Source organism: Kitasatospora sp. NPDC059408 (assembly GCF_042751525.1).
In the GTDB taxonomy this organism is placed as follows: Bacteria; Actinomycetota; Actinomycetes; order Streptomycetales; family Streptomycetaceae; genus Kitasatospora.
Map to the genome: position 1 here is coordinate 112,468 of NZ_JBHYWI010000008.1, position 56,035 is coordinate 168,502.

The window sequence follows — 56,035 nt, forward strand, 5'->3', positions numbered from 1 at the left end:
CCCGACCGTCCCGCGGGCGACGGTGGCCGAGGCCGGGCGGCTGGGCCTGGCCGTCCTGGAAGTCCCGTACGAGACGCCGTTCATCGCGGTGAACCGCCTGGTCGCCGAGCGGATCGCGGCCGAGGACCACAGCGCGCAGCGGCGGCTCGTCGACCAGCACGACCTGCTGGTCGAGGCGCTGCTGGGCGGCGAGGGCCTCGGCGCGCTGCTGCGGGTGCTGCGGCGGGCGTGCGGGTCCGAGGTCGCCGTGCTCGACCGGCACGGGACGGTCCTCGCCGCCGCCCCCGAGCGGTCCGACGCACTGATCGAGGAGGTCCGGGCGGCCGGACCGGACTCCGCGGAGTCGCCGGGTGGCCCGGTCCGGCTGCCGGTCCAGGTCGACGGCATGCTCGCGGCGTTCCTCTGCCTGCGGTCGGCCGGCGACGCCGCGGACGTGCTGCCGTACGCGGTGCGGCTGGTCGGCCTGGAACTGGCCCGCCGGCAGGCCCACCTGGCCGGGCGGCGGGAACTCGTCGGCCAGGTCGTCGAGGACATCGTCCGGGACGTGATCGCCCCGGCCGCCGCCGAGCGCAGGCTCGCCGCCTTCGGGCTCGACGCCAAGACCGCCCACCGGGTCGTCCTGGGCAGTCTCGGACCGGACGGCGGAGGGCCGGCGGCCGACCGGCGGCTCGCCCGGCTGGCCTGGCTCACGTCACCGGCGTCGGGGCACCCCGAGTCCCCCGAACCCGTGCTCACCGCCGCCGTCGACCGGTACCTGGTCGCGGTGGTCCCGCAGTCCGCCCCCGTCGACGCCCTCGCCCGACGCTTCGGCACCGCCCTCTCCGGCCTCGACACCCGCGCCTCCGTCGGGATCGGCGGCTGCTACCGGGGCGTCGACGGCCTGCGCTGGAGCTGGTTCGAGGCCCAGGCCGCCCTCACCCGCGGCCCCGGCATCCACACCGGCGACCCCCTCAACCTGCCGCGCCTGCTGCTCTCCAGCCCCGATCTGCCGCTCAAGCAGCTCGCCACCGAGGTGCTGCGCCCGCTCACCCGCTTCGACGAGGCCAACCAGGCCGACCTCGTCACGACCCTGCACGCCTACCTGGCCGCCGACTGCTCGGTCCAGGCGGTCGCCGACCGCCTCTACGTCCACCGCAACACCGTCCGCTACCGCCTGGACCGGATCGAACGCCTCACCGGCCGCTCCCTCCAGTCCATGCAGGACCGCTTCCAGCTCTGGCTCGCCCTCCTCGCCGCCTTCCCCGACCGCGAGCCGGCGAACTCCCGGCCCGACTGACCGGCTCCGGCTGACCGGCTTCGGCCGACCGGCTCCGCCGGGCGGGAACCGGATGGCGCCCGACGTCCGTCCTGGACAGCGGAGTTCATGCGTTCGACTGGCATCCACGGGGGGATGGAGAGTGTCGGAGAGCGGCAATTTCATCGGAGTGTTCTTCGTCATCGTCGGGCTGGTGTTCGCCGGGGCGGGCCTGGCGTCGGCGATCGGCGTGGCAGGCGGGGCCAACCGGCGGGCGCGGATCCTGCAGGACGGAGTGCCGGCCGAGGGGCGGTGCCTGGAGACCTACGTGACGGTCGAGCGGCGGGTGGGCTCGGACCTGTCCGACCCGGGCCGCCACGTGCGGCACACGATCATCGGGTTCCGCACCGCGGACGGCCGCGACATCCGCATCGAGGAGACGTCGGGCGTACCACGCGTCGTCGGTGACCACGTGCCGGTGCGCTACCTGCCCCTCGAACCGCACGTGGCGATGGCGGTCGACCGCAGCCCGGCCGGGCAGGCGGCGGCCTCCGGCGCGAAGGTCGCGATGGGAGTGGTGTTCATGGTCGTCGGGCTGTTCGTCGTCGTCGTCGGCATCGGCATCGCGTCGAGCGGTTTCGACTCGGGACCGCCGCACGTCCCCGGCTTCCCCGCGCCGCAGGAGCCCGGCCCCGGGAGTTACGACTTTCCGTAGGGCCGGCGGGTCGCGCAACCGCCCGGCAGGGGTGAGACCCGGCGGGATCGACCAACTGCCCCTTGCCGCGCGCCCGATCAGGCTAGCCTCGTACCACCGGTCGGGGCGCGGGAGCGTGCGGGAGTGGAAGTGGCCAGTGATCAGCCGCAGTTCCGGCGGATGGAGCGTCATCTGCGCGGCGGCGCCGAGGACGTCGACTACCTGATCGACCTGTCGAACGTCGTGCGGGAGACCGCGCTCGGCGGGGAGGCGCCCCGGGCGCTCGGGCGGCTGCGCCTGGTCCTGCGCGCCCTGCGGGAGTTCACCGGCGACGACCGGGTCACCGTCCACGCGATCGCCGACGACAGCCTGATGCGGCCGGAGTCCGACGGGCAGTACCCGCACCCGGACGAGCCGCGCCTGCTGCGCGAGTGGCGGGACCGGGGGCTGATCGCCTCGGTCGGCGCCGCCGACCTCGACCTGCTCGAACAGGCCGACGAGTACCGCATCAGGGTCGTCAGCGGCGACAACTTCATCGGGCACCGGGCGGAGCACCGGTGGATCCAGGGCAACCGCGACCGCTTCCTCAAGCCGGTGCGCCCGCACGGCGGCCCGGTCCGGCTCGTCCTGCGCGACATGCGGGTCTACTCCGACCGGGAGATCTCGCGCGAGGGCGAGAAGGACCGGCTGCGGGGCGACGGGATGCTCTTCGAGGGCCGGCCGCGGCGCAAGGTGCTGGAGCGCTCCTGGCGCTGCCCCCTGCCGGGCTGCCACCCCGCCCCGGCCTTCCGGCGCCGGCGGGTGGTCTGCCGCACGCACGGCACGCTGCTCACCGACAGCGGGCCGCGCCGTCCCCGCGTCCAGCTGAAGGTCATGGTGGACGGGCAGTGCCGGGCCTGGCACAACCTGGTGCAGGACGAAAGCGTGGAGTTCGTCCTCGGCCGGGCCAACCTCGACCGCATCGAGCCGTGCCACCTCGCCGAGGAGCGCCGCAAGCCGATCAGCCGCGAGCACTTGGTCCTGGCCTCCCGCCGGGGCGCCCTCCAGGTGCTCGACACCAGCCTGGCCGGCTGCGCGATCCGCACCGCCCGGCCCGGCGCGCGGCCCACCGCCTGGATGGACCTTCCGCGCCTGCGGGAGGAGTCGCCGCAGCGCCCGCGGGAGTCCCTGTTCCGCCCCTTCGGCCCGGACGACGAGATCCTGATCGCCCCCGGCGTCGTCCTGTGCCGCAGCGGCCAGCAGTGGCCCGGGGAACGCCCCGCGGCGGTGCCGGCCAAGGCGCCCCGGCGCTCGCCCACGGCCGACGAGCCCACCCGGCCGGGCTGAGCCGGAGCGGACGGGCGGACCCGGAGCGAACGGCGGACCCGGTCCAGGCCGGCGGAACAGTCAAAGAGGCGACGAGGAAGAAGAGTTGGAACACCTCTGGAACACCGATCCGGAGCGGATCGGCCCGTACCGGCTGTACGGCAGACTCGGTGAGGGCGGCTACGGCACGGTCTACTACGCCCGCCGAATCGAGCCGGGCGACTGGGCGGGGCGCGAGGTCGCGCTCAAGGTGATCCGGCCGGACCGCCTGGCGAGCGACCAGCGCACCTACCGCGAACGCTTCGTCCGGGAGGTGCGGGCGGCCCGCGCGGTCGGCGGCCGGCACACGGCCAGGGTCGTCGACGCCGACACCACCGCCGACGAGCCCTGGTTCGCCACCCGCTACATGCGCGGCATCGACCTCCGGTCGGCGCTCCGCTCCTGCGGCGGCCCGCTGAAGGGGCGCACCTGGCAGGTCCTCGCGGCCGGGCTGGTCGACGCGCTGACCCGGATCCACGCCGTCGGCCTCGTCCACCGGGACCTCAACCTCTCGAACGTCCTGCTGGACAGCCACGGCCCCTGCGTCATCGACTTCGGCATCGCCCGCGACCTCACCCGCACCGACGGGACCGCCCTCACCGGGGCGGGCAACCCCGGCACCCGTGCGTTCTCCTCGCCCGAGCAGCTGAGGAACCGGCCGGTGGAACGGCCGGGAGACGTGTTCTCCCTCGGGCTGGTCCTCGCCTACGCGGCGCTCGACCGCCATCCGTTCGGAGCCGGCTCCGAATCGGAGATCACGGCCGGCATCCTCGCCGGCCGGCCCCGGCTGGACGGCCTCCCGGCGGCGGTCGCCAAAGTGGTCCGCCCATGCCTGGAGCCCTTCCCGCAGAACCGGCCGACCACGGACCGGCTCGCCGCCCTGCTGCCGGCCGCCGAACCGGACGTCACCGGCTGGCTGCCCTCCGCCGTGCTGGCCGCCATCGTCGACCGCTGGCAGGTCGCGAACGAGCTGCGCGAGCCGCTGCGCCGCCGGCCCGCGACCACGGGTCCGCGGCCATCGCTGACCGTGCCGCCGACCGCGCCCGGCCTCTCACCCACCGCCGACGACTGGAACCGCGAGGACCACGACCTCGCGGCGTCGCCGACGGGCGGCGGACAGCGGCAGGGGACGACGCAGCCGCCGACGGCGGCGAAGCAACCGGCCGCGACGCAGCCCGCTGCGAAGCAACCGGTGGCGAAGGGGACTGCGGCGAAGCAACCCGCGGGCAAGCAAGCCGCGGCGAAGCAACCCGCGGCCGCCCAAGCCGCGGCGCCGAAGGAGAAGCCCGCCAAGCCGTACGCCGGCGAGCCCGGGGCCAAATGGCGGGCCGCCGCCGAGGCCGGGAACGCCAACGCGATGCGCCAGGTCGCGCTGGCCGTGCGGGCGACCGGCGACCTGCAGGCCACCCTCTACTGGCTGCTGCTGGCCGCCGGGGCGGGCAACACGACCGCCGCCCGCGAGGCGGCGCAGCTGATCGAACGGTACTTCCCGCACCGCGGGCCCGAGGCCGTCACGCTGTACCGGTCGGCCGCGCGGGCCGGCGAGTCCCAGTCCATGATGCGCCTGGGCACGCTGGCGGAGGCCGAACCGGGCGGCGCCGGACGGGCCGAGGCGCTGGTCTGGTTCGAGCGCGCCACGGCCAAGGGCTCCAACCAACAGGCCACCGACGCCGTGGCCCGGCTCAGGAGCACCCGGCCCAAGACCGGCGTCTCCTGGCGCGAGCGCGCGCTCCTGACCGCCTACCAGGACGCACCACCGGGCAACGAGGGCGCCACGGCGTTCGACCTCGCGAGCTGGTACCACAAGGAGACGCGCGTCCCCGAGGCGCTGCACTGGTACCTCAAGGCCGCCCGGGCCGACCACGCGCACGGCATGCTGCTGGCCGCGGAGCTCCTCGAACAGACCGGCCGGGCCGAGCAGGCGCTCACCTGGTACCGGCGCGCCGCCGAGAAGCGCCACCCTGCGGCCGGCAAGGAAGTGGAACGGCTGAGCAAGGGGCTGGAGCGCGCCCCCGGGCCCTCGGGCGCGGCGGCGAAGGCGCCTGCCAAGGCACCGGTGCAGACACCCGCGAAGAAGCCCGCCAAGAAGGCCGCCGCCGCCAAGACGTCCGCGCCGGCCAAGGGACCCGCAAAAGCGCCCGCCAAGGCGCCGGCGAAGGCGCCCGCGAAGGTGCAGATCCCCTCCACGTCGCTCTCCGCCCGGGAGCAGGCGCAGTTCCACGAGCTCAACGGCCATCCGGCACACGCACTCACCTGCTTCCTGGCGGCCGAGCAGCAGGGTGACCCCACCGCACCTCGCGAGGTCGCCCGCCTCTCACTGGCACTGCACGAGACCGCCACCACGAGCGAGGAGCGCAAGCGGCTCAGAAGGGCGGCCGTCAAGCGCTACCGCGCCCTGGCCGAGGCCGGCGACCGCGCCGCCGCGTCGATCATGGCCACCCTCGACCCCGCCCGCACCCGCCACTGGCTGGAACAGGCGGCCGCGGCGAACGACGCCGGGGCGATGCGGAAGCTGGCCCGCCTCCACCTGGAGTCGGACACCGCCCAGGACCACCGGATCGCGCTCGACTGGCTCCACCGCGCCGGCGAGGCCGGCAACCTGGGGGCGATCCTGGACGGCGCCCGCGCGCTGGAGCACAACGGCTCGTACCGGGCGGCCATCGAGTGGTACGGCTGGGCCGACGAACGCGGCCACCCCGGCGCGGCCGAGCAGGCCGCCCGGATCGAGGCCGAGCACCCCTTCGCCGCGGCGCTGCGCCTCTTCTCGAAGCGGACCTGGCTCCGCCAGCGGGACGACCGCACGGGTCGGAACACCTAGAACGTGGGGCCCGGAACCCGGAGGATCACCGCTGCCAGAGGAACGCGGCCCCGCCGCACTCGCGGCACGTCGGCCACACGAACCCGTCCGGGACGAGCGGGATTCCGCCGGTGCGCCCCCAGGAGCGGGAGCAGGCCTCAGGACTTCTCCTCGCGGCGCCGCGCACGGCGCCTGCGGAGGTGCCACACGACGATGGCGATGACGACGAGGGCGGCCAGCGCGATCGCCGCGACGCGGCCCGCGACGCCCTCGACCCGGCGGTAGGCCGCGCCGGCGAAGTAGCCAAGGAGGGTGCAGCCGACGCCCCAGGCGATGCCGCCGACGGCGTTGTAGAACAGGAAGCGGCGGTAGGGCATGCGGGAGGTGCCCGCCAGTGCGGGCACCATCGTGCGGAGGAAGGCGATGAACCGGCCGAAGAAGACGGCGGCCGAACCGCGTCGGCTCATGAAGTCCCGCGCCCTGTCGATCCGTTCCTCGTGGCGGCGCAGCGCGCGCGTGTGCAGGAGGGACGGCCCGAAGCGGCGGCCGATCTCGTAGCCGACGGAGTCGCCGAGGATGGCGGCGCCGACGACGGCGACCGTGATCCACGCGAGCGAGACCTTGCCCTGGTGGGCGAGGAGGCCGCCGAGGATGGCGGAGGTCTCGCCGGGGACGACGAAGCCGACGAATCCCACGAAGATCGCGTCCTCGGCGAAGACCAGCGTCGCGACGACGGCGTACACCACCGGTCCGGACAGTCCGCGCAGCCAGTCGGTGATCACGTTCATCGGCGCACCCCGCTCGGGATCACCCTCCCATGATCCCGCCGGAACGCCCCGACCGCCCACGACCACCCCGGGTGACCACCCGGTGACCACCGGTCCTCAGCGTGTCGGGCGCCTGCCCTTGCGGTGGTCCTGCTTCGGGAGGATCTGCCCGAGCATCGTCGGCCCCGAGGGTTCGCTGCGCGCGGGCGCCTTCGGGAGGGGCGTCTCGCCCTCGAAGACGAAGGTCCGGCCGCTGATCTCGACCCACACGGACTCGTGCAGCAGCAGCCGCTGCCCGCGCCGCAGCTGCCACGTCCGCCCGGGCCGGACCTCGCGCTCCGTGCCGTCGGCCGAGCGGACCCGGCAGCCGTTGGTGCTCGTGTCGTGCGCCTCCAGGACGCCGTCGTGGCAGGCCAGCCGGACGTGCGAGCGGCTGACGAGGTGGGTGGCCGCGCCGGTGAGCCACGGGCCGATCAGGACGGCCCGCTGCCCCTTGCGGGCCACCGGGTCGCGTCCGACGACGACGTCGTGGCCGGCCACGACCACGACGCGCGTCTGCACCTCGTCGTTCACGTGGATCTTGACCTCGACCTGGCTCGGGCGCGGCCCGCGGTCGATCAGCGGCAGCCGGTGCGTCGGGCAGACCGCCCGGCCGCGGTCGTGCCGCGGCAGCGCCTGCCCCGCGCCCGTCCGGCGCCCGCCCTCGAAGAGCCGGCAGCCGCGCTCCGGGCAGCGCCAGAGCCGTTCGAGGAACTCGCGGCGCGGGCCGCTGCCGGTGCGCCGGTCGAGCATCCCGGCGGAGAGCAGCAGGCGTTCCTCCTCCTTGCGCGTGATCTGCCAGTCCTCCGGCACGGGCATGACCCGCCGGACGATCCCGACCCGGCCGCCGGGCAGGGGGACGGGCTTCACGAAGCGGTCGCGGTTGCCGGAGATCCACGGGTAGCGGCGGTGGAACTCGACGAAGCCGTCGTCGCTCACGACCGAGACGCCGGAGAGGTCGGCGATCTCTATCAGCCGGTCGTCCGCGACCGTTCGCGGCTCCATCAGACCGGCCTCGACCCAGTCGTGCAGCTGCGCCCGCTCGGCCCGGGTGAGGTAGGAGTCGGTGAGCAGCGAGTCGTCGACGACGGCGTAGATCTGCAGGGTGTGGTCGCCCACGTGGGAGGCCAGCGCGCGGCAGAGTGCGGTGAGCCGCTCCAGGTCGGCCTTCCGGGCGCTCAGGAGGGCGTCGTCGCGGACGACGTTGGAGACGTCGACGACGAAGTCGGCCGAGGCCGGGTCCAGCGTCAGGAATTGCTCCGCAGACATGGGCCGAGGCTAGCAGTGGCGGTGTTGAGCCGTCGTCAATGTCGCGGACTCTCATGCCGGTTGCCCTCCTTCTCATGAAGGAGGGCAACCGGGGCCGGATCACGCCACGTTGACGGCGGTGTCGTCGAGGACGAAGGAGGTCTGCTTGGTGTAGTCCTCCGAGCCGCTGAACTTGAGGGTCACGCTCTGCCCGGCGTACGCGGACAGGTCGAGGGTGTGCTGCTGGTAGCCGGCGGCCGCGTTGACGTTCGAGTAGGTCGCCAGGGTGGTGCCGTTCGCGGTCACCGTCAGCTTGTCGAAGGCGGTGGTGCTGCTCGCGGCGGTGTCGATGTGCAGCCAGAAGCTGAGGTTGTAGGTGCTGCAGCCGGCCGGGAGGGTCACGGTCTGGGCGAGGGTGTCGGTATTGGTGGTGCCGTACCCGTCGAGCCAGGCGTCGTAGGTGCCGGAGTGCGGCGGCTCGCTGGAGCTGCTGTTGATGGTGCTGGTGCCGCTGGTGTTGGTCTCGGTCCAGCCGGCCGTCGAACCGGCCTCGAAGCCCGGGTTGGCGAGCAGCTGGGCGGCGGTGCAGCCGCTGCCGCCGCCGGCGGGCTGGACGGTCCAGGTGAAGGTGACGGAGGAGGACGGACCGGTGGAGTCGGTCGCGGTGGCCGTCACGGAGTAGCTGCCGGCGGTGGTGGGCGTGCCGCTGATCAGGCCGGTGGTGGCGTTGACGCCCAGGCCGGCGGGCAGACCGGAGGCGGCGTAGGTCAGGGTGCCGCCGGCCGTGTCGGTGGCGGACAGCTGGACGCTGGTGGCCGTCCCCGCGGTGGCGGTGCGGGCACCGGGGTTGGTGAGGGTGACGCTGCCGGTCGTGCTGCCGCTGCCGCTGCCGGCGAGCCAGGCGGTGGCGTTCAGGCCGAGCGCGGCGTCGGTGCCCGCCGGGTCGTTCCAGCCGTTGTAGACGGTCTTGCCGGGCTCGCCGGTGCCGTCGTCGATGGCGGAGCTGTCGCCCCAGATGGCGACGCGGCCCTTGCCGAAGCTGCTGGTGGCGAAGAACGCGCCGGTGGTGCCGGAGTAGCCGGTGCGGTAGACGATGCCCTTGACGGAGGGGTTGTCGGCGGGCTTGAGGGTGAAGGTGGTGCCGTTGCGGATGATGCTGCCGGTGACGGTGCCGAAGGGGCCGTGCAGGACGGGGTCGGCGGCGTCGCTGATCGCCCGCGGGTTGTCGGTCTGGATGTTGAGCAGGTCGACCGAGAGCCCGAACGGGTCGTTGCTGTTGACCGAGTTGGTGGTCATCAGGTCGTTGAGGATGGCCGGGGAGTCCCAGCCGTCGTTGTTGCGGTCGCTGCCGGTGTGGTCGGAGATGAGGAAGAGGCCGCCGCCGTTCTGGACGAAGGTCATGACGGCGGTCTTCTCGGAGTCGCTGAGCCGGATGTTCGGCTCGGGCAGGACGAACTCGTCGAAGTTGGCGAGGTCCAGCGCGCCGCCGGTGCCGTAGGTGATGGTGGAGCCGCTCGGCAGCGTCTTGAGGCTGTACTGGCCGGTCTTCTGGAGGGCCACGCCCCAGGCGGAGATGGCGCCGGTCCAGTCGGTCTCCGACTGCGGGTTGGCGTTCTCGGCGAGCGGGTCCGGCTGGCTGGTGCTGATGATCCAGTCCGCGTTGCCGGCGGTCTCCGCCTTGCTGTTGTCGAACAGGACGCGGTGCTGCGCGGTCGCGGCCGGGGCGGTCGTGGCGTTCGCCGTGGCCGGCGCCGCGGCGGCCCGGTGGGGGACGGCGCTCGATCCGGCGAGGACGGTCAGGACGACCGCCCCCAGGGCGAGGGGGCGGATGGTGTCGAGGCGTCTGAGCATGGGTCAAGTCCTCCGTGCAGTGGGGGTACAGGGGGGCGGTGCTACGCGCGTAGGCGCGCCGGACACCGTTCCATGATGGAGTAAGCGGCGCTTGAACGGAACGCGACGAATCAACGTTCCGCACCGCCTCCACATCCCCATAAACGGAATACGAGCAGTCAGTTCGCTACGCCGTAACGATGACGGCCGGTCAGCCCCGTCGGGCGGCGCTGCGGTGGCGGGCGAGTTTGGCGAGGGCGAACACCACCAGGGCCGCGCAGGCCACCGCAGCCCAGGCGGGGAGGAACACCGAGGCCGGTGCCAGGCCGGCCAGGGTGAGGAGCAGGGCGGGCAGGTACCAGCCGAGGACGGTCCGCGGGCCGTCGCCGTAGCGCAGCGAGATGGCGGCGTTGGCGGTGTAGAAGGCGAGGACGCCGCCGCACAACGCCCAGCGGGCGCCCACCGGCAGGTGGTGCGTGGGCGCGGCCACGGCGGTGCCGAGGGCGGCGGCGATGACGGTCACGCCGGAGACCAGGACGAACGGGAGGTACATCACCGTGTCGCGGATGGCCCGGTCGGACCGTTCGGCCTGGACGTGCGCGAGTCCGCGCGCCGCCTCCGTCGTGCCCCAGATGAAGAAGACCATCGCGAGTTCGGCGACCACGACGAAGGCGAGCAGCGCCGTCGCCCCCGACGCCCGGGTGAAGTGGGCGGACAGGGTGACGCCGATGGTGTAGACGCTCTCGCCGAGCACGATGACGACGAACAGGCTGATCCGCTCGACGAGGTGCTCGACCGACAGCCGGGCGTAGAACTCGGCGCTGATCCCGGCGCGCACCGAGAGCAGCACGACCTCCAGCACCGTCGCCGCGCCCCAGAGGACGAACCTGCCCGGCCCCGGCACGGCGGCGGAGACGGCCCATAGCACCGCGGGCAGGAGGCAGTAGAGGACGGGCCGCCAGACCGGCAGCGGGCTCCCGGGTCGCCGCGCCCGGTCGAGCCAGATCGCGAAGAACCCCAGCCGGACCCACGCGGCGCCCAGCGCGTACGCCCACGCCCGCGATCCGAGCCCTTCCGGCGCCGCCGCGGCCATCAGGCCGAGCGCGGGCATCGTCCCGAGGAGCAGGGCCTGGCCGCGGGGGCGGTCCGAGCCGACCACGTTGATCGTCACCGTGAGGTTCGCCCACGCCCACCAGGCCGGGAAGAACAGCACGAGGAACGTGCCGAACTCCTTCGCCCCGGGGTCGCCGTGCAGCCCCTGGGCGAGCACGCTCACCACGACCACGAACACCAGGTCGAAGAACAGCTCGAACCAGCCGGCCCGCTGTTCCTGTGGCGTCTCCTCGTGCTCCTGCATGCGACCACTCTGCCCGCCCGGCGCCGCCCCGCCCGCGCGGCGCTCCGGCCGCGCCCCTGCGCCCTACCCGCGCGACGGCGTCACCCCGCCTGCGTCCACCACTTCTTCAGGACGTCCTCCGCGGGCTTCCCGTGGGGCGTGTACGCGAGCTTCTTCTTCGTCTCGCCGCTGTCGGGCCAGTCGTCCCACATCCACCAGCAGACGCCGGCCCACCAGGGCTTGCCGTCGAAGGTGGCGAGCAACGCCTCGTAGGCGGCGGCCTGTTCGGCGTCGCCGTCGCGCTTGCTGACGGTCCAGGAGTAGGGGGCCGTCGTCGTGCCGCGCTGACTGACGTAGCCGGCCTCGGTGAAGAGGATCTTCCGCTGCCGGCTCCGGGAGAACGCGGCGAGCTCGTCGGCGATGGGCTGCCACGCCTGGCGCAGCTGGGCCGGGTCGGTCGTCGCCTTGTCGGTCAGCGGCCAGTAGGCGTCGATGCCGATGACGTCGAGGTCCTTCCAGAAGGGGACCTTCTTGTACTCGTCGTAGTTGGCGGCGTACGTCAGCGGGCCCTTGAAGCGGTCGCGGACGGCCGCGATGACGCTGCTCCAGTGCGCGCCGTCCTGGGAGGTGCCGGCGAGTTCGGTGCCGACGGAGAGCTGGTCGACGCCGTTGTCGGTGGCGAGTTGGGCGTAGTGGGTGATGAGGCCCTGGTAGGCGGTGAACCAGGCGTCCGGGTCGGACGGCCTGATCTCGGCGCGGTCGCCGCCCTTGGTCAGGTCGACGTGGGGCTTGATCATCGTCTTGAGGCCCGCGTCGTGGGCGAGGCGGATGATGTTGCGCAGGCTGTCGTCGGCGGCGGTCTCGTCGGTGGTGCGCATGGCCGAGTCGGTGACCCGGTCCTGGTACCAGGTGGGGGTGAAGGTCACCCACCGGGTGCCGGTGGCGGCGATCTGCTGGATGTAGGTCGCGGCCTGCGGGCTGTCGTAGTCGTCGGTGTTCCACGAGGGGAGCGTCATGCCGCGCATCTCGCTCGTCTTCCCGTCGTCGGGTCGGCCGGTCGGTGGTGCACCGGCCGAGGAGGGGCTGGGCTTGGGCTTGTCCTCGTCGTCGCCGGACTCCGCGGAGCATCCGGCGGCGACGAAGAGGACGGCCAGCACCGCGAGGGCGGCGGCCGACCTCTTCACCGGGTTCACTGCTGAGAGCTCCTCACCTGTTCGGGCCGCTCAGTTGGCCAGGTCCATCGGGCCGACGAAGGTGTAGCCGAGGGCCCTGATGCCGTCGATCGTCTGCTGGAGCGGCGCCACGGGGTAGTACGGGTGGTAGAAGAAGCTGGCCACCCCGTCGCGGACGGCGAGGTTGGCCCTGGCCGAGTTGATCAGGTCGGCCGGGAGCCGTGCCGGGTGGTTGTTGACTGGCACGGGCTCGTAGTTGCCGATGTCCTCGGGGAGCACGGTCGTACCGTAGACGTCCTTGACCGCGTACGGGAAGAACTGCCCGATGTAGCGGCCGGGGTTCACGGGCGCGCCGCTCAGCGTTCCGGCGAAGTACAGCGGACGCTCCAGCCGGGCCGTGTAGTTCTGGCCGAAGACCCGGTAGTCGGCGGCCGAGGCGGCGTAGTGCGGGGTGGTCCAGAGGGCGGGCCTGGGCAGGCCGGCCGCGGCGAAGCCGGCGAGGGCCGCGGTCACCCGGGACTGGGCCCAGGCGGTGGAGTCCTCGGCGGGCGGCCCGTCGTAGACGACGTTGTTGGCGGCGTCGACGTGCGAGCGGAAGAACTCGAAGTCGTCGGCCGTGACGCCGGTGTAGGGGTTGTTGACGTTGCCGTACTGGTGCGTGTAGCCGTGGTTCATGAGGACGGCGCCGTGCGCGAGCATGTACTGGAGCGCGGCGACGACGTCCGGGGCCTGGGCCAGGGTGATGGTCTGGGGCGTCCCGTTGTTGTACACGCCCCGGGGGTCGGTGTAGACGGGGATGACGTTGATCCCGTAGGGGATGTTCTGCGAGGCCAGGTAGTCGGCCATGGTGCGCAGTTCGGTCGGGTCCGACCCCGGGCTGATGTCCTCCAGGCGCACGAACGCGCGGTGGCGCTCGGTGGCCGCCGGGGCGAGGGCGTCGAAGAGGAGGTCCTCGAACGCGACCACGCGGTCCGACTCGGACACGTAGGCGAAGGGGATCTCGCCGACGTAGGTGAGGTTGGCGGAACGGATCGCCCACGGCGTGACGGCCCCGGTGGAGGCGTCCGTGGCCAGCGCGAGCTGGGTGACCTGCGGGTAGCCGGCGCCGGAGAGGGCGGGGTGGAGCACGCCGCCGTCCGCGCCCGCGGGGATCTTCCGGGTCAGCGTCTGGCCCTTGTACGTGACCTGGTTGATGGTCCCGACGCTGCCGTTGGTCGAGAAGTAGGAGTTGGTCGGGTCCCAGCCGTACTTCTTCTTGAAGTTCTCGATGCCGACGGCGTTGGCCATGTTCCAGACGTTGTCGCCGATCCAGTCGACCGGCTTGGCGGTCGTCATGACGTCCTGGTAGAACGCCGCCGGGACGGCGTCCGGGATGGAGCCGCCGTAGTACGTCGAGCCGACGTAGAAGGTGGCCGAGTACTGCTCCACCATGCCGGGGGTGTACGCGGAGACCGGCTTGGCGGTGACGGTGCCGAAGTGGCCGGCGAGGTTGGCCGTCGCCATGGCGTAGAGCTCGCCGAGGTAGCCGTAGGGGCCGGTGGTGTCGTAGAGGACGAGGACCGAGGCACCGGCCGCGGCGGTCGGGGCCTGGACGGACGGGCGCGCGACCGCGGCAGCGGGGGCCGCCGCCGGAATGACGGGGAGCCGGTGCGCCCGGCGCTTGAGGTCGTTCACCCGCTGGGCGGCGCTCCAGGCGTTCAGGTCCGCGGCGCCGGCCCCGGTGGCCGGACCGGACGCGGCGGCGGCGAGCAGCCCGCCGGACGGAACGGCCGGATTCCCGGCGCCGCCCGCCGCCTCGGCACCGGTGGAAAGTCCGACACCGCCCAGCAGGGCGGTGATCACGGTCAGAATGAGCGGGACCCGGGCAACCGGGATTCTCCCTCTCGCCTTGCTCATTGTCGTCCCCCCTGATTCATGGGTTTCGCCGGTCCCGCACCCCAGACACCCCCCGGTGAATCTGGTGAAGACATGGCAAGGCACGGCGGTGAAGCCCCGGCATTTCGCCGATTCTCACGCCGGGCGCAAGGAGTGTCAACAGCATTTCTCGGTCCGGCCCGTGCACTTTTCGACGGTCGACTTCGCATGGAGGAGCCGGCGTCCACGACGCGGAACGCACGCCCTCCGATGGCACTACATTCGGCCAATCATCGGCCCTCGGCCTGCGGCAATGAAACGATCATCGGCCTACCGAACGCCCGATCGGGCCGGTTCACCGCCGTTTCACGGAATTTAATATTCCGATTCACAGCCTTTCGTGATCACGTGCTTAAGCATGCTTGTCATCTGATAGCCTCCGACCGCACGCCCCGGACCGACGGGCGGGCTGAAATCCGGGGGGATCTCATGTACGGAAAACCCGTTCTGGGGATAGTCCTGCCCTTGGCCGGACTGATGGCGGCCCCAGAAGTTCTGCCGGGCGTACCCTTCGCCAGGGGACTGCAGGAAGCGGCCGGTGCCGGGTTCCTGCTCTACTGTTCGACAGCCACCATTCTCCTTCTCGTCAAATTCTGGTTCGCGTTCCGGAGCTCCGGTGATCGCCCGTGATCACGGAGGTCCTTCTCTGGTCGAGCGTCGCCATCATCGTGATGGCGGGCTGCTACAACGCCACTCTCTTCGTCCTCTCCAGACGCAGGGTCCGCAACGACCGCGGTCCGCAGGCCGAGCGTCTCTACGTCTTCCTCCTCGCCTGTCTCAACGAGGAGAAGGTGCTCGCGGAGAGCCTGGCCCGGATCACCTCACTGCCGGCGACCAGCTTCATGGCGCTGGTCATCGACGACGCGTCCGACGACCGCACCGCGGAGATCGCCCGCGCCGCCGACCCCGACCGGGTCAAGCTGCTGCAGCGGCACCTGCCGAACGCCCGGAAGGGCAAGGGCGCCGCCCTCAACGCCGGCATCCGCCACCTGCGGGAGTCCGGCATCCTGGACGGCCGCGACCCGGGCGAGGTGATCGTCTGCGTCGTCGACGCCGACGGGCGCCTCGACCCGCACGTCGTCCAGGCCGTCGACCCCTACTTCGACGACCCGCGCACCGGTGCCACCCAGATCGGCGTGCGCATGTACAACCGTCAGCAGGGCCTGCTCGCCCGCCTCCAGGACATGGAGTTCGTCATCTACGGCGACATCTTCCAGTCCGCCCGCCGCTACTTCGGCAGCGTCGGCATGGGCGGCAACGGGCAGTTCATGCGACTCTCCGCGCTCGACACCCTCTGCGGGGAGGACGGCTCGGGGCCGTGGAGCGACTCCCTGACCGAGGACCTCGACCTCGGGGTGCGCCTCATCGCCGGCGGCTGGACCAACCACCACTGCACCACCGCCGCCGTCTCCCAGCAGGCCGTGCTCGACGTGCGACGGCTGGTGCGCCAGCGCTCCCGCTGGTTCCAGGGCCACCTGCAGTCGGCCCGGCTGGTGCCGCTGATCCTGCGCGAGGTGCCCACGAAGCCCGCGATCGACCTGCTGTACCACCTCTCCAGCCCCGTCCTGATCCTGCTCACCTCCCTGCTCCCGCTGTCCTTCGTCATCGCCACGGGCGGCGTCCTCCTCGGCTCCGTCGAGGCCGGGCACCCGCTGGTGTCGCCGATGTGGATCGTCGGCCCGTACGTCCTGTCGTTCACCGCGGCGTACGCCTACGGCTGGGTCTACTTCCGGCGCGAGCGCGGGCTCGGGCTCGTCCGCGCGGTCCTGCTCTCCCACGTGTTCGTCATCTACGGCTACATCTGGTTCGCCGCCGGATGGTGGGGCCTGTGGCGCATGCTCACCGGCAAGCAGACCTGGCTCAAGACCGCGCGCACCTGACGCGCACCCGACACACGCGCACCCGACACACGAACGCCCGTCTCCTTCAGCACCGTCCACGCACGTGCGCACGCACGACCCTCCGCGCACGTGCGGAAAAACCCTGTGCGGAAAACCCTCCCTGCCCGTCGGCAGGCACCCTCTCTGGAGACTCATGTCCCCGAACGCGAACACCACACCCGTCCGCGCCATGCTCGTCCTCGGCACCCGCCCGGAGGCGATCAAGCTCGCGCCGGTCGTCCGCGCCATGGCCGCCTCCCCGCACTTCGAGCCCCTCGTCGTCTCCACCGGCCAGCACCGCGAGATGCTCCAGCAGATGCTCGAACTGCTGCAGGTCGAGGCCAAGTTCGAGCTCGACGTGATGAGAGAGCGGCAGGAGCTGTCCAAGCTGACGGCCCGTCTGGTCGAAGGCCTGGGCGAGGTCGTCCACGCCGAACGCCCGGACCTCGTCGTCGTCCAGGGCGACACCACCTCCGCGCTCACCGGCGCCCTCGCCGCCTTCTACGAGCACGTCCCCGTCGCCCACGTCGAAGCCGGGCTGCGCACCGGGGTGCTGGACAACCCCTTCCCCGAGGAGCTCAACCGCCGCCTCATCGGGCGCATCGCCCGCTGGCACTTCGCGCCCACCCCCCGCGCCGCCGGACACCTCACCGCCGAAGGCGTCCCGGAGGCGGAGGTGTTCGTCACCGGCAACACCGTCATCGACAACCTGCTGTGGGTGCTCGAACAGGGCGCCGGCCGCGACCACTTCGAGAGCAACGGCCGGCGCCGCGTCCTGGTCACCCTGCACCGCCGCGAGAACCAGGGCGACAAGATGCGCGCCATGGGCAAGGCCCTGCGCCGGCTCGCCGACCGCGGCGACGTCGAACTCGTGCTGCCGCTCCACAAGAGCCCCGCCGTCCGCGAGGCCCTCCTGCCCGAACTGTCCGGCCACACCGCCATCCGCATCGTCGAACCGCTCGACTACGTCGACTTCTCCGCCACCCTGGCCGGCTGCGACCTCGTCCTGACCGACTCCGGCGGCATCCAGGAGGAGGCCCCCACCCTCGGCAAGCCCGCCCTCGTGCTGCGCACCACCACCGAGCGGCCCGAGGCCGTGGAGGCCGGCGCGGCCCAACTCGTGGGCACGGAACCGCACGTCATCCTGGACGCCGCCATGCGCCTGCTGGACGACGACGACGCGTACCGGCGCATGGCGAGGGCCGGCAACCCCTTCGGCGACGGGCACGCCACCGCCCGGATCCTGGCCCAACTCGCCGAGGACTTCGGCGTCGACGCCGACCCGGCGCCCGCACCGGCCCCCCTCGCCGTCCCCCAGCCCGAGGGTCCGGAGTCATACTCGACGGCATGACGAGAGTTCACCGGCTCCTCACCGTCCTCCTCCTCTCCGCCGCCGCGGTGGCGGGGCTCGCCTTCGCGGTGAGCGCCATCTGGGGGGACGAGTACGGGGAGCCGGTGCGGCCGTGGACCGACGGTTCGGTCCACGGCCCCTGGCGGTCGGTCTTCGACGGCCACGGCGCGAACACCGGCTTCACGAACGGCCTGGCCCTCTCCCCCAAGCCGGCGCGGCAGCCGGACGAGACCCACGCCGGACTGATCGTGTCCACGCGGCAGTACGGGGACATGAGCCTCCAGGCCCGCATGCGCACCGTCGCCCAGCTGCGCACACCCACGCCCAACCCCTGGGAGGTGCCGTGGCTGGTGTGGGCGTACACCGACCCGGACCACTTCTACTACCTCATCCTCAAGCCCAACGGCTGGGAGCTCGGCAAGCGCGACCCCGCCTACCCCGGCGGCCAGCGCTTCCTGGCGACGGCCGCCGAGGAGTTCCCCGTCGGCGACTGGTCCGACGTCAAGGTGGTCCAGCGCGGTGCCCACCTGGACGTGAGCGTCGACGGCAAGGGCCTGGTCTCCTACGACGACGAGGAACGCCCGTACCCGAGCGGCAGCATCGGCGCCTACACGGAGGACGCCCAGGCGGTGTTCAGCGACATCGCGGTGGAGCCGACGCAGTAGCGTCCGCCGCCCACTGCCGCGACCTTCCGGCAGGGCGACGTGGAGCGCGCCGAATGGCTGGCCCGGCAGGCCGGGTTGCAGCCGGTCGGCCCGGTGGAGTGGGGCTGGTAGGGATCCTGCTCGCGGCCGGGCGGCCGCATTGCGCGCCGTTCGTCCTACTGGCCGGACCGCGCGCTCTCGATGCCGTCGAGCATCAGGCCGAGCGTGAAGTCGAAGCGGTCGTGGGTGGTGCCGGCCGTCAACTCCTCGGCGTAGCGCCGGGTCTGGGGGTAGGCGTCGGGGAGGGCGGCGAAGCGGCGCAGGAGTTCGTCGCGTTCGACGACCCACGCGCCGTCGCCGCGTTCGTGGCGCTTGTCGGCCATGGAGAGCTCAAGGCTGTACGCGTTCACGTAGAGCATCAGCGAGTCCATGGCCCAGGCGGCGGCCTGCGGGGGGACGCCGCCGGCGAGGAGGATGGCGAACAGGCCCTCGCCGACCCGGAGGGTGTCGAGGTCCGACGGGGCGGCGGCGAGGGCGGCCCGGGAGATGCCGGGGTAGCGGAGGTACTGGTCGCGCAGCTGAGTGCAGACGCCGGTGATCTGCTGCCGCCACCGGGCCGGGTCCGGCTCCGGGAGGTCGATCCGGGCGCACAGGCGGCCGATGAGCAGTTCGTCCAGGTCGTCCTTGTTCACCACGTGCGCGTAGAGCGAGGACGGCCCGGTCTCCAGAGCGGTCGCGAGGCGCCGCATGGTGAGGGCCTCGAAGCCCTCCTCCTCGATCATCGCGAACGCCGTGCCGATGATCGCCTCGACCGTGATCGGCTTCTTGCGTCCGGCGGACGGCCCGCGCCGGACGCCCGGCGCGTCCGCGTCGGTGCCGAGCTGGTGCCGCGCTGCGCGTCGCTCCTGCGGGGTGGGTGCCATGCGAGCAGTCTAACCAACCTGCGAACGGTGTTCCACGCCACTAAGAACGGTGTTCGTATTGAACGGAACAGCGATCTGCTGTAGAACGGTGTTCGTGTCTACTGACCAGCTCACTTCCCGATCCCCCGCGACCACCGGCAGCACCGTGCTGCCCCCGCGCACCGCGTGGCTCGTCGTGGTCGTCGTCTTCCTCGCCGACGTCATGGACCTCATCGACGCCAGCATCGCCAATCTCGCCGGCCCCTCCATCCGCGCCGACCTCGGCGGCAGCGAGTCCACGCTCCAGTGGGTGCTCAGCGCCTACACCGCCGCCTTCGCCCTCGGCCTCGTCACGTCCGGACGGCTCGGTGACCTGCTGGGCCGCCGGCGGCTGTTCCTGCTCGGCCTGACCGGCTTCACCCTGGCCTCGCTCGCGTGCGGACTGGCCCCGAACCCGGCCCTCCTGATCACCGCCCGCACGCTCCAGGGCCTGTGCGGATCGGTCATGATCCCGCAGGGCATGGCCCTGGTGAAGATCGTCTTCCCGCCCCACCAGCTGCGCAAGGCCCTGACGCCCATCGGCCCCCTCATGGGCCTGGCCACCGTCGCCGGCCCGATCCTCGCCGGGTGGCTGCTCCACCTGAACCTCTTCGGCAGCGAGTGGCGCCCGATCTTCCTGATCAACATCCCCTTCGGCGTCGTCGCCCTCGCGATCGCCTGGCGCGTGCTGCCCGCGCACGGCGGCGAGGACCGCTCCGCCCGCCTCGACCCGGTCGGCGTCGGGCTGCTCACCGCCGCGTCGGCACTGCTGATCGTCCCGCTCATCCAGGGCCGCGAGCACGGCTGGCCCGCCTGGAGCTACGCCATGATGGCGGGCGCGGCGGTCCTGTTCGCCCTGTTCGCGCGCTTCGAGCGGCGCAGCGCGCACCCGGTCATCACGCCGTCGCTGTTCCGCAAGCGCGGCTTCGTCGTCGGCCTGATGGTCTCGGGCGGTTTCTACGCCGCGCTGAGCGCGTTCGTCCTGACCGTCAACCTGCTGCTGCAGCAGGGCCTGGGCTGGTCGCCGCTGCACACCGGCCTCACGCTGATCCCGTGGGCCCTCGGCACCGCCCTGGCCGTCCTGCTCGCGGGCCGGTCACTGGCCGTGCGGCTCGGGCGCGCCGCCCTGCACCTGGGCCTGGCGATCGCGGTCGTGGGCCTGCTGGCGCTGTGGTGGTCCACCGCCCACTGGGGCACCGACCTCTCCGCCTGGAAGCTGGCGCCCGCGCTCCTGCTCACCGGATTCGGCTCCGGCATGGTCTTCGTCCCGCTCGTCGACTACATCCTCGGCGACGCCACGACCGAGGAGGTCGGCACGGGCGCGGGCACCCTCAACGCCGTCCAGCAGTTCGCCGGCGCGATCGGCGTGGCCGCCCTCGGCACGGTGTTCTTCGCCCGCGCCGGGCACGGCTCGCCGCACTCCAGCATCGACGCCGCCGAAGTCGTCCTCGCCATCACTGCCGGCCTGAACCTGATCGTCTTCGCGCTGGTGGGGCTGCTGCCCCGGCACGCGCAGCAGGCGCACGGCTGAGCACGCGCCCACCGACGCAAGGGAAGACACCATGAAGGCAGCACAGTTCAGCCGCTTCGGCGGCGCCGAGGTCATGGAGATCGTCGACCTGCCCGACCCGCATCCGGGCCCCGGCGAGATCCGCATCGCCGTCCGCGCGGCCGGCATCAACGCCAGCGACTGGAAGAAGCGCCGGGGCGAGATGGACCAGGCACTCCCCCAGGCCCTCGGCCACGAGGCGGCGGGCGTCGTCGACGAACTCGGCGAAGGCGTCGAGGACTTCGCGATCGGCGACCGCGTCTTCGGCCTCTGCACGTCCGGCGCGGCCCAGGCCGAACTCGCGGTGCTCTCCTGCTACGCGCCGATCCCGCGACCGCTCGACTTCCCGGCCGCCGCCGCACTGCCCGCCGCCGTCGAGACGGCCACCCGGGTGCTCGACCAGCTCGGCGTCGCGGACGGACACGTCCTGCTGGTCCACGGCGCCTCGGGAACGACCGGCAGCACTGCGGTCCAACTCGCCGTGGCGCGCGGCGCGCGCGTGATCGGGAGCGGCGGCCCCGCGCGGCAGGACCACCTGCGCGGCCTCGGGGCCGAGCCCGTCGTCTACGGACCCGGGCTCGTCGAACGAGTCCGGGCGGTGGCTCCCGACGGGGTCGACCTCGCGCTCGACGCCGCCGGGCGCGGGCTGCCGGACCTCATCACGCTGACGGGCGGGCCCGGGCAGGTCGTGACGATCGCCGACTTCGCCGGCGCACGGGAGCACGGCGTCCGGTTCAGCCGGGGCGACGACGGCCGCGCCCTCCACGCCATCCGCTCGATCGGCCCGCTGATCGAGTCCGGGCGCTTCACCCTCCCCGCCGTTCGGACCTTCGCGCTCGCCGACATCGCGGACGCGCACCGGGCCGGCGAGAGCGGCGGCCTGCGGGGGAAGCTCGTCCTGGTGATCGGCCCCGACGCCCGGCGTCACTCGGGCGGCGGGCTGTCCCAGGAGTAGGTGTCGGGCCGGTTGTGCGTACCGCCGGAGTTCTGGTCGTGGATGGCCGCGTCGGCGGTGTACGCGGTCCCGTCGGCGAAGTCGACCTGGCAGCGCAGGTGAACGGTCTCCCCGCGCACGGTGCCGTGGACGTGCGGGGTGCAGGAGACCGAACCGACCGGCCGGTGGTCCTGGGTGGTGATGTGGGACTTCATCACGTTCTGCAGGGCCACGTAGGCGTCGTTGTTCGGCCCGCAGGCGGCCGCGGTGGCGGCCAGGGCGACGACCGCCGCGGCTGCCACGGATGCCCGCGGCAGCCGGGTCGGCCGGGCCCGCCCGCGAAGTCGGTCCACGCGCATCGGTGAGCTCCAGATCGCCGGTCGGAGGGAGCCCCGATCGTAGCCCCCGCAGGCAGGGCCCTTCACCACGCGATTCACCCGACCGGTCCCGCCCGCCCCGTCCGACACACCACGACCGGCGGACCATCGCCCGCCCCGGCAGGAGCGGCGCCTACTGTCACCCTCGCCCCGCAAAAGGGATATTTTCTGACAGATCGGAGACTCATCATGCACCGTCACACCACCTGGGCGCTGGCCGCACTCGCCGCCGCCGGAATCGCCGCCGTACCGACCGTCGCGAGCGCCGAGGTCGTCTCCGGCGGCAACCACGGAACGGTGGTGGTCGGCAACGGCAACCAGGTCGCGGGCTACGACATCATCAACGCGGGCCACGACGCCACCGTCGGCTCGCACAACGGCTCCAGCGGCGTGGCCGGCGGCGCCATGGACGCCGCCCAGGCGGCGGGCGGCAACTGGGACACCGTGATCGTCGGCAACGGCAACCAGGTCGCCGGTGACGACATCGTCAACGCCCTGAACGACGCCACCGTCGGCTCCTACAACGGCGGCTCGGGCATGGCGGCGATGATGACCACCGCCCTGAAGCCGATCACGGGCTGAGGCCGGGGCAGCCCCGGTTGAGCGCGGGAAGTCGGTGTGGCCGACTTCCCGCGCCGCTTTGTGTTCTCCCATGCGGCTGATCACGAGTCCGGCAGGAGAAGCCAGACTTCGGAGAGGGCGAGGCCGTGTTCACGGGTCGTCTCGCCGCACGGGCAGCCCAGCGCGATCAGGCGCCAGTCGCAGGCCACCGTCCACGGTCCGGCCGTGCCTCCGCAGGCCGGGCAGGCGACGGTCTCCGCGGTCCACACCTCGGGGGCCGGACTTCCGTAACGGCGGAAGCGGCCCGCGTACCGGGCCTGCCAGGGCTCGACCGGGGGCGTGATCGGCGGAGTCCCGGGCCGGCTCGTCGAGGCCAGCAGGGCGAACAGGGAGGCCAGTTCGGGGATCAGGGCCTCACCGGCCTCCGTCGGCGGTGCGGCCGGGCCGGCCGGCGTCCCGTACGCCCGGGCCGCTGCCGGGGCCGGTGGGTTCGGGGTGGCGTACCAGGGCAGGAACGCTCGGGCGACGGCGGCCAGGAGGGCGGCTGCGGGCGGGCTGACGGCGCCCGCGTCCAGGTGGTGGAGGGTCGTGCGCAGCAGGCGCTGGAGCCGCCGGTCGCGGTCCGCGGCCACCAGCGTGCGCGCGGCCCCGCGCCGGGCCGGGAGCGGGGCTTGAAGGCGGGCCAGCACGGCCGCGGCCGCTTCGGCGTCCGCAACGGCGGGACGCCACTCGCCGGCAGCCAGAAGCTCCCGGGCCCGACCGGTTTCCGCCACGAGGGCGCGCGTCCGCAGCGATCGCGGCGCGAGACCGGTCTCGTGCATCCCGTGCCCACTCATCACGCCCGCCCTTCCCCCGACCCGTGCGCTAATCCCATCACACAAGCAGCCGCACCGGGCCACCGCCGAAATCCACTGGAGACCGGGCCCCTGACTCAGTTGCCTCCCGCCCTGCGATCGAGCGTGGCCTCAAGCCGATTCCGGAGGTCCGGCGGGCAGGCCGGGTTGGTGGCCACCGCGTAGCGGACGTCGCGTGACGGGTCTTCGGCGAGGGCCGTGAGCACGTCGGGCGGGAGGTTCCGGTTGCCGGCCAGCCAGCGACGGTTCTCCGTGTCGGCGGACGTCGCCGCGGCCCGCATCAGCCGCCGGCTGGTCGTCGCCCACAGGGCCCACCGGCGGACGACGGGGTCGAACCGCTTACGGGCGGCGGCGGTGACCAGCTCGGGCGGCGCCGACGGGTTGCAGACGGCGGAGACGCGCACCTGCTGGTCCCGGTCGCGGGCGAGCTCGTCCAGGAGCTCGGCGGGGGTATGGGGGTTGGCGGCCACGGCGACGCGGACGGTCCACTCGTCGCGGGCCGCCGCCCGTAGGGCTACGGCGTCCCGGGTCCGGCCGATGGCGCTGCGCCGAACGTCCCAGTCCGGATCGCCGAGCATCCGGTCCACCAGGTCGGACGGCACGTCGGGGTGGGCCAGCACCGTGACGCGGACGTCGGAGGCCGGGCTCTCCGCGAGCGTGCGCAGGAGGTGTTCCGGCAGGTCGTCCCGGAGGCTCGGCCCGGTGCGTCGGCCGTAGTCCTCGATCCACTCCTCCGGGTGATACCAGTCAGGGCCTTCGAGCACCCGCTCGCAGCCCGGCGTGAAAACGGTGTTGCAGGGCCGTTGTTCGTCCACGGCGTCCTCCTGGGGCAGGCGGCCTTCAGCATTAACGTCAGATGGACGATAACACTTCTCGTCGCTTGGACGATAATGATGCCGGAGTTCTGCCCCCCGATGGGACCGACCCGATCGTCAGGAGCTGTGGACCGGACTGTCGGGGTCGAGGAGGTAGGCGCCCCTCGCGAGGCCCTCCAGGACGCGGTCGGCGGTCGCCTCCGCCGTCAGGCGGCCGGAGTCCAGGACGTTCGGCTCGTAGGCACCCAGGTCGCTGAACTGGGCGTGCATCGACCGGATCGGGTCCGGGTCGGTCAGGGCGCCGTCGCCGGTGCGGCTCGTCGCCCGGTCCAGTGTGGTGTGCTCGTCCGGACGCAGGATGACGTAACTCAGCGGCACGGCCCGCTCCTTGGCCGCGGCGCGGAAGAGGTCGATGAACCAGGGGCCCACGACGCCGTCGTACACCACGTGGTAGCCGCCGGCGGCGTAGCCGAACGCCGCCGCGACCAGGACCTCCAGGACCACCTGATTCTGCCGGTGGGCCTCGGGCAGGTAGGCCGGGAGCCGACCCTGCTTGATGCAGCGCCAGAAGTCGTCACTGCGCAGGTGGACGCTCGGGGTCAGGCGGTCGGCGAGGAGCACCGAGACGGTGCTCTTGCCAGCTCCGGGCGGGCCCGTCAGGAGGATCACCTGGCCGCCGGCGGGACCGGTCTGCTCGAAGCTCGGTGGGTTCACGCCGCCACCGTGTCACGTTCGGCCGGTTCTCCGCTTCCGATTTCGGCTGCCACGCGAGGGGCCACGCGCTCAGTGCGGCCCGCGGCCGATGTCGCGGCCGAGTTCGAGGGCGAGGACCTGGTCGAGCCGCACGAAGGTCTCGAAGCGCGTGCCGGGCGACAGGTCGGTGCGGGCCTCCAGGGCGTCGAGTGCACGCAGCGCGACCCGGGCGTCGAGGTCCTCGTCGAGGCCGTCGAAGCTCGCCTGGACCATGTCGGCCTCCGGCGCGCCGGAGGGCATGGAGGCGAGGTCGGCAACGAGCGCGCGCCAGCGGGTCAGCTTCTCGGCGGCGTCCGCCAGGGTGTCGGCGGTGAGCCGGACCGGGGTGGTGACGGCGTGTTCGAGGAGGGCGAGGCGCAGCGCGAGGGGGTCGTCCTCGGGGGTGAGGGCCGGGGTCGGCAGGTCTTCGGCCACGGGACCGGTGAGCAGGAGGAGGGCGGCCGACGGTTCGGGTTCGGCGTCGGGGCGACTGGTGACGGTCAGGTCGGCGACCGGCCGGTCCTGCGCGTCCGCGCGCCCGTGCAGGTGGGCGGGCGGGTGGATGCCGAGTCGGTCGGCGGCGATGCGGAGGGCCCGGAGCTGTTCGTCCGGCCCGTCGGAACCGTTCGGGACGGCGAGCTCGGTCAGCACCTGGAGGCCGTGCGTTTCGCAGGTGCGTGCCAGGACGTCACCGACCAGCAGGGCGCGCAGATCACCGAGCCGGAACGGCCGGCCCTGCTCCCCCACGTCGACGGTCACGCGCAGGAGTCCGGTCCGACGGGGGCGGATCTCGCTGTGCCGGCCCGTGCGGGCGTCGGTGATACGCAACGGCGTCTCCTTCTCGACTCAGTGGTGCGGTCAGGTGCGATCAGGTCCGGTCAGGATGCGGCATCGTCCGGTGCGTCACCGGTACGGCTGTCGGCTCCCCCCGGTGAGTTCCCCCTGAAGGTCCTGACGACGCCGACCGTGCCGAGGCGAACCCAGGTCGATACTCTCGGCATGACCCGGTCAGAAAATGGAACGGAAGGAGCGCCCGCATGCGCCGTGGGAGGGCCCGGGACGACGACGTACCGGCGGACGCGGGCAGACCGGCTCACGAGCGGCGGCACACGCGGATCACGCCGGCATCCGTCCGCGACGCGGCGCTGATCGGGCTGCTCGCCGGTCTGATCGTCTTCATCGCCGCCATCCCGACGGCCGGTTCGGCGGCCGGAGGATCGTCCCGCCATCAAGGCCCGGGCCAGCGCGTCCACATCCTGCGGCCGTGCTGCGACAACCCCGTCCGCTGCCGGTCCGCCCGGCGGCGCCGACTGTGGTGTCCGCCGTCCCGGCGTCCGCACGGCGTCAAACGCCGTGGCCCGCGGGCCCGGTGAACGATCGCGGCGGAACCGACGTCGCTAGGCTCGGTCCCGCACCGCGCCGTCCGACCGGCACGGCGGCCTCCCCTGGCTCCTGCGACCGCGAACGGACGACCATGAGCACGCCCCTCCAGGACCCCGGATTCTTCCGGGACCCGTACCCGACGTACGCGGCGCTCCGCAGCCAAGCGGCCGTGCAGAAGCTCCCGGGCAGCGGGCACCGGGCCGGCTACGTCGTGACCGGTTACGCCGAGGCACGGCAGGCGCTGGCCGATCCCGGGCTGTCGAAGGACACCGCGCGCTTCTTCGCCGGCAAGGAGACCGGGCGCGACGTCCACCCCGCCGTCTCGCAGAACATGCTGGCCACGGACCCGCCGGACCACACCCGCTTGCGGCGGCTGGTCACGAAGGCGTTCACCCCCGGTGCCGTCGACCGCCTGCGCCCGTACGTCCACGGCCTCGCCGACACCCTCCTCGACGCGTGGACGCCCGGGGAGGAGGTGGACCTCATCGCGGGTCTCGCCGTCCCGTTGCCCGTCACGGTGATCTGCCAGCTCCTCGGTGTCCCGGCCGCCGACCGGGACGCCGTCCGGACGTGGTCGACGGACCTGTTCGCCGCCGGCGACCACGCCCGCACCGACGCCGCCTCCCACGCGCTCGCCGACTACATGACCGGGCTCGTCGCGGCCAAGCGCCGCACCCCGGACGACGCTCTGCTCTCCGCGCTGGTCGCCGCCCGGGACGGCGACGGCGACCGGCTGACCGAGCGGGAACTGGTCTCGCTGGCGGTGCTGCTCCTGGTCGCCGGGCACGAGACGACCACCGCCGCCATCGGCAACGCCGTCATTGCCCTGCTCCGGCACCCCGACCAGCTGGAGGTGCTGCGCACGGACCCGGGCCGGATCGACGGCGCCGTCGACGAACTCCTGCGCCACGACTCGGCGGTCACCGTCGCCACCTGGCGCTGGGCCCCCGAACCGGTCCGGATCGGCGGGACGGACGTCCCGGCCGGCAGCCCGGTGTTCGTCAGCCCGGGCGCCGCCAACCGCGACCCGGCCCGCTTCGCGGACGCGGACCGGCTCGACCTGGACCGGGCGGACGCCCACGCGCACCTGGCCTTCGGCCACGGCATCCACCGCTGCCTCGGCGCACCCCTCGCGCACGCCGAGGTGGCGACCGCGCTGCGCGTCCTGCTGGCCCGCTTCCCCGCCCTGCGCCTCGCCGTGCCGGCCGAGCACCTCCGCTGGCGGCACTCGCGGCTCGTCCACGGGCTGGAGGCACTGCCCGTCGTGCCGTAGGCGGCTACGCTGGCCCCAGGGATCGAGGGCGTGTTTGCCGAGCGTCCGGCCCGCTTCGAGTGCCTGCAGCACCCGCGCCCCCTCGGCCAGGGGGTGGACCTGGGGAGTGCCGGGCGCGTACACGCCCTGCGCGATGAGGACCTCGATCTCGGCGAGCAAGTCCCGGTAGACGGCGGGTGCTGCGGCCGCCAGCGCACCGATGTGCAGGCCCTTGACCTGGACCTGGTGGGTGAAGACCAGGTCGTGCGTGGTCAGCGTGACGGCGAAGACGCGTCCTACGCCTGCGGGCGTGGCCCGACGTACCCGGCCCGGGCCCGCATCCGCAGTGGCTCCTCGCCGTACTCCTCCACCGCGTGGGCCAGCCAGCCCGGGGTGCGGGCCACCGCGAAGACCACCTCGCCGGCCTCCGCCGGGAGCCCGGCCGTCAGCGCCATGGCGGCCAGCGCCAGGTCGATGTTGGCCCGCAGCTCCGGCCGCCCGGCCGGGCCCGCGGCCGCCTCCACCGCGGCGACGGCCGCCACCACGGCCGCACCGCCGTCGAGTCGACGGACCGCGTCGAGCAGCGCGACCGCTCTCGGATCGCCTTCCGGGTAGAGCCGGTGGCCGAGCCCCGGGATCGGCCGGCCGGTGCGCAGGTAGTCGGACACCACCGGCACGGCGCCGTCGGCCAGCACCTCGGCGAGCATCCGGTGCGCGAGCGGGCTGGCGGCGCCGTGCAGCGGACCGTCGGTCGCGCCGAGTCCGGCGGAGACCACGGCGTACGGATGCGCCCGCGCCGACGCCGCCAGCCGGGCCGCCACCGTCGAGACCGCCAGCTCGTGGTCGATCAGCAGGACCAGGGCACGGTCCAGGCAGGACAGCGCCTCCGGCGTGGGCGCGGCCGTGGCCAGCCGGCTCCACAGCCGCGCGGCCAGCGAAGACCCGGGGCCGGGGTCCGGATCGGGCGCGGTGCGGGGCAGTGCCTCGACCATCCCGGCGATCAGCGCCGCCCCGGCGGCGTGGACGGTCCGCTCGCGCAGGTCGAAGCGCAGCGGGTCGAGCGCGGCGGCGACGGTCGCCGAGATCCGGAGCCGGTCGGGCAGCCGGATCCCTTCGGGCAGCGCGGCGGCGGCGCGGGCCAGCGCCTCGGCGGTGGCGGGCGGCACCCGCAGCTCCACCGGGGCGTCGGTGCCCAGGCCCCAGAGCCAGCCGATCGCGGCCTCGAAGCCGTACCGGGCGGCCAGTTCGACGGCGTCCCGGCCTCGGTAGTAGAGCCGACCGTTCTCGATCAGCGTCAGCCCGGTCCGCACCGCGACCGGTTCGCTGCCCCACGATGCGGCGGCGGGAGCCTCGCCCGGAGCCGGGCGCACCGGGGCGCGGCGGCCACGGGCCGCCAGCTCGGCGACCTCGCGGGCGTCGAAGGTGCTGCCCTTGCCGCCCGGGGCCCGCTCGCTGCTGAGCTGCCCGCGGCTGGCGTAGGCGTACACCGTCTCCACCTTGACGCCGAGCTGCTCGGCGACCTGCTGGGTGGTCAAGCGTTCGGCCATGGTCTGCCCTCGCCCTCCGATCGGGTACCTGCGCCCTGTGTCCGCATGCCTTGATGATGATCCACAGTATTCCACATTGATTTCAATCAACATTGACAACATGGATCAACAGTCGGAGAGTACAGAACGTCGCCGGAAACACCCACCACCTGGCACGAAGCACGCACGAGAAGGGCCACTGCCATGCCGAGCACCACCGAGATCGAGGTCCCGCGCGGCCTCAAGGGCGTCGTCGTCACCGAGACCGAACTCGGCGACGTCCGAGGGCTGGAGGGCTTCTACCGCTACCGCCAGTACTCGGCGATCGACCTCGCCGAGCAGCGCACCCTGGAGGACGTCTGGCACCTGATGCTCCTCGGCGAGCTGCCCGACGCCGCCGGCCGCGCCGCCTTCCTCGCCCGCACCACCCCGCTGCGCCGCCTGCCCGACGCGCTGCGCCCGCTCCTGCCCGCGCTGGCGGCGAGCACCGCGCACGGCGGCCCGCTCGGCGCCCTGGGCGCCGCGCTCACGGTCGCCGCGGCCGACCGGGGCGTCCGGCCGCTCTACGACACCGCGCCCGAACAGCGGGTCGAGGACGCGCTGTTCGCCACCGCACTGGTACCCACCATCCTCACCGCGCTCCAGCGGCTGCAGCAGGGCGAGCAGCCGATAGAACCGCGCGAGGACCTCGGCTACGCGGCCAACTACCTGTACATGCTGACCGGCGAGGAGCCCGAGCCCGCCAAGGCCCGGGCGATCGAGCAGTACCTGATCTCCACGGTCGACCACGGCTTCAACGCCTCGACCTTCACCGCCCGCGTGATCGCCTCCACCGGAGCCGACCTCGTGGCCTGCCTGGTCGGCGGCCTCGGCGCGCTCTCCGGGCCGCTGCACGGCGGCGCGCCGAGCCGCGCCCTCGACACCCTGGACGCGATCGGCACCCCGGAGCGGATCAACAGCTGGATCCGCGAGCACGTGCTCGCCGGCGACCGGATCATGGGCTTCGGCCACGCCGTCTACCGCACCGAGGACCCCCGCTCCCGCATGCTGCGCGGCGTCGCCGAGTCCTTCGGCGGCGAACTGGTCGAGCTCGCCGTCCAGGTGGAGGCCCGGGTCGAGGCGATCCTGGCCGAGCTGAAGCCGGGCCGCGAACTCCACACCAACGTCGAGTTCTACGCGGGCGTGGTGATGCACCTGTGCGGCCTGCCCAGGGAGATGTTCACCCCCACCTTCGCCGCGGCCCGGGCGATCGGCTGGAGCGCCAACATCCTGGAACAGGCCGCCGACCCCAAGATCATCCGCCCGGCCGCCCGCTACACCGGCCCGGCTGCCCCGCAGCCGCTGCCGACGGCCTGAGCGGCGGGCGGACACGACAGGCAGGGCCTCCTGATCGGGGGAGAGGAGGCCCTGCCCTCGTTCCGCTACGCGCCGACCGCCGTAGAGCGCGGCAGGTACGGCGACGTATCGGGCGACCCGACGGAACTCATCTGCACGTCACCGGCCTTCGGGTGCTTCGCGGCATCGACGGATCCGGGCCCGTGGACGGTGAATTCGAAGTCCCGGTGCGCCTTGGCATCCGGAGCGAACGGCAGCCGGATGCGCCCGTCCCGGACCATGCGCCGCACGGCACCGCGGCTGAGGCCGAGCCCGAGCATGAGCAGCCGCTCGACCCGAACCGGCGCGGGCAGCTCGAAGCCGACCAGCACCTTGAGCGGCGTGGGGTCGTCGAGCGCGTAGAGGGGCGTGCGCGCCTCGACGTCCCAGGTGCCCGTCCAGTCGAGGCGGTACCCGTTCCTCGCGGCGAGCGACGCACTCATCGTCAACTCCCGCACCACGGCGGGGTCGTTGTTCTCGTACGCCACCAGGCGGGCGGGTTCGAGCGACGACACGTGGACGCGTTCGTGAACGGGCACCTTCGAGGTCCGGTCGCACGACGCACAGCTCAGCAGCAGCCAGACGTCGAGGAGCTTCCCGCTCGCATTGACCCGGATCTTCCCCGAGGCGCGGTGCCGCACACCGGAGCAGTCCGGGCAGGGCCGAACGACGGTGGGCAGGGCGGACTGACGCACGGCCCACAGGGCCTTGCGGTCGGTATTCATGAATGTGGTTGCTTTCAGGACTCACCGGGAGCGCTCGCAGGCCGAGCCGCAGCTCTCCCGGACATGACGGATGCACACGTGAGCGCGGGTGGTCACCCCAGGGCCGAGTGCTCAGGCCCGGGTGCCAACCCGCGCGACGGGTTGGTGACAGCTACGTGGCAACCGCTAAAAGTCCATGGCCCGATCCTCATCGAGGCCGCTCCCCTCGGGCAACTCCTTTTTCTCTGGGAGCAGGTCCTCTGGGAACAGGTCCTCTGGGAACAGGTCCTCCGGGAGAAGGTCCTCCGGGAGAAGGTCCTCCGGGAAATGGCCCATGCCGTGAAGCAGCGGAGGCCGCCGTCCCCACCTCGGGGAACGGCGGCCTCCCGGCGTTACGATCCGTCAGCCGGAGCACCGGACCGGCGGTCCGGAGGTGCGATCCTGCCCAGCGGCGGCAGGGGCGGCTTTCGGAAGCGGTTCCAGCCGTACGCCCACAGGACGGGGATGGTCACGGCGGCGGCCGTCACCGCCTCCGCCAGGAGCAGGACGGGGATTCGCCAGAGGCGGCGCATGTGTTCGGTGTCCCTTCTGATGCGACGAGATTCGGTTTCCGGCCGGCGGCGGCGGCCCCCTGGGCACGCGGGTGGAGCCCTTCTTCCTACGGGCAGCTACTCCGTCCCGATGGCCGCCAGGACCGGGGTCCGGGCCGCCCGGCGTGCGGGCCACAGGGAGGCCAGGAGGCCCGCTCCCGCCGCCGCGGCCAGCAGGACGGCGAGGCGCAGCACGGGCACGCTGTGGCGGAAGCCGGGCGTGTGGCGTGCGATCGCCTCGCCGCTCGCCCAGCCGACGAGGAGGCCCAGGGCCAGGCCGAAGGCGCCGCCGAGAACGGCGATGATGAGGGCCTCGGCGCGCACCATGGCGCGCACGCCCGCCCGGGTCAGGCCGATGGCCCGCAGCATGCCGATCTCGCGGCGGCGTTCGGTGACGGACAGGGCCAGGGTGTTGACGACGCCCAGGAGCGCGACGCCGATGGAGAGGCCGAGCAGGGCGTAGAGCAGGTCGAGCATGCGGTCGGTGTCGTCGGCGGCGGCGCGGGCCAGGTCGTCGCTGCTGTCGATGCGCAGGGCGGGGCTGTCGCCGAGGGCGTGGGCGAGGGTGCGGCGCAGCCCGGGGCTCGGGTGGTCACGGGTATGGACGAGCACGCTCCGGACGGCACCGGCAGGACGGGCATCCACAGGAAAGGCGTCCACAGGAAAGGCGGCGGCATCGACCAGGAAGCCGCTCACCAGCGCGTTGGGCTCGTAGACCCCTGCGACCGTCAACTCGGCAGCCCGCCCGTCAACCAGGCGCGCGTGCACCGTACTTCCCACCTCCCGGCCGTAGCCGGCCGGCACCAGCACCTTCCCACCGCCGATGTCGGCCGCTCCCCCACTCATGCGCAGCCGCAGCATGTCCCGCACGGCGTTCGACGGCAGGGCGAGGCCGAACTCGCGCACCCCGTCGACCGTCAGTTCCACCTCCCGTAGCGCCGCGACGGCGGTGACCTCGGCGCTGGCGGCCAACGTCCGTTCCACCGCCGCCGATTGAGCGTCCAGGCTCCGCATCGACACCACGTAGTCCGCCTTGAGCACGTGCGCGCCCGCGGCGTCCGCCGCCGCGAGGCCGCCGGCGGCGACGACCGTGAGGGTGGTCACCAGGCTCACGCCGACGACCAGCGACGCGGCCGGGGCGGACACGCGGCGCGGGTTGCGGGCACTGTTGCCTTCGGCGAGCCGCGCGCCGATCCCCGCACGACCGAGGAGCGGCCGGACCACCGCGAGCAGTGGCCCGACCAGCGTCGGCATGAACGCGAGCAGGCTGCCGGCCGCCAGCACGGCGCCCAAGGCCAGTACGGGCGCGCCCTCCTGGATGCGGTCGCTGCTCGCCCCGCTCAGCAGGCCCGCCGCACCACCGGCGGCCAGCACCACACCTGCGAGCACGCGTCGCCTCCCGGCCCCCTCCCGAAGCGGAGCCTCCGCGACGCGCAGCGCGGCCAGCGGCGCGATCCGTCCGGCCCGCCGCGCCGGGAGCCAGGCGGCGACCACCGTGGTCAGCACCCCGGTGGCCAGCGGGACGAGCAGCGCGTACGCGGGCAGGCTGAGCGCGTCCCCGGTCGGCAGCGGACCGCCCTTGCCGAGGTCACCGGCGATCGGGCGCAGCACCTCCCCGACGCCGACGCCCGCCGCGACCCCCACCAGCGAGCCCGCCGGCCCGACCAGGAACGCCTCGGCCAGCACCAGGCGCCCGACCTGCCGGCGCGAGGCCCCGATTGCCCGCAACAGGCCGACCTCGCGCGTCCGTTGGGCCACGAGCATGCCGAAGGTGTTGGCGATCAGGAAGCAGGAGACGAACAGCGCGACGGCGGCGAAGGACAGCAACGTGGTGCGCAGTGAGGAGACCTGGTTCTCGGCGCGCAACGCCCGATCGCGGGTGAGGACGTCCGCCGTCAGGACGGTAGCGCCCGGGACGGCCTGCTTCGTCGCCTGCCGCAGCCGCTCGGCGGTGACGCCGGGCGCGGCCTTCACGTGGAACTCGCTGTAGCGGCCGGGGCCGGTGAAGTGCTGCTGCGCCGTCGCGGTGTCGAACAGCACCACGCTCCCGCCGTCGCTGACGGCGGGCTCCGCGCGGGTGGTGAAGACGCCGCTGATGCGCACGGTGAGGCCGGGGCCGTCCACCGAGATCCGTGCGGCGTCCCCCACGCGGTAGCCGCAGCGCGCGGCGGCGGCCTCGTCGACGGCGATCTCGTCGCCGCCCGCGGGCGGGCGACCGCCGGTGAACGAGTACCGCGGGTCCGACCCGCCGTACCCCGCCCCGACGGCCGGGCCGCCGCGGTCGGCGGAACGCCCGTCCGGGCAGCCGAGCGCCGTGTACCCGGAGACGGCCGGGATGACCCGGCCCGTCTCGGGAAGGCCCTGCACCCGCTGCAGCTCGGCCTCGCCCAGGTCGGACGGCGCACCGACGCTTCCGGTGTCCGGGCGGACGACCACGTCGGTGTGCGCGTACGTCTGCCGGGAGGCCCCGGTGAGGGCGTCGGACACGGTGGCGGTGACCAGCAGGATCCCCGTGACGAAGGCGACGCCGACCGCGACGGCCAGCGCGGTCAGCCCCATGCGGGACTTGTGGGCGCGGACGGTGCGCCAGGCTGCGCGAAGCATGGGTTTGCGGAAGACGGGCTGACGGAGGACGGGCTGACGGAGGACGGGCTGACGGAGGACGGGCTTGCGAGGCATGGGTGTGCAAGAGATGGGTGTGCGAGACATGGAACTCCGAAGTCCCCGGGGCGGACGGCAGATCGACGTCACCGATCCTGTCCGCGCTGTCCGCCCGCCCGTAACAGCCGTCCGGCCGACCCCTCGGACACCCGCCTCGGTCAAACGGTGGAGGCACCGGGCCTGCGCGGCCGCGTACGGTTGATCGTCATGATCCCCCTCCCGACACGCGCCGACTTCGCCTCGTGGGCCTCCACCCGCAGCGGCCCCGCCATCGGTGCCACCGTCGGTGTCGTGGTCCTGGCCGTGGCCGCGATCGTCACCGAGGCGCTCGACACCGGCTTCCCGCCCACCACCGTCGCCACGGTCGCCACCGACCTGCTGTGCCTCGCCGCGCTGCTCTCGCCGCCCCGCCGCCTCCTGCGCGTCGGGTGGGCCGCGGTCGCCGCCTCCGCCGCTCTGTCCCTCGCCACGAGCCAGCTGCGGCACCGCCCCGAGCACACCTTCGGCGTCGTCGAGCTGTGCGTGCTGCTGCTGCTCGTCACCCGCACGGTCCGGTACGAGCCGCTCACACGTATGCTCCCGCTCGCCACCGCAGCCTGGCTGGCGACCCCGCTGCTCCTCCTGCGGCTGCCCGGCTCCCAGCTCACCCACGTGGCCGGCTACGCCGGGCCGGTCCTGCTGCTCGCCGCACCCGTGGTGGTCGTCCTCGGCCTGTACCTGCGCCTCCTCGACGCCACCCGGGAGCGGGAGAAGAACACCCGTCTGAACGACCAACGCCTCGAATTCGCCCGCGAGTTGCACGACTTCGTCGGACACCACGTCACCGCCATCACCGCACAGGTCAAGGCGGTGCGCTTCATCACGGCCTCCGGGCACCCCCCGACACCGGAGGTGCTCGACCAGGCGCTGGCGAACATCGAGGACGCCGCCGCGCAGGCCACCGGCTCCATGCGGGCCATGGTCGACCTGCTGCGCCGGTCGGACCGCCGGCCCCCGCTCCACGCCCCCGAGGGCCTGCAAGCGCTCCACGGCCTGGCCGAATCCCTCCGCGCGGCCGGCCCCGCCGTCGACCTCACCGTCGACCCCCGGCTCGAAACGGAGCCCCCGGCCGACCACATCGCCTCCACCGTCCACCACATCGTCCGGGAGGCGCTCACCAACATCCGCAAGCACGCCGCCCGGGCCGAGACGGTGACCATCGACGTGCGCCTGTCCGCCAACGACTCCGGCGTGCTCACCGTCTGCGTCCAGGACGACGCCGACCAGCCCCCGGCGGGCCCGTCGGCGGACCGGCGCGGCGGCGGGTTCGGCATCCTCGGGCTGCACGAACGCGTCCACGCGCTCGGCGGACACCTGACCGCGGGACCCGGACCGGTCGGCGGCTGGCAGGTCGCCGCCGACATCCCGCTCCGCCGCGGCACGCCCGATCGCCCCCCGGCACACCTGGCAGGATGACCGGCATGACCATCCGCGTCCTCCTCGCCGACGACCAGTCCACCCTGCGCGCCGCGTACCGGATGATCCTCGACTCCCAGCCCGACATCGAGGTCGTCGCCGAGGCCGCGGACGGCACGACGGCCGTCGCCGAGGCCCGCAGGCTGCGTCCCGACGTCTGCCTGCTCGACATCCGGATGCCGGGCATGGACGGGCTCGAAGCCACCCGCCTCCTGGCCGGCCCGGACGCCGCACGACCGCTCAAGGTGGTCATCGCCACCACCTTCGACCTCGACGAGTACGTCCACCGCGCGCTGCACAACGGCGCGTGCGGCTTCGTCCTCAAGGACTGCTCGCCGGCCCTGCTCATCGAGGCCGTCCGCGCGGCCGCCGTCGGCGACTCGCTCATCTCCCCGTCCGTCACCGTCCGGCTGCTGCGGCACATGGCCGGTCAGCGGCCGCGGCCCGTGGCTCCGCCGCCGTTCGAGCCGCTCACCCCTCGCGAGCAGGACGTCGTCGCCATGGTCGCGAAGGGCCTGACCAACGACGAGGTCGCGGCCGCCCTCCACGTGACCCTCTCCACGGTGAAGACGCACCTCGCCAACAGCCAGCGCAAGCTCGGCGCCCGCAACCGTGTCGAGGTCGCCGCCCGCGCCTGGCAGCACGGGCTGGTCTGAGGGTCCTGCGCTCGACGAAGCCGCCGTGGACGCGATGGCCCGGAGGCGGGCACGTCAACGGGCCTTCCCGGCCCGGACCGCGACCGGCCGCAGTCAGCCGAGGCCGGGGCGGGGGGCGGCCGGGACGGGCATGGCGCGCCAGGTGTCCGCGAGAACCTCCATGACCACCAGGCGCATGGTGACGTCGGCCTCGGGGAAGTAGCGCTCGGTCTCGCCGATGGGGCTGAAGCCGAAGCGCGTGATCGCGCGAACGGCGTCGGCGTTCTCCAGCGACGTCATGCTCCACACCCGGCCGAGGCCGAGGTCGGCGAAGGCGAGTCTGAGCATGAGCCAGCCGATGTCGGTGGCGCATCCGGTGCCGCGCAGGTGCCGGGCCATCGTGAGGACGCCGGCGTAGCCGGTGGTGGCGTCCTCGACGTCGAGGCGGATGCCGCCGACGGGCCGGTCCTCGCCCTGCAGGCAGGCGGCCAACTGGTACTGGCGGCGCGGCACTTCGGCGGAGCTCGCCACGGCCTGGCCGAGCTTGCGCCGGATCCTGGTGTCGTCCATGACGCCGGTCGAGAGGTGCCGCATGCCGTCCGCGTCGCCCCAGACCGAACGCATGGCGTCGACGTCGTCGGCGCGGTGGTCCCGCAGTCGGACGAGAGCGGTCTCCAGCACCGGGAGCACCGTGGGCGGATGGACGGACGTGCTGTTCATGTTCGAACCCCAACGAGCTGTCGTGTGATTGCGGGGAGCAGGCCCCGCGCAGTACTGCTCGCAGTAGAGCAGCCGCGCGTTGACATCCGATCAACGCCGCCCGAGCGGGACGTTTCGGGTGAGGAGCGACCGTCGTCGTGCGCGATCGGCCGCCTGCCCGGCCACACGTGTGTAGGGTGCGCTGTCATGGTTGAAGACTGGCGGGACGACAGGATCGGCAGCGCCCTGAGAGGCGCGAATCCCACGGTGCTCAGGCGACTTGACGCCGGCTTCGCGGTGATCGGCGACGTGCAGTTCCTGCCGGGGTATTCGGTCCTCCTGGTGGACGAGCCCGAGGTGCAGCGCCTGTCCGAGCTGCCGCGGACCAAGCGGACGGCCTTCCTGGCGGACATGGACCGGCTGGGCGAGGCCGTGGAGCGGGCCTGCCGGCGTCTGGACCCGGAGTTCCGGCGCGTGAACCTGGAGATCCTCGGCAACACCGACGGCTTCCTGCACGCGCACGTGTGGCCCCGGTTCGAGTGGGAGAGCCCGGCGCTCGTCGGCCTCCCGGTGTGGCTGTATCCCCGGGACAACTGGCGCGATCCCGCGAGCGCGCTCGGCCCCGAGCACGACGTCCTCCGCGAGGCGATCGGCCACGAGCTCGACGTGCTGTCGGCCGCCGCTCCTGCGAGTCGTCACACGCCCGCGAGTTGACGGGACCGTTCGTACTCGGGAGCATGTGACGCTGCCCGTGCACGCGGGTGCACGCAGACCGGTTTCCTGAGGTGTGGGGTCATGAAGTTCGTGGTGTCCGAGCGGTACGTCAGCAAGGTCGGCCTGGCCGTCGGCGCGGCGCTGGTGCTGGCGACCTGCGCGACAGGCGGCGGCGACGCGGTGGCGGCCACCGGCCCGGCCGCGCACGGCGTGGTGGTCGGTGCCCCCGGGGCCGCACAGCCCGCGGCGGCCGGCGTCTCGATCACCGAGGGCGAGGTCGCCGAGGTGGGCCCGAAGGGCACGATCCTCTACCCGTCGGTGACCAGCTGCCTGGTCGTCACCGTGTACCTGCGGGACGGCGGCAAGGTCGGCGGCCACGCGAGCCTGTTCCAGGTGCCGGGCAAGTACCGTTCGGACGAGATCCTTCCGGCCATCAGGCGTGCCGTCGGCGGCCGGCCGGTGCGGGCCGTCGACGTCAGCGGAGCCGTCGGGGCCTGGAACCCCTCGTACTTCGAGAAGGCCATCGAGCAGTACACCGACGGGTCGGCCCCCGAACCGACGGGCGACGCCAAGGGGATCGGCGACGTCGTGGCCAAGCTCCTGGGACAGCCGCGCAAGGGCGTCACCGTCCGGGACGTGCCGGACGGCGACATCACCAGGTGAGCGCAGGCGGCCGGCCGGTGCACCGTCCGGAAATCGGAAGATCCGCCGTGCGGCGGTGAACTCCCGTGGGATGCTGTGCCCTTGGTCCGGATACCGCATCGACCGGGGGAGCCACCCATGCCGCTCTTCGGCAACCGCAAGAACCTTCCGAAGCCGCTGTGCGACCAGCACGGCCCGTGCAAGGCGCTGGCCGAGATCTCGGTCTTCGAGGTCCGGGACCGGCTGCGGCTGCTGTTCGCCCCCACCCGCACCCTGGGCCCCGACCCCGTGGCCCGGCCGGTCGACGACGAGCTGTCGGTCGTCCTGTGCGTCGACGGCGGGAAGCGGGGCGGGAGGACCGACGCCCTGTCGATAGCCGAGCACGCCGCCGACCAGTGGAGCATCAGCCGGGCCGAGCTCTGGGAGCGGGCCTTCGCCAACCTGGCCACCGAGCGGCTCAACCGGCAGTCCTTCAACGCGACGAACGGCGACGTCCTCCACGCGGTCAACGGGACGGGGGCGTGGCCCGGCGCAGCCCAGGCACTGCGTCTGGAGAACGCCCTGGGCGGGGCGGAGCTGCCCCACGGCGCGCTGGTCACCCTGCCGACGAACAACGGGTTCTGCGCGGCGCCGATCCGCAGCGGGTCGTCCCTGAACGCGATCCGGTTCATGATCGACCTGTCGAAGCAGCTCCAGATCAACGACCCGGCCCCGCTGACCTCCTCGGTCTTCTGGTACCGGGACGGCTGGCTGGAGAACCTGAACGTCGGCGACAACGGCATGATGCGGCCGTCCGCCCGCTTCCGGGAGATGGTGAACGGCCTCCCCGCCACGTGATCCCGCCCAGGGCCCGGCACCGGGCCCCACGGCCCGGTGCCCCCTGCCTCCCCCTACTCGCTCCGGCGTTCCACACCGTCGAGGAGTAGGCCGAGGCCCAGTTCGAACCCGCGGTCGTCGAGGCCCGTCGCGCCTCCGCCGCGGGCGAAGGAGCCGTCCAGGGCGTCCGCGAGCGCCGGGTACTCCGGCCGGTAGGCGGCCGGTTCCCGGGTGAAGCCGGCGGTGAAGGTCTCCATCGCCGAGCCCAGGACCAGGTAGTCCAGGGCCGCGGCGACCTCCGCCGCGTCCGCGGGGCCGAGGCCGGCCCTGCCCAGGAGGGCGAGCAGCGCGTCGTAGCCGCGCAGGGCGCTGTCCGCCTCGACGCGGCGCCGGGCGAGCAGCGCGACGGCGTTCGGGTGCCGCAGGAAGACGGCGCGGTAGCCGCGCGCGTACGCGGCGAGGCCGGAGCGCCAGTCGGGGTCGCCGAGCGGCTCGTGGTCGATCTCGTCGTTGACCAGCTCGGAGACCGCGTCGACCAGTGATTCCTTGCTCTGGATGTGGTTGTAGAGCGACGCCGCCTTGACCCCGAGCCGGTCCGCGAGTGCGCGCATGGTCAGTCCCTCGGGACCTTCCTCGTCCACCACCTGGAGCGCGGCGACCGCGATCCGCTCGTGGGTCAGCAATGCCCTGCTCGGTCGGCCCACCAAAAATCCCCTCTTCCGCTGTCCCCGTCCAGGGGCTATGGTGCCAGACCAACAGCCGTCGCTAACTAAGTTAGTTTTATCTGGAGGGCGCAGTTCGTGGCCGAGAACACCCCCACCGAGCACACCCCACCCGTGCGCACCACAGCCGTGAGCGCCACAGGCGTGAGCACCACAGCCGTGAGCACCACAGCCGTGAGCACCACAGCCGTGAGCACCACAGGCGAGAAGACCGACGCCGACCGGCTCGCCGCGCTCGGCTACCAGCAGGAGCTGCGGCGCAGCCTCAGCGTGCTCGGCAACATCTCCATGGGCTTCGCCGTCGTCTCCCCGGTCGTCGGGCTGTACGCCGCCGTGCAGGTCGGCATGAGCGTCGCGGGCGGGGCCTGGATCTGGGCGCTGCCGCTGTGCCTGCTCGGGCAGTGCCTGGTCGTCGCCGTCTACTCCGAGCTCGCCTCGCAGTGGCCGCTGGCCGGCGGCGCCTACCAATGGAGCAGACGCCTGTCCAGACCGGCCTTCGCCTGGCTGAGCGGCTGGATGTGGCAGTTCGCCGTGATGTTCGGCAACACCACGGTCGCCTACCTCGCCTCGCCGTGGCTCTTCGCCCTCTTCGGGGCCGTCCCGACGCCCACCGAGCAGGTCCTCGTCTCGGTCGGCTTCCTGCTCTTCTGCACCGCGGTCAACGCCTACGGCATCAACTTCCTGCGCTGGTTCGTCAGCCTGGGCATCGCCGCCGAGGCCGTCGCGTCCGTCCTGGTCGGCTTCACCCTGCTGCTGGTCTTCCGCCAGCACGGCTTCTCCCTGCTCACCGACTTCCTCGACGCGCCGAAGGGGCTGGGCATCAGCGACACCGGTGCGCTGCTCGCCGCCGTGGCCGTCGCCGGCTGGGCCTTCATCGGCTTCGACGCCTGCGTGTCGACCGCCGAGGAGACCAAGGACGCGGCCCGGCAGGTCCCCAGGGCCATGTGGTGGTCGCTGCTCAGCGTCGGGCTCGTCGTGATCCTCAACGCGGTCTCGGTCGAGCTCGCCCACCCCGACCCGGCCGCCGTCGTCGCGGTCACGGACCTCGACCCGGTCACCACCGCCGTCACCCACGCCTTCGGCGGCTGGGCCGACAAGCCCTTCGTCCTCGTCGTCCTGATCAGCTTCACCGCCTGCCTCATGGCCTCCCAGGGCGGCGCGGCCCGCGGCCTCTACTCCCTCGCCCGCGACGACGTCTTCCCCTTCTCCCGCCACGTCCGCCGGATCAACCGGCACAAGGCGCCGATCGGCGGTCTCGTCGCCGCCACGGTGATCAGCTGCGCCGCGCTGCCCCTCGGCCTGAGCACCTCGGCCATCGGCAGCCTGATCACCTTCGGCAGCGCCGCCACCTTCGTGCCGTTCTTCCTGCTCACCGTCGTCGCCCTGACCGCCCGCCTGCGCGGCACCTGGAAGCCCGCCGGAGCGGTCGGCTACGGGCGCCTCGGCACTCCGATCAACCTCCTCGCGGTGCTGTGGACCGGTTTCGAAGTGGTCAACATCTGCTGGCCGCGTACCGTCCTCGCCCCGGCCGGAGCGCCCTGGTACCAGGTCTGGGCGGCACCGCTCGGCGTCGGTACCGTCACCCTCGCCGGCCTCGCCTACCTGCTGGCACGCCGCCCCGACCGCCGCATGCCCGACCCCGACCAGGACCGCCCTTCCGCCGACGAACTCGCCCCGGCCGTCCTGTAGTTCCGCCACCATCCCGTGACGCGTCCGGGGCCGAGCGCCCCGGACCGTCCGACCGCCTCACATTCCTAGGGACACCCGCATGACCCACCCGTTCGACGTCGTCGAGACCGGCATCGCCGACCTGCGCGCGGCGCTGGAGAAGGGCGAGACCACCTCGGTCGGCCTGCTCGACGCCTACCTCGCCCGGATCGAGGCCTACGACCGGCCCGGCACCCCCACGGCGCTCAACTCCGTCGTCGTGATGAACCCGGACGCCCGCGCCGACGCCGAGGCCTCCGACGCCCGCCGCGCCCAGGGGCGGACGCTCGGTCCGCTCGACGGCATCCCGTACACCGCCAAGGACAGCTACCTCGCCAAGGGCCTGACCGCCGCCGCCGGTTCGCCGGCCTTCGAGCACCTGGTGGCCCGGCGCGACGCCTTCGCCATCGAGCGACTGCGCGCCGCCGGCGCCGTGCTCATCGGCCTGACCACCATGCCGCCGATGGCCAACGGCGGCATGCAGCGCGGCGTCCACGGCCGCGCCGAGAGCCCGTACAGCGCCGACTGGCTGACCAGCGCCTACGGCTCCGGCTCCTCGAACGGCTCGGGCACCGCCACGGCGGCCTCGTTCGGCGCGTTCGGCCTCGGCGAGGAGACCTGGTCCTCGGGCCGCGCGCCCGCCTCGAACAACGCCCTGTGCGCCTACACCCCCAGCCGCGGCGTGATCTCGGTGCGCGGCAACTGGCCGCTCGTACCGACCATGGACGTCGTGGTCCCGCACACCCGGACCATGGCCGACCTGCTCGAACTGCTCGACGTCATCGTCGCCGACGACCCGGACACCCGCGGCGACCTGTGGCGGGCCCAGCCCTGGGTGCCGCTGCCCGCACCGTCCCGCGTCCGCCCGGCCTCGTACCCGGCCCTGGCGCCCGCGGACACGGCGGCGGCGCGTGCGACGCTCGCCGGCAAGCGCGTCGGCGTGCCCAGGATGTACATCAACGCCGACCCCGACGCGGGCACCAACCCGGACGGCGGCATCGGCGGCCAGACCGGGCAGCGGATCGACACGCGCGCCTCGGTCCTCGCCCTGTGGCAGGCCGCCCGCCGCGACCTGGAGTCCGCCGGCGCCGAGGTCGTCGAGGTCGACTTCCCCGTGGTGACCAACTACGAGTCCGACCGCCCCGGCGCGCCGTCCCTGCTCTCCCGGGGCCTGGTCGGCCGCGACTTCCTCGCCCGCGAGATCCTCGACCTGTCGGCCTGGGCCTGGGACGACTTCCTGCGCGCCAACGCGGACCCCGCGCTCCCCACCCTCGCCGACGTCGACGGCGCCCTGATCTGGCCCAAGCACCCGGGCGAACTGCCGGACCGCTACGCCGGTTTCGACGACGTGATCGCCGACTACCCCCGACTGGTCCGCGACCAGGCCTACCGGGCGTTCACCGACATCCCGCACCTCGAACAGGGACTGCGCGGGCTGGAGGAGACCCGCAGGATCGACCTGGAGGAGTGGATGGACGAACTCGGCCTGGACGCCGTGGTCTTCCCCACGGTCGCCGACGTTGGCCCGGCCGACATGGACGTGAACGAGGCCTCCGCCGACCTGGGCTGGCGCAACGGCGTGTGGGTCGCGAACGGCAACCTCGTACCGCGCCACCTCGGCATCCCGACGGTGACCGTGCCGATGGGCACCATGACCGACACCGGCATGCCGGTGGGACTGACCTTCGCGGGCCGCGCCTACAACGACAGCTCGCTGCTCCGCCTCGCCGCCGCCTTCGAGAAGACCGGGCGCCGCCGCACGGAACCGCCCCGCACCCCACGGCTACGGACCTCCTGAGGCCTCGACCCCGAGCGGCCCGTCCCCGCCTGAACCGGGGACGGGCCGCCGTCCGGGGCGGACGGGGACGAACTCAGTCGGACGGTCCAACCGGGCTCGGACTGAGCCGGGTGGCCCGCCCGGCTCAGGTCGTCCCGCGATCGTTCCGGCCCGCGGCCTGCGCGGTCTCCGCCGCCCTGGCCGCCTGGCGCTGGCGCCGCCTCGCGCCCAGCCAGCCCGCCAGACCGATCAGTCCGCCCGCGATCGCCGCGGCGACCAGCTTGTGCAGCAACTCGGACACAACGACACCGCTTCCCGAAAGTGGCCGGCGCAGAGGATCGCGCCGCCGTGAACACCGATGGCCCGACGTTAGGAAGCGGCGATGAAATCACCGTGAAAGCGGCCGCGGTCCCTGCCTCGGTCACGTTTCCGCAGGTGAGACGCCGTATGCACGACCGGCCAGATATGGCCGCTCCCCCGTCCTGTCCCCCGGCCGCCACCCGGACCAGCATCGAGGCCTCAGCAGAAGCCCCGGAGCCGTCCGCCCCGGCCGGAGAACCAGAACCACGGAGCAGCCATGCCGCCGAGCCCACCCGCCGTCGCCGCCCTCGACCCCCGCCAGCGCGACGTGCTGTACGCCATCGGCTGCGGCCTGACGGACGCCGAGATCGCCGCCTCGCTCGCCATTCCGGAACGCGCCGTGGCCGGCCACCTCGGCCGGATCCTGGCCACGCTCCGGCTGCGAGACCGAGCCGCCGCCATCGTCCACGCCTTCGACTGCGGACTGGTGACGCCCGGCCACGGCCCGCGCCGGCGGGCAGCGGACACCCCGTCACGGACCGGCGCTCGCCGACCGGCGGACCGTACGCCCGACGCGGGCCTGCGGATCTCCCTCCTCGGTCCGCCGCGGGCCTGGCGGGACGGACGACCCGTCGGCCTCGGACCGGCTCGCCAGCAAGCCGTCCTCGCCGCGCTGGCCCTGCGGCCGGACCGGGCGGTGGGCACGCACGAACTGCTGGACCGGATCTGGGGGATGGAGCCGCCGATCGGGAACGTCGTGCCGGTCTACATCTACCGGCTGCGCAAGATCCTGCGCACCGGGCCCGGGGGCGGCACGGACCCGGTGATCGAACGGGAGCAGGCCGGCTACCGGCTCAACCGCCGTGCGGTCGAGGTCGACGTGGCCCGCGCCGAGGAGCTGGCCGCCGCAGCGACGACGGCCGAGCGCGCCGGTGACCTGGCCGAGGCCGTCCGCGCCTGCTCCCAGGCGCTGGACCTCTTCTACGGCGAGCCCCTGGCCGGCCTCCCCGGACGGTTCGCCGAACTCGAACGGCTACGGCTGACCGAACACCGGATCGCCCTGGCCCAGCGGAAGGCGGAGTGGCAGCTTCAGCTGGGCCGGACCGCCGAGGCGACCGCCGAACTGTCCGCCCTGGCCACGGCGCACCCGCTCAACGAGCAGGTCGTCGCACTCCTGATGCGCGCTCTGCACCGGGGCGGCCGGCAGGCCGAGGCCTTGGCCGCCTTCGACCGCACCCGCCACCGGCTGGGCGAGGAACTGGGGGTGCTCCCCGGCGAGTTGCTGCGCCGAACCCGGCAGACGCTGCTCAGCCGGGGCCGGAGCTCCTGACCGGGCCCGCGTCCGTCTCCGGGGAGTACGGAACCGGGCCGGGCTCCGGATCTTGATAGGGTCGAACGCCAGGGGGGCTGTCGTGAGCGAGATACCGCAAGCACGTGAGGAACTGAACCGGCTGGGCCGGTCCCTGCGCGAGCAGATGGTCGCGCTGATCACCGACCTGACGCCCGGCGCGGACCTCCACCTGCTGTTCCTCGACGATCCGTTGCTCGCCGACTGGCACGAGCCGCTCCGCCACCACTTTTCGGCCCTGTTCCGCGGGGAACGTCCCGCGACCGTCACCGCCGCCGAGATCACCTCCCGTGCGGCCGCCCTCCTCGACGCGGCCGGTTGGGACGTCACGACGTCGGAGGAGCAGCAGGACGGGAAGCGCGCCACCATGGTCCTCGCCCACCGTGACGGCAACGTCATCCGGGTCGGGACCGGCGACCACACCTCCGCCGTGATGTTCAGCGGGCGGACGCCGGCACTGGCACTCCGCGCGCCGAAGCCGTTCCAGCGGCCGGAGCCGGTGCGGACAGCGGAGACCGTCACACCCGGTTACGTCCTCTGCTACGAGTGCGAGGGCCTCGGGTGGTGCTACGGCTGCGGCGGTCGCGGGTGGAGGCCCGGCGAACCCCATGGGCGGACCCGCTGCAGGGAGTGCTCCGGGAGGAAGGTCTGCCCGATCTGCCGTGGCGGGGGCGAGCTGGCCGTCTCCCGGCTGTCGGAGTACCAGCGGGGCTACTACCCGGACGTGGACTGACACCGGACCGGTGTCCTGCGTCCTGCGTCCACGGATGACACTCCCGCCGGACATGGCCGGAACTCGGCGGTGCACGGCGGGGAGTGGGGTTAGCCTGACGACATGGTTGCAAACTACAAGGAAGAAGTAGCCATGGGCGACCCGGCGTTCATCAGCGCACCCGCCCTGATCCTGCGGGCCCTGTCCACCGACCCGGACCGGCGCGCCATCACCACCGCCGACCGCGTCGAGATCACCGCGGGCGACTTCGCCGCCGCCACCTACCGCCTGGCCCACGAGCTCGTCGCCCGGGGCGTCCGCCGCGGCGCGACCGTCACCCTCCTCACCGGCAACACCGCCGAGGCGCTCAGCGCCCGCTACGCCGCGGGCCTGGCCGGCGCGCGCGTGGTGAACCTGTACGACGGGATGAGCGCCCCTGTCCTGGCCGAGATCGTGGCCGGCGCGGACACCACCGTCCTGCTCGTGGACGCCGAACGGTACACGGACGCGGCCGAGTTGCTGCCCCTGGTCGACGTCACGGCGGTCCTCGCGCTGGGGCCGGGCGGGCCCGCCGAGGACGTGATCGCCGCCTCCGCCGGCCGGCCCGCCGAGGACCCGGCCGTCCCCGTCGGCCCCGGCGACGACATCGGGATCCGCCACACCGGCGGCACCACCGGCATCCCCAAGGGCATCGTCAGCCTCCACGGCGCCTACCGCAGCATCCTCGACACTCCGTTCGACGGCCGTCCGCACGACGAGCCGCCCCGCCTCCTCGTCGCCACCTCGCTCGCCCACCTCGCCGGGGTGCTCGCCGACGTGACGCTCCACGCCGGCGGCTCGGTCGTCCTCCAGCGCTCCTTCGACCCCGGCGCGGTGCTCGCCGCCATCGAGCGCGAACGCGTCACCGACCTGTGGCTCCTGCCGCCGCTGCTCTACCGGCTGCTCGACCACCCGGCCATCGGCCGCACCAGCCTGGCCGGGCTCCACCGCATCACGTACGGCGGCTGCCCCTCCTCCCCGACCAGGATCCGCGAGGCCGTCAAGGTGTTCGGGCCCATCCTGGTCAGCCTCTACGGCATGTCGGAGGCGCAGAAGATCGCCGTGCTCACCCCGGACGAGTACGCGCGGTTCGGCGACGACGGCCCGCTGCCGGTCGGCCGGCCCTTCCCCGACGTGGAGGTGGCGATCCGGTCCGCCGACGGTTCCGACCTGCCGGCCGGCGAACCGGGCGAGGTCCACGTGCGCTCCGCCACCCTGATGGCCGGGTACCTGAAGCGGCCCGACCTCACCGAGCAGGTGCTGCACGACGGCTGGCTCGACACCGGCGACGTCGGCTACTTCGACGCCGACGGCTACCTCTACCTCTCCGACCGCCTCAAGGACCTGATCATCGTGGTCGGCGGCCACGTCTACCCCACCGAGGTCGAGGACCTCCTCCTCACCCACCCGGCCATCGCCCAGTGCGCCGTCTACGGCGTGCGCGACGCCCAGGAGGCCGAACACGTCCACGTCGCCGTCGTCCCCGCCCCGGGGCAGCGGCCGCAGCTGGAGGACGTCCGCGCCTTCGTCACCGCGAACAAGGGCCGCATCTACGCGCCCGAGGCCCTGCACCTGGTGGACGCGATCCCGCTGACGGCCGTCGGCAAGCCCGACAAGAAGCGGCTCCGCGAGGCCCTCGCGGACTGAACCCGCGTTCGCCCGGACGGCGGGGCGCTCACCGAAACCCCACCGAACCCCGCACGGATCCACACCCGCTTTCAGCCCATGGTGGGGTTTGGCTCAATGAACCACCGCCCGGGTGCCGAGAAGCCAACGGGGGTGGCGGCGCTGAGGGCTGCCACCCCCACCACGGCCCGTCACGTGGCCGCGGCCGAGTCGAGGGCCGAGGCCGCCCGGACCGTCCCCCGGTGGACCGGGATGTGTCTGCCGGCCCGCAGCACCCCGCCGAGCAGCGGGATCCGCCACAGCCCGGCGGTCGCCATCACCACCGACTCGGTGCCGAGGCGGCGCCGGGCTGGTGCCGCCATCCTCGCGGAGCACCGCCGCCGGCCGCCTGAGTAGCCGTACTCAACCCGGCGTGGGGGCGCCCGTCCGCACACCCCAACTCGGCTTCACCCAGGGCAGAACGCCGCGCCCTTCCCCCGGCGCCCGGGATCCATAGGCTGGAGGGGTGAGCACTCATGCGCCGAACGAAGCCCGCGTCATCCCCCTGCGCCCGAAGACCGCGCCGGCCGGTTCCGGCCGGGCGGCCGGTGCCCCGCAGCGGCCGGCCGCCGCCCCGCAGCCGTCCGAGCCGAAGGAACCGCTGTGGCGCGACCTCGTCGGCGACGTGCTGCGGCGCGAACGGCTGGCGCAGGAACGCACGCTGAAGGACGTCGCCGACGAGGCCCGGATCTCGATGCCGTACCTGTCGGAGCTGGAGCGCGGACGCAAGGAGGCCTCCTCCGAGGTCCTCGCGGCCGCCGCCCGGGCCCTCGGCCTCGGCCTCGGCGACCTGCTCTCGCTCGCCCAGGAGGACCTCGCCCGGCACGCCCGGACCAGCCGGCTCGGCCGGAAGTCGCCCACGGCGCAGTCGCGGTACGACGGCCTCTGCCTCGTCGCCTGACCGGGCCGGCGGCCGGTACACCCCTGTGGTACCGGCCGCCGTGCCCGTGCCCGTGCCGTCAGCGGTCAAGCGGCTCAGGCGAACGCGAGCCGCCGGCTCAGCACCTCGTCGGCGATCCCGTACGCGACGGCCTCCTCGGCGGTGAGCACCTTCTCCCGGTCCATGTCCGCGCGCAGCGTCGCCACGTCGTGGTGCGTGTGCCGGGACAGGACCTCCTCCACCTGCGAGCGGATGCGGACCATCTCCTTGGCCGCGAGGCTGAGGTCCGAGACCGTCCCCTGCCGCCCGCCGCTGGCCGGCTGGCCCAGCAGCACCCGCGCGTGCTGGAGCACGAACCGCCGCCCGGGATCCCCGCCGGCCAGCAGCACCGCCGCCGTCGATGCCGCCTGGCCCACGCAGAACGTGGAGATCGGCGCCTGGACGAACGTCATCGTGTCGTAGATCGCCATCAGCGAAGTGAACGATCCGCCGGGCGAGTTGAGGTAGATCGAGATCTCCCGCTCCGGGTTCTCCGACTCCAGGTGCAGGAGCTGGGCGATGACCACGTTGGCGACGCCGTCGTCGATCTCGGTGCCGAGGAAGATGATCCGCTCGTTCAGCAGCCGGCTGAAGACGTCGTAGGACCGCTCGCCCTGCGCGGTGCGCTCGATCACGTACGGAACCGTGTACGACCCCATGTCACAACCCCATCCGTCGGCGCGACGAGGCCGGGCGGATGTCGGCGAGCGACTCCACCACCCGGTCCACGATCCCGTACTCCCTGGCCTGTTCGGCCGTGAACCAGCGGTCGCGGTCGCCGTCGCGCGCGATCGTCTCCTCGCTCTGCCCGGTGTGTTCGGCGGTGATCCGCTCGATGGCCTTCTTGGTGAACAGGAGGTTCTCCGCCTGGATCTCGATGTCCGCGGTGGAGCCCCCGATGCCCGCCGACGGCTGGTGCATCATGATCCGCGCGTTCGGCAGCGCGAACCGCTTGCCGGCCGCGCCGACGGTGAGCAGGAACTGCCCCATGCTGGCCGCGAAGCCCATCGCCAGCGTCGAGACGTCGTTCGGGATGAGCCGCATGGTGTCGAAGATGGCGAGCCCCGCGGTGACCGACCCGCCCGGGCTGTTGATGTACAGGCAGATGTCGGTGCGCGGGTCCTCCGCCGAGAGCAGCAGCAGCTGCGCACAGACCCTGTTGGCCGACACGTCGTCGACCTGCGTGCCCAGCAGGACGATCCGCTGGGCGAGCAGTTGAGCCGCGAGGTGGTCGTCGAACCGGCTGGGCGGGGTGTCTCCCTCCTCCGCGCGGGGCAGGAGGGTGCCGAGTGGAGTCATCAGGTCTCCTCGAAGAGCCGGGGATGTTGTCCCCATCACTCTTGACCGCCGAAGACCCTCGGATGCGATTTCTCTGCCCGCCGCAGATTCGCCACGGGCAGAGCCCAGTCGGCAGTGCGCGGCAGGCGCCCGCCGATGGCCGCTGCGTGGGCTACCCGGCGTCGCGCGGGGGCAGGCGGCGGGTGATCCGGTCGAACAGGTCGGCCAGTGGCTCGGCGACCTCCCGGCCGAACTCCGTCAGCCCGTAGGTGACCTGAGGCGGTGACGTCGGTTCCACCTCGCGCCAGACCAGGCCGTCCTGGACCAGGACGCGCAGGGTCTGGGCGAGCATCTTCTCGCTGATCCCGTGGATGCTCTCGCGCAGCTCGTAGAAGCGCAGCGCGTTGCTCCCCAGCGAGATCAGCACCCAGACGCCCCACCTGCTGGTCACGTGGTCGACCACGTCGCGCGCGGGGCAGTCGGTGTGAAACACCTCATACCGCTTGCCGGCCTCGGCCTGCCTGAACTGCACTCCTCCCACCATGTTATGAGCTTACCTCAAGGTATGTCCTTACGAAAGATTAGCTCCGGCTCCTACCGTGAAGGCCACCTCAGGAAGTCGAGCAATCGAGCTGTCGAGCAAGGAGCTGATCATGATCGTGGTGACCGGGGCCACCGGAAACGTGGGCCGACCGCTGGTGCAGGCGCTCGCGACCGCGGGCCACCAGGTGACGGCGGTGTCGCGACGCACTGCGCCGGTACCGGACGGAGTCCGCCATGTCGCGGCCGACCTCACCGGGCCCGCCGGCCTTGAGCCCGTCCTGACGGGGGCGAAGGCACTGTTCCTCCTGCTGTCCGGCGACATGCACGCCGCCGGCGCCGACCCCGCCGACATCATCGGCCGGGCCGCGGCTCGCGGGGTCCGGCGCATCGTCCTGCTGTCCTCGCAGGGTGTGGCGACCAGGCCGTTCGGCCCGACGCGGATCGCGATACGCGGCGTCGAGGACACCCTGCGCGAGTCCGGAACGGAGTGGGCCATCCTCCGGCCGGGCGGCTTCGCCTCGAACGCCCTCTGGTGGGCCGAGTCCGTCCGTACGCAGCGCGTCGTCGCCGCCCCCTTCGGCGACGTCGGCGTGCCGATCGTCGACCCGGCCGACATCGCCGAGGTCGCGGCCGCCTGCCTGGTGGAGGACGGGCACACCGGCGGCGTCTACGAGTTGACCGGCCCGGAGCTCATCACGCCCCGCGGGCAGACGGAGGCCATCGCCGCCGCGCTGGGCTCGCCCGTCCGGTTCGCCGAGCTCACGCGCGAGGAGGCCAGGTCGGCGATGTCCCGGGCCATGCCGGTGGAACTCGCCGACGACACCCTGGACATCCTCGGCTCCCCGAACCCGGCCGAACTGCGGATCAGCCCCGACGTCCAGCGCGTCCTCGGCCGCGCGCCGCGCCCGTTCGCCGACTGGGCCGCCCGCAACGTCGCCGCGTTCCGCTGATCACAGGCCGACGGCCGGCCCCCACCTCGACGAGCGTGGGGGTCGGCCGCCCTTACTCCGCCGCCGCCTGGTCAGGCGTCAGCTGCCACCCCGGCAGTTGACGACGACCGCGACCGTGGCCGCACGTCAGCGCACGGTCACGGTGAACACGGGCGACGCGGTGTTCCCGCTGACGATGCGCAGCTCGTTCAGGCCCTTGATGCCGAGCTTCACGCCGAGCGAGTAGGCGCCGTTGCGGTTGGTGTTCACGGACGCCGGCAGGGTGACCCACTTGCCGTGCTGCTTCTGCTGCAGGGTCACCTTGGTGCCCGGCTTGAGGCCGGTGGTCGTGCCGTTGACCCGGAACAGCTCCCAGGCACGGACGGACGTCACCGACGGCTTGGCGGTGATGCCGGTCTGGGCGGCGGCCGAGGCGGCGACGGGCTGCGCCGCCGGGGCGGACGGGGTGGCGGCGATGGCGGTGCCCGCCAGGCCGATGGAGAGCACGCTGACGGCGGTCACGGCGGCCAGGCGCATGGAGTTCCGCTTGGAGACGATCACGGGTACACCTCTTTCGAGGGGAGGTGGGTGCCGGCCCGACCGCGGTGTCCGGTGCGGTTCGGGCCCTGTCATGTATACGGACGCCGCACCGCGCCGGTCGGTTGTGGTCGAAACGTCACCGCCTTGTAACAGCCTGCGACCGTCCCGGCCCGCGCTCGTCCGACCGACCCCCTGTCGTCACCCCGTCAACCCTGTGGTGTGATCGTCCTGTTGACGTACGACCGACAGGAGCTCGTCTCATGACCACCACGCCCACTCCCACCCGGCTGACCGTCGGCCCGCACACCTTCGACGCACTCGCCGCCGGGCCCGCCGACGGTGAACTCGTCCTGCTGCTGCACGGTTTCCCCGAGTTCGCCGACTGCTGGACCGCCGAACTGACGGCACTGGCCGCCGCCGGCTACCGCGCGGTCGCCGTCGACCAGCGCGGCTACTCCCCCGACGCCCGCCCCGAGGACATCGCCGACTACGCCGTCGAGCACCTCGTCGCGGACGCCCTCGGCTTCGCCGACGCACTGGGCTCGCCGCGCTTCCACCTGGTCGCCCACGACTGGGGCGGCCTCGTCGCCTGGGCGCTGGCCTCCGCCCACCCGGAGCGGCTCCACAGCCTGACCGTCCTCGCGACGCCGCACCCCGAGGCGCTCTTCGAGGCCATGAACAACGGCAGCGACCAGCGCGAGCGCTCGCAGTACGTCAAGCTCTTCCGCCAGCCGGGCAACGTCGCCGAGCAGGGGATGCTCGCCGACGGCGCGGCCCGCCTGCACACCCTCTACCGGGGCGCACTGACGGAGGAGCTCATCGAGTCCAACGTCCGTCGCCTCACCGAGCCGGGCGCACTGACCGCCGGCCTCAACTGGTACCGCGCGATCAACGACGAACTCCGGGTGCCCGCCGGGGAGATCACCGTCCGCACGCTCTTCGTCTGGGGCACCGAGGACATGGCCCTGGGCCGCGACGCCGCCGAACTGACGGCCAAGCACGTGAGCGCCCCCTACCGCTTCGTCCCCCTGGAAGGCGCCACCCACTGGCTCCCGGAAGCCGACGCCGACCGCATCATGCCCCTCCTCCTGGAACACCTCGCGGGCTGACCGGAGCTGTGGTCCCGACCGGCCACGCCAGCCGGGCTCAGAGGAACACGATGGCCTTGCCGTCGGCGATGCTGGCCCGGCAGGCGCGGTACAGCTGGTGCCAGGCGATCTTCTCCGTTTCGAAGGGGGACCCCGGCTCAGGGTCCGCGAGGGTGGAGTCCTCCGCCGCGGGGAGCGTGCCGTCGGCGTCGAGGTGGATGCCGAGTGACGGTGCGAGGCTCGCCAGTTCGGCCAGCAGGCGCTGGCTGGAGCCGACCATGCCGTACCCGGCGACGTCCGATTCTTCCGGGAGGAAGAGCGGATCGTCGAAGTCCACGGGTATGTAGTAGCCCGAATTGTCGGCGTGGCAGAGCAGGTGGGATGCCAACATGGACGTCTCGTCCTGGATCTTCCGGCCGTCGCGCTCGTACTGCTCGGCGTCGGTCTCCAGCGCGGGAGTGAGCGGCTCGCCGCGCCCGGCGAGCACGAAGACGCGACGCAGGTGGTACAGGTAGCTGTACGGGAAGTGGGCGGAGACGGCGGGCCCGGCGGGCGGATCGGCGATCTCCGGCTCGTGCCAGTCGACGCCGCCGTCCGCGAGCGCCGCGCTCAGGCGCGCGAAGGCGCCTCGGAAGTGCGCCAGTCCCTCGGCGTCGTTCCTCGCCTGGTCGTCCAGGAGTCCCACGGTGATCGAAAGTCCCATGACCGCAGACAGTAGCGGTCACGACCGACAGCGGCCGACGCCGGTGCGCCGGGCAGTTCGCGGTGAACCGGATCGCCTGACGGGTGTCGCACGTCGGCTTGCCTTCTCGGCCGGCCCGGGCGGCCCCTCCCCGGTCGTACACGGCGCCGCGGCCGCGCGTCAGCCGCACAGCGCCGCCGTTTGCGCCCGCATCATCCCCTTGCTCAGCGGGACGGGCGGCTCGCCCTTCAGGTCGGCGCCGAGGTCGTAGAGGTTGCCGACGAGGACCAGCTGCCGCTCGCCGTCGGTGGTGGTGAGCGAGACGCTGGTGAAACCGGGCCCGCCGCCGTCGGTCTCCCAGGCGTCGATCGTCCTGGTGCCCGGCGCCGCGCCGCACGACACGTCCATGTGCTGCACGCCGAGTCCGTACGCCGGTGCGTGGGGGAACTGCACCGTCGTGAGGAGTTCGCGCTGCTGGGCGGGGCGCAGCAGCTCGCCGGTGAACAGCGCCCGGTGAAAGTGGGCCAGGTCGTTGACGGTGGAGATCATGGCGCCGGCGGTCCAGTCGTAGGACGGGCTGAAGCGCGTCACGTCCTGGTGCTTGAAGTCGTAACCGTGCAGGTGGGGGCCGTGGATGGCGGGATCGGTCAGCGGGAAGGTGGTGTCAGTGAGGCCGAGCGGGGCGAGGATCCGCCGGTGGATCTCGGCGGAGGCGCTGTGGTGCGTGACCGCTTCGATGACCAGACCGGCGACCAGGTAGTTGGTGTTGGAGTACGACCAGCCGGATCCGGGCGCGAACAGCGGCTCGTGCCGGACGGCGCGGGCGATCACCTCGCGCGGGGTGTAGACGTAGTCCCGGTCGTGGCCCTCCAGGTAGGGGGCGAAGAACTCGGGCTCGGTGGTGGGGTCGTAGATGCCCGCGGTGTGGTTGAGCAGGTGGCGGACGGTGATGGCCGAGCCGTCGTTGCCGTTCCCGTCGACCACTCCGGGCAGCCACTTCTCCACGCTGTCGTCCAGGGACAGCCTTCCCTCCCCTTCCAGTTGCAGCAGCACCGTCGACACGAACGACTTGGTGTTGCTGGCGATCCTGAACCGCTGGTCCGGCCGGGCCCGCTCGCCGGTCGCGAGGTCCGCGACCCCGGCCGCCACCCGCGACTCCCGCTCCCCGTCCCTGGCGTAGGCCAGGACCCCCGGGAACCCGTCCGCGACCGCCTGCTGGACGCCCTCGGCAAGGCCGGCGGGCGGCGCCGTCTCCCCCGACACCGACACCAACAGCGGCCCCCTCCCCGGCCCCGGCACCCGCACCGGCTCCGCGACGGCCGTAGCCGGGAGAAGCCCCGTGACCGCCACCGCGCACACGCCCGCCCACAGCGCCGCCGTCCCCGTACGTGCCCTCATCGACATCCCCTGTTCGTGCTGCCCGTTCCCCGTTCACGCCCAGCGTGCCGCGCCGGCCAACCCCTTGCCCAACCGGCTACCACCCGAATGGTTGCGGGGGTTAGCCCCCCCAGGTCAGGTGGCGGAGCTGGAGGCGCGCACCATGAAGAGGTACGGCGACCCGCTCGGTCCGACGAACGTGAGTGGAGAGCACGGGCGTCGGCGGCCGCATCCTTCCGTTCGCCGTCCACCCGGTGCCGGCGGGGACCTTCAGGCGAGCGCCGCCTTCGTCAGCACCCCGGCCGCCTTCCCGTCCACCAGCACCACCACCGCCGCGTGCCCGCCCGCCAGCGCGGCCCGCGCCTCGGCGGCCGGCTGCCCGACCCCGACCGTCGGCAGGGCCGGCCCGAGCAGCGGGCGCACCGGGCCGTCGGGCTTGGCGCCGCCGTCCGCGAGCGCCGCCCGGAGCACCTCCCGGGACACCGAGCCGAGCACCTCCGCCTCGGCCACCCCGTACGGCCGCGCCGCCCGCGGCAGTACCGCCGGGGCGACCCCGCCCGGCACGGCCCGCAGGGCCTCCAGCGCCTCGCCGACGGTCGCGTCCGCGCCGACCGTCACCAGCGGGCCGGCCCCCTCCAGGGCCGCCCGCAGCTCGCCCTCCCCCGGCTCCTCCAGGAAGCCCAGGCGCCGCATCCACCCGTCGTTGTGGACCTTGGACAGGTAGGACCGGCCGGAGTCCGGCAGCAGCACCACGACCAGGTCGTCCGGTCCCAGCCCGCGCGCCACCCGCAGCGCCGCCGCCACCGCCGTCCCGGACGAGGGGCCGGCCAGGATGCCCTCCTCGCGCGCGAGCCGGCGGGCCGTCAGCAGCGACTCGCGGTCCGGGACACGCTCGAACCGGTCGATCACCTCCGAGCGGTAGGCCTGCGGCCAGCGGTCCTCGAC

Annotated in this window: 51 protein-coding genes and 1 pseudogene (2 of these 52 running past the window's edge); 26 read left to right on the forward strand and 26 right to left on the reverse strand. The window is 73.1% G+C overall.

What is annotated here, in order from left to right; all coding sequences use genetic code 11:
* The 4 genes from ACFXDE_RS08310 to ACFXDE_RS08325 all read left to right on the forward strand — a co-directional run.
* Positions 1-1,276: the 3' portion of a PucR family transcriptional regulator gene (locus tag ACFXDE_RS08310; RefSeq protein WP_380492053.1), read on the forward strand. It extends 257 nt beyond the left edge of the window; the window shows 1,276 of its 1,533 coding nt (coding positions 258-1,533); the start codon falls outside the window, past its left edge; the stop codon is at positions 1,274-1,276.
* A 121-nt stretch (positions 1,277-1,397) separates the two neighbouring features.
* On the forward strand, positions 1,398-1,949 hold the full coding sequence (locus tag ACFXDE_RS08315; protein WP_380492055.1) for a DUF3592 domain-containing protein: 552 nt from the start codon (positions 1,398-1,400) through the stop codon (positions 1,947-1,949).
* Between the two features lie 129 nt (positions 1,950-2,078).
* Entirely contained in the window at positions 2,079-3,254 is a 1,176-nt protein-coding gene (locus ACFXDE_RS08320; protein WP_380492057.1) for an FHA domain-containing protein, read from the forward strand.
* Positions 3,255-3,339: 85 nt separating this feature from the next.
* A complete protein-coding gene (locus ACFXDE_RS08325) occupies positions 3,340-6,090 on the forward strand; it encodes a protein kinase (RefSeq protein ID WP_380492059.1) in 2,751 nt (916 codons plus the stop codon).
* A gap of 137 nt (positions 6,091-6,227) precedes the next feature.
* Here ACFXDE_RS08325 and ACFXDE_RS08330 read toward each other — a convergent pair whose 3' ends face one another.
* From ACFXDE_RS08330 to ACFXDE_RS08355, 6 genes are all read right to left on the reverse strand, one after another.
* Positions 6,228-6,857 (reverse strand): DedA family protein, encoded by a 630-nt coding sequence (locus ACFXDE_RS08330; RefSeq protein WP_380492061.1) that lies wholly within the window; start codon positions 6,855-6,857, stop codon positions 6,228-6,230.
* A 96-nt stretch (positions 6,858-6,953) separates the two neighbouring features.
* Positions 6,954-8,144 carry a hypothetical protein gene (locus ACFXDE_RS08335; protein WP_380492063.1) on the reverse strand — a complete coding sequence of 397 codons (1,191 nt, stop codon included), beginning with the start codon at positions 8,142-8,144 and terminating at the stop codon, positions 6,954-6,956.
* 99 nt (positions 8,145-8,243) lie between these two features.
* Positions 8,244-9,974, reverse strand: coding sequence for a putative Ig domain-containing protein (locus ACFXDE_RS08340; RefSeq protein WP_380492065.1), 1,731 nt, complete (start codon positions 9,972-9,974; stop codon positions 8,244-8,246).
* Between the two features lie 190 nt (positions 9,975-10,164).
* Complete coding sequence (locus ACFXDE_RS08345) at positions 10,165-11,310, reverse strand: low temperature requirement protein A (RefSeq protein WP_380492067.1); 1,146 nt, start codon at positions 11,308-11,310, stop codon at positions 10,165-10,167.
* A gap of 80 nt (positions 11,311-11,390) precedes the next feature.
* On the reverse strand, positions 11,391-12,482 hold the full coding sequence (locus tag ACFXDE_RS08350) for a glycoside hydrolase family 113 (RefSeq protein WP_380492069.1): 1,092 nt from the start codon (positions 12,480-12,482) through the stop codon (positions 11,391-11,393).
* 30 nt (positions 12,483-12,512) lie between these two features.
* Entirely contained in the window at positions 12,513-14,303 is a 1,791-nt protein-coding gene (locus tag ACFXDE_RS08355; protein ID WP_380492072.1) for a DUF2334 domain-containing protein, read from the reverse strand.
* Between the two features lie 698 nt (positions 14,304-15,001).
* On the opposite strand from ACFXDE_RS08355, the gene ACFXDE_RS08360 reads away from it, so the two are divergent.
* The 3 genes from ACFXDE_RS08360 (at position 15,002) to ACFXDE_RS08370 (ending at position 18,271) form a co-directional block, all read left to right on the forward strand.
* A complete protein-coding gene (locus tag ACFXDE_RS08360) occupies positions 15,002-16,255 on the forward strand; it encodes a glycosyltransferase (protein ID WP_380492074.1) in 1,254 nt (417 codons plus the stop codon).
* 154 nt (positions 16,256-16,409) lie between these two features.
* The gene (gene wecB, locus ACFXDE_RS08365; protein WP_380492076.1) at positions 16,410-17,606 is read left to right on the forward strand and encodes a non-hydrolyzing UDP-N-acetylglucosamine 2-epimerase; all 1,197 of its coding nucleotides are present in this window, start codon (positions 16,410-16,412) and stop codon (positions 17,604-17,606) included.
* Positions 17,603-18,271: a family 16 glycoside hydrolase gene (locus ACFXDE_RS08370; RefSeq protein WP_380492077.1), complete on the forward strand. Its 669-nt coding sequence runs from the start codon at positions 17,603-17,605 to the stop codon at positions 18,269-18,271. Before wecB ends, ACFXDE_RS08370 begins: the two co-directional genes overlap by 4 nt.
* 155 nt (positions 18,272-18,426) lie before the next feature.
* On the opposite strand, the gene ACFXDE_RS08375 is transcribed toward ACFXDE_RS08370, so the two are convergent.
* A complete protein-coding gene (locus ACFXDE_RS08375; protein ID WP_380492079.1) occupies positions 18,427-19,173 on the reverse strand; it encodes a TetR/AcrR family transcriptional regulator in 747 nt (248 codons plus the stop codon).
* Positions 19,174-19,267: 94 nt separating this feature from the next.
* Here ACFXDE_RS08375 and ACFXDE_RS08380 point away from each other — a divergent pair, with 94 nt between their 5' ends.
* Positions 19,268-20,722 carry a DHA2 family efflux MFS transporter permease subunit gene (locus tag ACFXDE_RS08380; protein ID WP_380492081.1) on the forward strand — a complete coding sequence of 485 codons (1,455 nt, stop codon included), beginning with the start codon at positions 19,268-19,270 and terminating at the stop codon, positions 20,720-20,722.
* A gap of 31 nt (positions 20,723-20,753) precedes the next feature.
* Positions 20,754-21,695, forward strand: coding sequence for an NADP-dependent oxidoreductase (locus ACFXDE_RS08385; protein WP_380492083.1), 942 nt, complete (start codon positions 20,754-20,756; stop codon positions 21,693-21,695).
* On the opposite strand, the gene ACFXDE_RS08390 is transcribed toward ACFXDE_RS08385, so the two are convergent.
* Positions 21,665-22,033, reverse strand: coding sequence for a hypothetical protein (locus tag ACFXDE_RS08390; RefSeq protein ID WP_380492085.1), 369 nt, complete (start codon positions 22,031-22,033; stop codon positions 21,665-21,667). The genes ACFXDE_RS08385 and ACFXDE_RS08390 overlap by 31 nt on opposite strands.
* Before the next feature lie 207 nt (positions 22,034-22,240).
* On the opposite strand from ACFXDE_RS08390, the gene ACFXDE_RS08395 reads away from it, so the two are divergent.
* On the forward strand, positions 22,241-22,633 hold the full coding sequence (locus ACFXDE_RS08395) for a hypothetical protein (protein WP_380447061.1): 393 nt from the start codon (positions 22,241-22,243) through the stop codon (positions 22,631-22,633).
* An 80-nt stretch (positions 22,634-22,713) separates the two neighbouring features.
* On the opposite strand, the gene ACFXDE_RS08400 is transcribed toward ACFXDE_RS08395, so the two are convergent.
* The 4 genes from ACFXDE_RS08400 to ACFXDE_RS08415 form a co-directional block, all read right to left on the reverse strand.
* A complete protein-coding gene (locus ACFXDE_RS08400; RefSeq protein ID WP_380492087.1) occupies positions 22,714-23,433 on the reverse strand; it encodes a hypothetical protein in 720 nt (239 codons plus the stop codon).
* Positions 23,434-23,543: 110 nt separating this feature from the next.
* Positions 23,544-24,281, reverse strand: a complete 738-nt coding sequence (locus ACFXDE_RS08405; RefSeq protein ID WP_380492089.1) for a hypothetical protein — start codon at positions 24,279-24,281, stop codon at positions 23,544-23,546.
* A gap of 117 nt (positions 24,282-24,398) precedes the next feature.
* Positions 24,399-24,995 carry an AAA family ATPase gene (locus ACFXDE_RS08410; RefSeq protein ID WP_380492091.1) on the reverse strand — a complete coding sequence of 199 codons (597 nt, stop codon included), beginning with the start codon at positions 24,993-24,995 and terminating at the stop codon, positions 24,399-24,401.
* A gap of 69 nt (positions 24,996-25,064) precedes the next feature.
* Complete coding sequence (locus ACFXDE_RS08415; protein WP_380492093.1) at positions 25,065-25,841, reverse strand: hypothetical protein; 777 nt, start codon at positions 25,839-25,841, stop codon at positions 25,065-25,067.
* Between the two features lie 209 nt (positions 25,842-26,050).
* Between ACFXDE_RS08415 and ACFXDE_RS08420 the strand changes: the two genes are divergently transcribed.
* The gene (locus ACFXDE_RS08420; RefSeq protein WP_380492095.1) at positions 26,051-26,386 is read left to right on the forward strand and encodes a hypothetical protein; all 336 of its coding nucleotides are present in this window, start codon (positions 26,051-26,053) and stop codon (positions 26,384-26,386) included.
* 101 nt (positions 26,387-26,487) lie between these two features.
* Entirely contained in the window at positions 26,488-27,669 is a 1,182-nt protein-coding gene (locus tag ACFXDE_RS08425; RefSeq protein WP_380492097.1) for a cytochrome P450, read from the forward strand.
* Between the two features lie 275 nt (positions 27,670-27,944).
* On the opposite strand, the gene ACFXDE_RS08430 is transcribed toward ACFXDE_RS08425, so the two are convergent.
* On the reverse strand, positions 27,945-29,195 hold the full coding sequence (locus tag ACFXDE_RS08430; protein WP_380447045.1) for a citrate synthase: 1,251 nt from the start codon (positions 29,193-29,195) through the stop codon (positions 27,945-27,947).
* 183 nt (positions 29,196-29,378) lie between these two features.
* On the opposite strand from ACFXDE_RS08430, the gene ACFXDE_RS08435 reads away from it, so the two are divergent.
* Complete coding sequence (locus ACFXDE_RS08435) at positions 29,379-30,530, forward strand: citrate/2-methylcitrate synthase (RefSeq protein ID WP_380492098.1); 1,152 nt, start codon at positions 29,379-29,381, stop codon at positions 30,528-30,530.
* Between the two features lie 65 nt (positions 30,531-30,595).
* On the opposite strand, the gene ACFXDE_RS08440 is transcribed toward ACFXDE_RS08435, so the two are convergent.
* Complete coding sequence (locus ACFXDE_RS08440; RefSeq protein ID WP_380492100.1) at positions 30,596-31,273, reverse strand: DUF1062 domain-containing protein; 678 nt, start codon at positions 31,271-31,273, stop codon at positions 30,596-30,598.
* Positions 31,274-31,920: 647 nt separating this feature from the next.
* Positions 31,921-34,446: an ABC transporter permease gene (locus ACFXDE_RS08445; RefSeq protein ID WP_380492102.1), complete on the reverse strand. Its 2,526-nt coding sequence runs from the start codon at positions 34,444-34,446 to the stop codon at positions 31,921-31,923.
* 264 nt (positions 34,447-34,710) lie between these two features.
* Here ACFXDE_RS08445 and ACFXDE_RS08450 point away from each other — a divergent pair, with 264 nt between their 5' ends.
* The gene (locus ACFXDE_RS08450; protein WP_380492104.1) at positions 34,711-35,958 is read left to right on the forward strand and encodes a sensor histidine kinase; all 1,248 of its coding nucleotides are present in this window, start codon (positions 34,711-34,713) and stop codon (positions 35,956-35,958) included.
* A 5-nt stretch (positions 35,959-35,963) separates the two neighbouring features.
* The gene (locus ACFXDE_RS08455) at positions 35,964-36,614 is read left to right on the forward strand and encodes a response regulator (protein WP_380492106.1); all 651 of its coding nucleotides are present in this window, start codon (positions 35,964-35,966) and stop codon (positions 36,612-36,614) included.
* Between the two features lie 93 nt (positions 36,615-36,707).
* On the opposite strand, the gene ACFXDE_RS08460 is transcribed toward ACFXDE_RS08455, so the two are convergent.
* Entirely contained in the window at positions 36,708-37,313 is a 606-nt protein-coding gene (locus ACFXDE_RS08460) for a GNAT family N-acetyltransferase (RefSeq protein ID WP_380492108.1), read from the reverse strand.
* 186 nt (positions 37,314-37,499) lie between these two features.
* Here ACFXDE_RS08460 and ACFXDE_RS08465 point away from each other — a divergent pair, with 186 nt between their 5' ends.
* The 3 genes from ACFXDE_RS08465 to ACFXDE_RS08475 all read left to right on the forward strand — a co-directional run bounded on the left by ACFXDE_RS08465 (position 37,500) and on the right by ACFXDE_RS08475 (position 39,485).
* On the forward strand, positions 37,500-38,006 hold the full coding sequence (locus ACFXDE_RS08465; RefSeq protein ID WP_380492110.1) for an HIT family protein: 507 nt from the start codon (positions 37,500-37,502) through the stop codon (positions 38,004-38,006).
* Between the two features lie 81 nt (positions 38,007-38,087).
* Positions 38,088-38,669: a hypothetical protein gene (locus ACFXDE_RS08470; protein ID WP_380492112.1), complete on the forward strand. Its 582-nt coding sequence runs from the start codon at positions 38,088-38,090 to the stop codon at positions 38,667-38,669.
* Between the two features lie 117 nt (positions 38,670-38,786).
* Positions 38,787-39,485: a hypothetical protein gene (locus ACFXDE_RS08475; protein WP_380492114.1), complete on the forward strand. Its 699-nt coding sequence runs from the start codon at positions 38,787-38,789 to the stop codon at positions 39,483-39,485.
* Between the two features lie 53 nt (positions 39,486-39,538).
* Here the strand turns inward: ACFXDE_RS08475 and ACFXDE_RS08480 are convergent, their stop codons facing one another.
* Complete coding sequence (locus ACFXDE_RS08480; protein ID WP_380448534.1) at positions 39,539-40,168, reverse strand: TetR/AcrR family transcriptional regulator; 630 nt, start codon at positions 40,166-40,168, stop codon at positions 39,539-39,541.
* A gap of 207 nt (positions 40,169-40,375) precedes the next feature.
* Here ACFXDE_RS08480 and ACFXDE_RS08485 point away from each other — a divergent pair, with 207 nt between their 5' ends.
* Together ACFXDE_RS08485 and ACFXDE_RS08490 are read left to right on the forward strand one after the other, a co-directional pair.
* A complete protein-coding gene (locus tag ACFXDE_RS08485; RefSeq protein WP_380492116.1) occupies positions 40,376-41,875 on the forward strand; it encodes an APC family permease in 1,500 nt (499 codons plus the stop codon).
* A 79-nt stretch (positions 41,876-41,954) separates the two neighbouring features.
* Positions 41,955-43,691, forward strand: a complete 1,737-nt coding sequence (locus tag ACFXDE_RS08490) for an amidase (protein WP_380492118.1) — start codon at positions 41,955-41,957, stop codon at positions 43,689-43,691.
* A gap of 124 nt (positions 43,692-43,815) precedes the next feature.
* Here the strand turns inward: ACFXDE_RS08490 and ACFXDE_RS08495 are convergent, their stop codons facing one another.
* Positions 43,816-43,971 carry a hypothetical protein gene (locus ACFXDE_RS08495; protein ID WP_380446112.1) on the reverse strand — a complete coding sequence of 52 codons (156 nt, stop codon included), beginning with the start codon at positions 43,969-43,971 and terminating at the stop codon, positions 43,816-43,818.
* A gap of 276 nt (positions 43,972-44,247) precedes the next feature.
* Here ACFXDE_RS08495 and ACFXDE_RS08500 point away from each other — a divergent pair, with 276 nt between their 5' ends.
* The 3 genes from ACFXDE_RS08500 (at position 44,248) to ACFXDE_RS08510 (ending at position 47,716) form a co-directional block, all read left to right on the forward strand.
* Positions 44,248-45,300 (forward strand): BTAD domain-containing putative transcriptional regulator, encoded by a 1,053-nt coding sequence (locus tag ACFXDE_RS08500; protein WP_380492120.1) that lies wholly within the window; start codon positions 44,248-44,250, stop codon positions 45,298-45,300.
* 82 nt (positions 45,301-45,382) lie between these two features.
* Positions 45,383-46,051 carry a hypothetical protein gene (locus ACFXDE_RS08505; protein ID WP_380492122.1) on the forward strand — a complete coding sequence of 223 codons (669 nt, stop codon included), beginning with the start codon at positions 45,383-45,385 and terminating at the stop codon, positions 46,049-46,051.
* Positions 46,052-46,153: 102 nt separating this feature from the next.
* Entirely contained in the window at positions 46,154-47,716 is a 1,563-nt protein-coding gene (locus tag ACFXDE_RS08510) for an AMP-binding protein (RefSeq protein ID WP_380492124.1), read from the forward strand.
* A gap of 179 nt (positions 47,717-47,895) precedes the next feature.
* On the opposite strand, the pseudogene ACFXDE_RS08515 reads toward ACFXDE_RS08510, so the two are convergent.
* Positions 47,896-48,036 (reverse strand): annotated as a pseudogene (locus ACFXDE_RS08515) (1-acyl-sn-glycerol-3-phosphate acyltransferase); the annotation flags it as partial.
* Between the two features lie 164 nt (positions 48,037-48,200).
* Between ACFXDE_RS08515 and ACFXDE_RS08520 the strand changes: the two are divergent.
* Positions 48,201-48,635 (forward strand): helix-turn-helix domain-containing protein, encoded by a 435-nt coding sequence (locus ACFXDE_RS08520; RefSeq protein ID WP_380446106.1) that lies wholly within the window; start codon positions 48,201-48,203, stop codon positions 48,633-48,635.
* A gap of 74 nt (positions 48,636-48,709) precedes the next feature.
* Here ACFXDE_RS08520 and ACFXDE_RS08525 read toward each other — a convergent pair whose 3' ends face one another.
* From ACFXDE_RS08525 to ACFXDE_RS08535, 3 genes are all read right to left on the reverse strand, one after another.
* Positions 48,710-49,312, reverse strand: a complete 603-nt coding sequence (locus tag ACFXDE_RS08525; protein ID WP_380446105.1) for a ClpP family protease — start codon at positions 49,310-49,312, stop codon at positions 48,710-48,712.
* A gap of 1 nt (position 49,313) precedes the next feature.
* Positions 49,314-49,952, reverse strand: a complete 639-nt coding sequence (locus ACFXDE_RS08530) for an ATP-dependent Clp protease proteolytic subunit (RefSeq protein WP_359970668.1) — start codon at positions 49,950-49,952, stop codon at positions 49,314-49,316.
* Between the two features lie 151 nt (positions 49,953-50,103).
* Complete coding sequence (locus ACFXDE_RS08535; RefSeq protein WP_380492127.1) at positions 50,104-50,475, reverse strand: winged helix-turn-helix transcriptional regulator; 372 nt, start codon at positions 50,473-50,475, stop codon at positions 50,104-50,106.
* Positions 50,476-50,584: 109 nt separating this feature from the next.
* Between ACFXDE_RS08535 and ACFXDE_RS08540 the strand changes: the two genes are divergently transcribed.
* Positions 50,585-51,424, forward strand: a complete 840-nt coding sequence (locus tag ACFXDE_RS08540; protein ID WP_380492129.1) for an SDR family oxidoreductase — start codon at positions 50,585-50,587, stop codon at positions 51,422-51,424.
* Between the two features lie 126 nt (positions 51,425-51,550).
* Here ACFXDE_RS08540 and ACFXDE_RS08545 read toward each other — a convergent pair whose 3' ends face one another.
* The gene (locus ACFXDE_RS08545) at positions 51,551-51,964 is read right to left on the reverse strand and encodes a hypothetical protein (protein WP_380492131.1); all 414 of its coding nucleotides are present in this window, start codon (positions 51,962-51,964) and stop codon (positions 51,551-51,553) included.
* A gap of 239 nt (positions 51,965-52,203) precedes the next feature.
* Here ACFXDE_RS08545 and ACFXDE_RS08550 point away from each other — a divergent pair, with 239 nt between their 5' ends.
* A complete protein-coding gene (locus tag ACFXDE_RS08550) occupies positions 52,204-53,052 on the forward strand; it encodes an alpha/beta fold hydrolase (RefSeq protein ID WP_380446101.1) in 849 nt (282 codons plus the stop codon).
* Positions 53,053-53,089: 37 nt separating this feature from the next.
* Here the strand turns inward: ACFXDE_RS08550 and ACFXDE_RS08555 are convergent, their stop codons facing one another.
* The 3 genes from ACFXDE_RS08555 to ACFXDE_RS08565 all read right to left on the reverse strand — a co-directional run.
* Positions 53,090-53,734: a hypothetical protein gene (locus ACFXDE_RS08555; RefSeq protein WP_380492133.1), complete on the reverse strand. Its 645-nt coding sequence runs from the start codon at positions 53,732-53,734 to the stop codon at positions 53,090-53,092.
* 159 nt (positions 53,735-53,893) lie between these two features.
* Positions 53,894-55,111, reverse strand: a complete 1,218-nt coding sequence (locus tag ACFXDE_RS08560) for a serine hydrolase domain-containing protein (protein ID WP_380492135.1) — start codon at positions 55,109-55,111, stop codon at positions 53,894-53,896.
* A gap of 249 nt (positions 55,112-55,360) precedes the next feature.
* On the reverse strand, positions 55,361-56,035 hold the 3' portion of the coding sequence (locus ACFXDE_RS08565) for a pyridoxal-phosphate dependent enzyme (protein WP_380446098.1). Its footprint extends 705 nt past the window's final position; only the last 675 of its 1,380 coding nucleotides appear in the window; the start codon falls outside the window, past its right edge; it ends in the stop codon at positions 55,361-55,363.

Excerpts from the sequence above, each read along its gene's own strand:
- ACFXDE_RS08330 (WP_380492061.1), bottom strand. The coding sequence starts at position 6,857 with ATGAACGTGATCACCGACTGGCTGCGCGGACTGTCCGGACCGGTGGTG.
- ACFXDE_RS08335 (WP_380492063.1), bottom strand. The coding sequence starts at position 8,144 with ATGTCTGCGGAGCAATTCCTGACGCTGGACCCGGCCTCGGCCGACTTC.
- ACFXDE_RS08340 (WP_380492065.1), bottom strand. The coding sequence starts at position 9,974 with ATGCTCAGACGCCTCGACACCATCCGCCCCCTCGCCCTGGGGGCGGTC.
- ACFXDE_RS08345 (WP_380492067.1), bottom strand. The coding sequence starts at position 11,310 with ATGCAGGAGCACGAGGAGACGCCACAGGAACAGCGGGCCGGCTGGTTC.
- wecB (WP_380492076.1), top strand. The coding sequence starts at position 16,410 with ATGTCCCCGAACGCGAACACCACACCCGTCCGCGCCATGCTCGTCCTC.
- ACFXDE_RS08370 (WP_380492077.1), top strand. The coding sequence starts at position 17,603 with ATGACGAGAGTTCACCGGCTCCTCACCGTCCTCCTCCTCTCCGCCGCC.
- ACFXDE_RS08375 (WP_380492079.1), bottom strand. The coding sequence starts at position 19,173 with ATGGCACCCACCCCGCAGGAGCGACGCGCAGCGCGGCACCAGCTCGGC.
- ACFXDE_RS08385 (WP_380492083.1), top strand. The coding sequence starts at position 20,754 with ATGAAGGCAGCACAGTTCAGCCGCTTCGGCGGCGCCGAGGTCATGGAG.
- ACFXDE_RS08390 (WP_380492085.1), bottom strand. The coding sequence starts at position 22,033 with ATGCGCGTGGACCGACTTCGCGGGCGGGCCCGGCCGACCCGGCTGCCG.
- ACFXDE_RS08395 (WP_380447061.1), top strand. The coding sequence starts at position 22,241 with ATGCACCGTCACACCACCTGGGCGCTGGCCGCACTCGCCGCCGCCGGA.
- ACFXDE_RS08400 (WP_380492087.1), bottom strand. The coding sequence starts at position 23,433 with ATGCACGAGACCGGTCTCGCGCCGCGATCGCTGCGGACGCGCGCCCTC.
- ACFXDE_RS08420 (WP_380492095.1), top strand. The coding sequence starts at position 26,051 with ATGCGCCGTGGGAGGGCCCGGGACGACGACGTACCGGCGGACGCGGGC.
- ACFXDE_RS08425 (WP_380492097.1), top strand. The coding sequence starts at position 26,488 with ATGAGCACGCCCCTCCAGGACCCCGGATTCTTCCGGGACCCGTACCCG.
- ACFXDE_RS08430 (WP_380447045.1), bottom strand. The coding sequence starts at position 29,195 with ATGGCCGAACGCTTGACCACCCAGCAGGTCGCCGAGCAGCTCGGCGTC.
- ACFXDE_RS08435 (WP_380492098.1), top strand. The coding sequence starts at position 29,379 with ATGCCGAGCACCACCGAGATCGAGGTCCCGCGCGGCCTCAAGGGCGTC.
- ACFXDE_RS08440 (WP_380492100.1), bottom strand. The coding sequence starts at position 31,273 with ATGAATACCGACCGCAAGGCCCTGTGGGCCGTGCGTCAGTCCGCCCTG.
- ACFXDE_RS08445 (WP_380492102.1), bottom strand. The coding sequence starts at position 34,446 with ATGCTTCGCGCAGCCTGGCGCACCGTCCGCGCCCACAAGTCCCGCATG.
- ACFXDE_RS08450 (WP_380492104.1), top strand. The coding sequence starts at position 34,711 with ATGATCCCCCTCCCGACACGCGCCGACTTCGCCTCGTGGGCCTCCACC.
- ACFXDE_RS08455 (WP_380492106.1), top strand. The coding sequence starts at position 35,964 with ATGACCATCCGCGTCCTCCTCGCCGACGACCAGTCCACCCTGCGCGCC.
- ACFXDE_RS08460 (WP_380492108.1), bottom strand. The coding sequence starts at position 37,313 with ATGAACAGCACGTCCGTCCATCCGCCCACGGTGCTCCCGGTGCTGGAG.
- ACFXDE_RS08465 (WP_380492110.1), top strand. The coding sequence starts at position 37,500 with ATGGTTGAAGACTGGCGGGACGACAGGATCGGCAGCGCCCTGAGAGGC.
- ACFXDE_RS08470 (WP_380492112.1), top strand. The coding sequence starts at position 38,088 with ATGAAGTTCGTGGTGTCCGAGCGGTACGTCAGCAAGGTCGGCCTGGCC.
- ACFXDE_RS08475 (WP_380492114.1), top strand. The coding sequence starts at position 38,787 with ATGCCGCTCTTCGGCAACCGCAAGAACCTTCCGAAGCCGCTGTGCGAC.
- ACFXDE_RS08490 (WP_380492118.1), top strand. The coding sequence starts at position 41,955 with ATGACCCACCCGTTCGACGTCGTCGAGACCGGCATCGCCGACCTGCGC.
- ACFXDE_RS08500 (WP_380492120.1), top strand. The coding sequence starts at position 44,248 with ATGCCGCCGAGCCCACCCGCCGTCGCCGCCCTCGACCCCCGCCAGCGC.
- ACFXDE_RS08510 (WP_380492124.1), top strand. The coding sequence starts at position 46,154 with ATGGTTGCAAACTACAAGGAAGAAGTAGCCATGGGCGACCCGGCGTTC.
- ACFXDE_RS08525 (WP_380446105.1), bottom strand. The coding sequence starts at position 49,312 with ATGGGGTCGTACACGGTTCCGTACGTGATCGAGCGCACCGCGCAGGGC.
- ACFXDE_RS08530 (WP_359970668.1), bottom strand. The coding sequence starts at position 49,952 with ATGACTCCACTCGGCACCCTCCTGCCCCGCGCGGAGGAGGGAGACACC.
- ACFXDE_RS08535 (WP_380492127.1), bottom strand. The coding sequence starts at position 50,475 with ATGGTGGGAGGAGTGCAGTTCAGGCAGGCCGAGGCCGGCAAGCGGTAT.
- ACFXDE_RS08540 (WP_380492129.1), top strand. The coding sequence starts at position 50,585 with ATGATCGTGGTGACCGGGGCCACCGGAAACGTGGGCCGACCGCTGGTG.
- ACFXDE_RS08550 (WP_380446101.1), top strand. The coding sequence starts at position 52,204 with ATGACCACCACGCCCACTCCCACCCGGCTGACCGTCGGCCCGCACACC.
- ACFXDE_RS08555 (WP_380492133.1), bottom strand. The coding sequence starts at position 53,734 with ATGGGACTTTCGATCACCGTGGGACTCCTGGACGACCAGGCGAGGAAC.
- ACFXDE_RS08560 (WP_380492135.1), bottom strand. The coding sequence starts at position 55,111 with ATGAGGGCACGTACGGGGACGGCGGCGCTGTGGGCGGGCGTGTGCGCG.